Raw genomic sequence first — 57671 nt, 5'->3', positions numbered from 1 at the left:
GCCGTACGCGGGGAGGCGAGTGAGTCGGGGCGGTCCGTCGGAAGGCGTCCCCACCCCTGCCCTGCACAGCGGAGGTGACGGATCGGCCTCTGTGCCGAGTCTGCCGGAGTCCCGGGCGAAGTCCCTCGGCGAACGGACGGTTTCGGTCGCGTTCTGTGTCCTGTCAGCTACCAACGGGTGCGGTACCGGCCCCGATTTTTCGGCCCGAGGCCGGGACAAACCCGGCCGAACCCCCACGAAGGGAGACGGCCGGAAGGCGCCGCCCGGCCGCCCTGGTCGCACGACTGCCGGGGCCGCACGACCGCCGGGGCCGCACGACCGCACGGGCCGCCCCTCGGCTCAGGAGGCGGGAAGGGGGCGCGCCAGCGCGGCGATCGCGTCAGGGCCGACGCCGCAGCAGCCCCCGACGAGTTGGACCCCCGCGGCCAGCCACTCGGGGACGAGAGCGGGCAGGGACGGCGGGGAGGGCCGGGAGGACCGCCCGGCCGATGGGCTCAAGGCGCCACTGTTGGGGTAGGCCACCGCGGGCTTGCCCGTCACCGCCGTCGCGCGCGCGACCGCGGGCAGGACATCGGCGGGGGCGCAGCAGTTGACGCCGACCGCGACCACCTCGTCCGCCGCGGCGGCCACCGCGAACGCCTCGTCGAGCGGCTGCCCGGCGCGCGTCGCGGCGCCCGCCACCGTCAAGGAGAGCCAGGCCGGAACGCCGCAGCCGCGGATCGCGCGCACCAGCGCCTCGGCCTCGACCGCGTCAGGGATCGTCTCCAGCGCCAGGACGTCTGGCTCCGCCGCGAGAAGGGCCTCGATCCGGGGGCGGTGGAAGCGTTCGAGCTCCGCGGCACTCAGCCCGTAACGCCCCCGGTACTCGCTGCCGTCCGCCAGGACCGCGCCATAGGGGCCGACCGAGGCGGCCACCCAGCGCGCGCCCGACGCGCGCGCCAGGCGCACGCTGTCGCCCAGCAGCCGCGCCGCCGCGCGCCGCCCGATGCCCCGGCGCGCGAAGCCGGTGAACGACGCCTGGTAGCTGCCGGAGATCACCACCTGCGCGCCGGCGCGCACATAGGCCGTGTGCGCCGCCAGCAGCTCATCGGGCCGCTCCACGAGCAGCCGCGCCGTCCAGAGCTCGCCGCCCAGGTCATGGCCCTGGGCGACGAGCTGGTCGGACAGCCCGCCGTCCAGCACGACGGGCCCCGACGGCGGTGGGAACGGCATCAGAGCTGCGGCATGACCTGGGAGGCGATCAGCTCGAGGTGGTCGAGGTCGTGCAGGTCGAGGACCTGAAGGTACATCCGGGTCGAGCCCACCGCCGCGAACCGCCCGATCGCCTCGACCACTTCGGACGGCGAGCCCGCCAGGCCGTTGCGCCGCAGCTCGTCCGCGTCGCGGCCGATCGCCTCGGCGCGGCGCGCCACCTCGGCGTCGTCCCTGCCGACGCACACCACCAGGGCGTTGGAGTAGACGAGGTCGCCCGGCTTGCGCCCGGCCTCTTCCACCGCCCGCGCCACCCGCCCGAACTGGGCTGCGGTGTCCTCGACCGAGGCGAACGGCACATTGAACTCGTCGGCGTAACGGGCCGCGAGACGTGGCGTCCGCTCCTTCCCCATGCCGCCGAGCAGCACCGGGATCCGCGGCTGCGCGGGCTTGGGCAGCGCGGGCGATTCGGTGAGCCGGTAGTGCTCGCCCTCATAGGAGAACGTCTCCCCCACCGGCGTCTCCCACAGACCGGTGATGATCGCCAGCTGCTCCTCGAGGCGCGGGAACTTGGCCTTGGGGAACGGGATGCCATACGCGGTGTGCTCGGCCTCGTACCACCCGGCGCCCAGGCCGAACTCGACGCGCCCGCCCGACATCGCGTCCACCTGCGCCACCTGGATCGCCAGCACGCCGGGCAGCCGGAAGGTGGCCGCGGTCATCAGCGTGCCCAGCCGGATCCTGCTGGTCTCCCTGGCGAGCCCCGCCAGCGTGAGCCAGGCGTCCGTGGGCCCGGGATCGCCGTTCACACCGCCCATCTTGAGGTAGTGGTCGGACCGGAAGAAGGCGTCGAAGCCCAGATCCTCGGTGGCCTTGGCGACGGCCAGCAGCGTCTCGTAGTCGGCACCCTGCTGGGGTTCGGTGAAGATGCGCAGATCCATGGCCCCATTGTCCGCCGTCGCGCGCGCCGCCCGTCCAGGGGGGCACGCCGCGCCGAAGCGAGGCCCCGGCGCTCAGCGCGGGAGCGGCACGTGGCGGCCGTCGGTGCGGACGCGGAGGTGGCTGTTCTCGCGGCTGTTGAGGTCCTCGAGCACCGCCTGCGCCTGCATCTCCTCGGCCCGCGCAAGATCCTCGCGCCCCAGCCCGCGCAGCGCCGCCGCCCGCCACGTCCGCTGCTGCGCCACCACGATCGGGTCGAACGGCTGCTCGGCGGCGTGGCCCAGCGCGCGGTCGGCCCAGCGGGCCGCCTCCTCGAACTCGCCCATCTCCAGGTGGTATTCGGCCAGCACCCCCGCGGCGATGGTCCGCTCGTACGGCAGGGGCGCCGCCTCGTAGTTGCGGGTGAGCAGGCCGCGGGCCTCGTCGTGGTGGCCGAGGAACAGCTGGCAGCGGCCGAGGTTGTTGATGATCTGCGGCCTGAACTCAGCCATGCCCGTCTCCGCCACCTCGGCCAGGGCCCGCTCCGCCGCCTCGACGGCCTCGGTCAGGCGCCCGGCCGAGCCCAGGCACGGCACCAGGTTCAGGGTCATGACCAGGGCGTCCATCCGGCGGTCGACGGAGCGGCACAGCTCGATCCCGCTGCGCAGCAGCTCCACGCCACGGTCGCCGCTGCCCTGCTGCCCCGCCGCCTTGCCCAGCTGCCCGTACGCCACGGCCTGAGCGAAGCGGTCGCCCCTGCGGCGGCCGACGTCGAGCGTGAGGTCGCACAGCCGCCGCTGGGCGCGCCAGCTCAGCCGCATCCCGAAGTAGCTCTCCAGGGCGCGCACGCACTCGAGCGAGAACGTCGAAAGCGGCGCGCCGCCCAGCTCGTCGCCCGCGTCGTACTCGGGCGCCGACAGCTGCTGCGCCAGCGAGATCACGTCGTCCAGCACCTCGTCGGCCCACGGCAGCGACTCGTCGACCGAGGTGAAGAGCCGCCCCTGCGGATAGCGGTCCGCGCCCGCCTGATACCGCCTGCGGTAGTAATCGGGCAGCGCCAGCGGGACGTTGACGCGGTAGAGCGAGCCCAGATACCAGCGCGCCAGCTCGGCCAGGCGCTCGGTGGTGCCGCGGCGCGGCAGCCTGGCCGCCTGCCAGGCGGCGGCCGAACGCACCAGGTCGTGCAGCGTGTAGACGCCGGGCCACGGGCTCTCGGCGATCCTGGCGTCCACCAGCCGCTCGAGCGCCCGCCGCGCCTGCCCCGCCTGGCAGCCCACGAGCGCGGCCACGGAGCCGGGGCTGAACGAGCGGACCGCGGCGGCGCCGAGCAGCGGGAACATCCCCGCCGCCCGCCGGTCCTCCGGCTCGGCGCCCGCCGCGAGCTGGTCGATCGAGACCATCAGGCTGGCCCGCAGATCCAGGTCGTCGGTGGTCAGCTCGTCCATGCGGCACCGCTCGTCGCGCAGCACGGCGATGAAGTCGGCCACCGACCAGCGGGGCCGCGCCGCCATCCGTGCCGCCAGGATCCGCAGCGCGAGCGGCAGCCTGCCGCACAGGCCGACCAGCTCCTCCCACCGCTCCCGCGTGCCGCGCTCCGCACGCCCGACCGCGACCGTCCGCACGAGGGCCACCGCCTCCTCGGTGGTCAGCGGGCCCAGGTGCAGATGGCGCCCCGACGAGAGGCCGGTGAGCGCGGTGCGGCTGGTCACCAGCGCCGCGGAGCCCGGCTCGACGGGCAGCAGCGGCCCCACCTGCGCCACGTCGAGGGCGTTGTCGAGGACGAGCAGCACACGGCGCGCGGCGAACTGCTCGCGGTAGAACGCCGCGGCGGCCGTCGGGTCCTGGGGCACTTCCTTGCCCGGGGTGCCCATCGAGGCGAGCAGCACCCGGCGCGCCTCGGCCAGGTCGAGCGGGGGGTCGCGCGGGTCGGCGCCGCGCAGGTCCACATAGAGCAGCCCGTCGGGGAAGCGGTCGGCCACCTCGCGGGCCGCGCGCACCGCGAGCGTGGACTTGCCCACCCCGCCTGGGCCGTCGATCAGGCAGACGGCGGGCGCGGCCGAGGCGCCGGTCAGCCACGAGCGGAGCCTGGCCAGCTCGAGCCCTCGGGCGACGAACGTCGCGCCGGGCGAGGGGAAAGGCGCGAGGCGCGCCCGCGGCCCCTGGGCCCGTGCCGCGGACGCGGCGTCGCGCAGGGCCCGTTCGAGCACCTGCTGCTCGACCGTGCGCCCGCAGCGCCGCAGCGCCGCGATGGCCTGCCGGGTCAGCCGCTCCCTGTGCGGGTGCGCCCGCGCCGCGGCGAGCAGGTCGTCGGCCACCTCGGTGTGCCGCCCCAGGGTCAGGCTCAGCTCGAACCAGTCCTCGAGGGCCGCCAGTCTCAGCTCGGCAAGCCCCGGCCCGACCGCCGCCCGCAGCGGCCCCCGCGGCACGTCGTCCAGCGGGGTCCCGCGCCACAGCCCCAGCGCCCGCGCGAGCAGCCCGGCCGCGCGCTCCGGGTCGCGCTCCGACACCGCGCGCGCCTGCCGCGCCGCCGCGTGGAAGCGCCCCAGGTCGGTCTCGGTGGGAACGACCGCGAGCCGGAAGCCGTCGGGCGCGGTCAGCAGGCGGGCCTCGGGCAGCATCCGGCGCAGCCTTGCCACGCAATCGCGGAGGGCGGCCGCCGCGTCATCGGGCGGCTCGGGCCCCCACACCTGCTGGACGAGGACGGCCGTCGGCACGACCTCGCCCGCACGCAGGGCCAACGCCGCGAGAACGGCGCGCAGTCGAGGGGTCGTCACGGGCAGCGGGGTGCCGGAGTCCGCCACCACCTCCAGCGGGCCGAGGAGCCGGATGTCCAAGGGAAACCCCCACCGCCGATGCCGTGGCTCCCCACTCTACTGCCCGGAAGCGCGCTCCCTCATGGGCTGAAGAATGGCCACACACTCCAGGTGCTGGGTCATCGGGAAGAGGTCGAACGCCCGCAGGAAGCGCGGCGCGTAGCCCGCCGCGCGGAAATGGGCCAGGTCACGGGCCAGCGCCGCCGGGTCGCACGCCACATACGCCACCCGACGCGCGCCGAGCGACGCGATCCGCCGCACGACCTCGTGCCCCGCCCCGGCCCGCGGCGGATCCAGGACAACCAGGTCGGCCCGGGTGATACCGGTCCTGGGGAGCACCCGTGCCACGGGCCCCTGTTCGACGCGCACCCGCGGAAAATCGGCGAGATTGTGCCTGGCGTCCCGCACGGCCCGTGCCGACGCCTCGATCCCGAGGACCGCGCCGCCCTCCCCCACCCGGTCGGCCAGCGCACCCGCGAACAGGCCGGCGCCGCAGTAGAGATCGAGCGCCATCTCGCCCTTGCGCGGCGTCAGCCCGCGCATCACCGCGTCCACCAGCAGGCCCGCGGCCTCGCGGTGCCCCTGCCAGAAGCCGCCGCCCGACACCCGCCAGGTGCGCCCGTCGGCACGCTCCCGCAGGAACGCACGGCCGTGGACCCGGTGCACCTGCTGCTCGCCGCCACGCCCCCGGCTCTCCTCCGCGCGCATCACGGACACCGGCCGCTCCAGAGCCACCAGCGGCAGCCGGCCACCTGGCCGCGGGGTCAGCACCACCATCCGGTCGCTCGATCCGGTCGCCGCCGCGGCCTCCACGGTGGCGATGCCGGGCCAGGAGCGGCCTTCGACGCCGAGCTCGGTGACCTCGTCGGCGGCGATCAGGCAGCGGTCGACGGGCTCCACCTCGTGCGAGCGGTGGCGGCGCAGCCCCGCCCTGCCCTCGTCGTCCACCGCGTACTGCACCCGGGTGCGCCAGGCTGGCACCTGGCCCGCGGGGACCTTGTCCCCGGGGGCGGGCTCGACCGTGCCGTCCCAGCCCGCCTCCTGCGGCGTCAGCCCGGCGAGCGCGCGCAGCTGCTCGGTCAGCACCTCGCCCTTGAGCCGCCGCTGGGCGCCCGGCTTCACATGCTGCCAGTCGCAGCCACCGCAGCGCCCTGGGCCGGAGAAGGGACAGGGCGCCGGGACGCGGTCCTTCGACGCGGTCAGCACGCGCACCGCGTCGGCGCGCAGGAACCGCGCGCCCGCGTGCCCCTCGGTGACCCGGGCGACCACGCGCTCCCCCGGCAGCGTATGGCGCACGAAGAGGACGCGGCCCTCGGCGGTGCGAGCCACGCAGTGCCCGCCGTGCGCCACCGGGCCCACCTCGACCTCGTACTCCTGGCCCACCAGGGAGGCCACCTCGGTCGTCGATGTGTCGCTGGCCATCAGGCGGCGCTCCAGGGGGATCGTTCGGGGAAAACCACGGCCTTCCAGTCTACGGCCGGCGCGCCCCGTGCCTCACCCCGCGCCGGACGCGCCTGGGGCCGTGGCGCTCGTGGCGGCGCCTGTGCCGCCTGCGGGCGTTCTCCGCCGAGGCGAGCTGCCAGGGCACCGAGGTCACGGTGACGCCGGGGGTCAGCAGCAGCCTGGCCTTGAGGCGCAGCGCGCTCTGGTTGTGCAGCAGCGCCTCGTACCAGTGGCCGACGACGTACTCGGGGATGATCACGCTCACCACGTCGCGCGGGTGGGCGCGGCGCAGCTCCTTGACATGGGCGACGACGGGGTGCGTGACCTCGCGGTAGGGCGCGTCGAGCACCTGGAGCGGGACGTCGACGCGCCGTTGCTCCCACTCGGCCTTGAGCTTCCTGGTGTCCTCGGGGTCCACGTCGATCGTGACGGCGACCAGGCTGTCGGAGCGCAGCAGCTTGGCATAGGCGAGGGCGCGCATCGTCGGCTTGTGGATCTGGGAGACCAGCACGACGGCGTGGACCTGGGAGGGGCGCACGTCCAGCTCCTCCTCGGGCACATCGAGCGCCAGCTCGCCGGCGACCGCGTCGTAGTGGCGCCTGATGCCGGTCATCACCGCGTAGAAGAGGGCCATGCCGACCAGCGAGACCCAGGCGCCATGGGAGAACTTGGTGAACAGCACGATCACCAGCACGCTGGCGCACAGCGCGGCGCCGAAGCCGTTGAGCGCGCGGGCCCTGTGCATGCGGCGGCGGGCGGCCGGGTCGCGCTCGTCGGCCAGCAGCTGGTTCCAGTGCTTGACCATCCCGGTCTGGCTGAAGGTGAACGAGACGAACACGCCCACGATGTAGAGCTGGATCAGCTGGTTGACATTGGCGCGGAACGCGATGACGAGCAGCGCCGCGAGCAGCGTGAGCAGCGCGATGCCGTTGCTGAACGCCAGCCGGTCGCCGCGCGTGTGCAACTGCCGTGGCAGGAAGCGGTCCTGGCCCAGGATCGAGCCCAGCACGGGGAAGCCGTTGAACGCGGTGTTGGCGGCCAGGAAGAGGATCATCGCGGTCACCGCGGCCAGGCCGTAGAACGCGAGCGACCCGCTGCCGAACACCGCCTCGCCGACCTGGGCGATCACCGGGTCCTGGTGGAAGCCCTGCCCCGCGGGCTCCCCGTCCACGATCAGGTCCCTCGCCGGGTCCTCCGCCACCCGCACATGGGTGTGCAGCGCGAGCGCCATGATGCCGAGGAACATCACGCTGGCCAGCGTGCCCATGATGGCGAGCGTGCCCGCGGCGTTGCGGCCCTTGGGCTCGCGGAACGCGGGAACGCCGTTGCTGATCGCCTCGACCCCGGTGAGCGCCGCGCAGCCCGAGGAGAACGCCCGCAGCAGCAGGAACGCCGTGGCCAGGGACGACAGATCGGTCTGTTCGGGGACGATGTCGAAGTCGGCCGAGGGCGCGCGCATCGTGTCGCCCATCAGCACCTTGAGCCCGCCCCACGCGACGGTCAGCAGCACGCCGACGACGAACGCGTAGGTGGGGATGGCGAAGAGGGTGCCCGACTCCTTGACGCCCCTGAGGTTCAGCAGCGCGAGGGCGAGGATGACGACGAGCGCCGAGGCGACCTCGTTGTTCTCGACGACGCCCACCGCGGAGCCGAGGTTGTCCACGCCCGCCGAGACGGACACGGCCACGGTCAGGACGTAGTCGACGAGGAGCGCGCTGCCGACCGTGAGGCCCGCCCGGCGCCCGAAGTTGGTGGAGACGACGGCGTACGCGCCCCCGCCGCCCGGGTAGGCATGCACGGTCTGCCGGTAGGAGGCGACCACGGTGATCATCAGGATCACGACGGCCACCGTGATCCACACGCTGTGGTGATAGGCGGCGAGCCCCGCGATGGACAGTATGAGCAACACCTCGCCGGGGGCGTACGCGACCGAGGAGAGCGGGTCGGAGGCGAAGACGGGCAGGGCGATGCGCTTGCGGAGCAGCGTGTCCCTGAGCGCGTCGCTGCGCAGGGCGCGGCCCAGCAGCAGGCGCTTGGGGTGGTCCATGGGGCACACCGTACGCCGGACCCGCCCCTGAAACGGACAGCCGATGACCTGCCCGGTAGCGTGGTCCGCACCGAAGGAGACCTATGCACATCGTGATCATGGGCTGCGGACGGGTCGGCGCGACCTTGGCCCAGAGCCTGGAGGAACGCGGCCACTCCGTCGCGGTCATCGACCGGGACCCGACCGCGTTCCGCCGCCTCGGCTCGCGCTTCGGCGGCCGCAGGGTGACCGGACTCGGCTTCGACCGTGACACGTTGAACGAGGCCGGGTTGAAGGACGCGGGCGCGTTCGCCGCCGTCAGCAGCGGCGACAACTCCAACATCATCGCGGCCCGCGTCGCCCGCGAGGTCTTCGGCGTGGAGAACGTCACCGCGCGCATCTACGACCCCCGCCGCGCCGAGGTGTACGAGCGCCTCGGCATCCCCACCGTGGCCACGGTCCGCTGGACCGCCGACCAGATGCTGCGGCGGCTGCTGCCCGCGGGCGCCGAGCCGCTGTGGCGCGACCCCAGCGGCGGGGTGCAGCTGTCCGAGGTCCATGTGGCCGCGGCGTGGCTCGGCCACACCGTGAGCGCCTTCCAGGAGCGCACCGGGGTGCGGGTGGCGTTCATGACCCGGATGGGCGAGGCGATACTGCCCACCGCGCGAACGGTGTTGCAGGAGGGCGACCTGGTGCACGTGATGATGTACGGCGACCGGGTGGCCGAGGTGGAGGCGGCGTGCATGCTCGGCCCCGAGGAGCCCCGATGAGAGTCGTGATCGCGGGAGCCGGCGCGGTGGGCCGCTCCATCGCGGCGGAGCTGCTGGAGAACGGGCACGAGGTGCTACTCATCGACAAGGCGCCGGGCGCCGTCTCGGTCGAGCGGGTGCCCGAGGCGGAGTGGCTGCTCGCCGACGCGTGCGAGATCGCCACGCTGGACGAGGCCGCCCTGGAGCGCTGCCAGGTGGTGATCGCGGCCAGCGGCGACGACAAGGTGAACCTCGTGGTGTCGCTGCTCGCGAAGACCGAGTTCGGGGTGCCCCGCGTGGTCGCCCGGATCAACCACCCCAAGAACGAATGGCTGTTCAACGACGCGTGGGGCGTCGATGTGGCCGTCTCCACGCCGCGGCTGATGTCCGCGCTGGTCGAGGAGGCCGTGAGCATCGGCGACCTGGTGCGGCTGCTGCGCTTCAGCCAGGGCGAGGCGAACCTCGTGGAGATGACCCTGCCCGATGGCGCCGGTCTGGTCGGCACGCGCGTGGGCGAGGTGGCGTGGCCGCAGGACACCGCGCTCGTCACCATCATCAGGGGCGCGCGGGTGCTGATTCCCGATCCCGACGACGCCCTTGAGGCGGGCGACGAGCTGCTGTTCGTGGCCGCGCCGGCGCGGGAGGCGCAGCTGGAGAAGCTGCTGTCGCCGCGCCGGGGCGGCGACGAGGACGCCTGAGGCCGCGCGGGCGGGGCGTCAGGCGTTCAGAGGCGTAAGGCGTTCAGGCGTCAGTCGGAGGTGCGTGAGCCGAGCCGGTCCTTCTCGCCGTCGGGCGGGCCCGCCTCGGCCGCCGCCGCGCCCCTGGCGGCCTTCTGCCCGGCTTCCTCCGCCGCTTCCTTCGCCCGTTTTTTCGCGGCCTCCTTGGCCCTCTCGCGCTCCTCCCACTCCGCGATCACATCGATCGGGGCGGGCGCCTTCACCAGGATGATCCATGTGAGGTAGACGGCCAGCAGGAACGGCGGGATGCCCAGGGCCACGCGGAGCCAGCCGAGCTGGGTGGCGTCGCCCCAGAAGTAGATGGGGAAGGTGATCGCCGACTTGCCGAGCAGGATCGCGCCCCACACGTAACTTGCCTTGGTGTAGGCCGCCTTGCGCCCTGGGTTGCGGGTGCGCCAGGAGAGGTTCTCCTTGAACACGGGGCCCAGGACCACGCCGAGCAGCGGCACCCCGGCCAGCGAGGTGACCACATAGGCGACGCCGAGGCCCAGGGTGTAGAGCATGCCGGGGAGGTAGAAGTTCTTCGCGTCGCCGGACATCATCGCGAAGAGGGCGCCGAAGCCGACGCCGAAGATCCCGCCGAACGCGTGCTTGGCGGTGTCCCGCCGCGCGAGGCGCGCGACCAGGAGCACGGCGGAGAGGCTGAGGGCCGCGACGGCCGAGACGTTGATGCTGCGGTTGATCGTGTAGCTCAGCACGAAGACCAGCCCGGGGACCGTGGTCTCCACCATGCCGCGGACGCCGCCGAACGCCTCGAAGAACGCCTCGCGCGTCGCCGCCTCGTCCACCTCGGGGGGGCCTGCCTCGTCCGCACGGCGCTCCGGTGGGTTCACCTGGCTACTCCTGTCCACGGGGTTGCAGCTGGTAACGGGGATTGAACAACACCGGCCTGCCGTGCGTCACCGTGACCCGCCCTGAGGCGACGATGGAACGCCCCGGCTCGATGCCGGCGATGGCGCGCCGCCCCAGCCAGACCACCTGGAGCGAGGCGCTGCCGTCGTCCAGCTCGGCCTGGAGCGCGGGCAGGCCCGCCACCGCCCGCTCGGTCACGGTGCGCAGCGTACCGGTCACCCGGACCACGGGGCGACCGGCAGGTCCCTCGCCGCAGTCCCTGATCCGGGTGCAGCCCGCATCGGGAGGCTCGTCCGCCGCGCTGAGATCCCCGCCATCGCCGGGGCCGCTCCGCCCCAGGAGCCGCCACAGGCGGCCCCCGCGCTTCCGGGCCCCCGAGCCACCATCGGCACTCATGCCATCAGCGTAACGTGGGCGCGCCCGGCGGGGGTCCCGCTCGGGCGGATCCCGATCAGCGCTCGAACCGGTATCCCATGCCGGGCTCCGTGATCAGGTGGCGCGGCGCCGAGGGGTCGGCCTCGAGCTTGCGGCGCAGCTGCGCCATGTAGACCCGCAGATAGTTCGTCTCGGTGCCGTAGGACGGGCCCCACACCTCCTGGAGCAGCTGCTTCTGGCTGACGAGGCGGCCTGTGTTGCGGATCAGCACCTCGAGCAGGTGCCACTCGGTCGGGGTGAGGCGGATGTCGCGCCCGTCGCGGTGGACCTTCTTGGCCGCGAGGTCGATGGTGAAGCCGCCGATGTCCACGACCGCCTCGTCCTCGGCGGCGCTCGGCTCGGCGCGGCGCACCGCGGCGCGGAGCCTGGCCAGCAGCTCGTCCATGCCGAACGGCTTGGTCACGTAGTCGTCCGCGCCCGCGTCGAGCGCCTCGACCTTCTCGTCCGAGGTGTGGCGGGCGGAGAGGACGATGATCGGCACCCGGGTCCAGCCGCGGATGCCGGTGATGACCCGGACGCCGTCCATGTCGGGCAGCCCGAGGTCGAGGATGATCACATCGGGGTGCCGGTCGGCCGCGAGGCGCAGGGCCGAAGCGCCGTCGGCCGCGGTGTCGACCTCGTACTTGCGCGCCTTGAGGTTGATGACGAGCGCCCGCAGGATCTGCGGCTCGTCATCGACCACGAGGACCCGGTGCATGGGCTGCCTCCCGTTCTGTCCTGGCCGTCTGGCGTGCGGTGGGGAGAGTGAGCACCATGGTCAGCCCTCCGCCCGGGGTGTCCTCGGCGTGCAGGGTGCCGCGCATCGCCTCGGCGAAGCCGCGGGCGACGGCGAGCCCGAGGCCGACGCCGTTGCCCCTCGGGGTGTCCCCGTACCGCTGGAACGGCTCGAAGATCCGCTCCCTGTCGCCCTCGGGAACGCCGGGCCCCCGGTCAACGACGCGTAGCTCGACCGTGTTCCCCAGGGTGCTGGCGCGGACCAGGACGCGCTGGCCGTGCGGGCTGTACTTGACGGCGTTCTCCACGATGTTGGCGACGCTGCGTTCGAGCAGCCCCGGGTCGGCCGCGGCGAACGGCAGCGACTCGGGGATGTCCAGCTGCACCTGGGAGACGTCTGGCATGCCGGTGAGCGCCCTCGGCACCACCTCGTCCAGGTCGATCTCGCGGATCAGCGGCTCGACGGTGCCGGTCTGGAGCCTGGACATGTCCAGGAGGTTGCCCACCAGCTGGTCGAGGCGGTCGGCGCCCTGCTCGATGGCCTCGAGGAGGTCGGCCTCGTCCTCGTCGGACCAGGCGACGTCGTCGGAGCGCAGGCTGGAGACGCTCGCCTTGATCGCGGAGAGCGGCGTGCGCAGGTCGTGCGAGACGGCGGCGAGCAGGGCGGTGCGGATCCTGTTCCCCTCGGCCAGCTTGTGGGCTCGGCCCGCCTCGTCCTTGAGCCGCTGGCGGTCCAGGATCGCCGCGGCGTGGGCGGCGAACGCGGTCAGCACGCGGCGGTCCTCTGCGGGCAGCACCCGGCCCGAGAGCGCGAGCATCGTCCGGTCGCCCACGGGCACGTCCACGTCGGCGTCGTCGGGCTTGTTGAGCGGGCGGGCCTGGTCGGTGACGGAGACGCTGCCGACGCAGGACCACGTGCGGCGCTCGGGGTCGCGTTCGAGCAGGGCGGCCGTGTCCATGCCGAAGGTCTCCCTGGCCCGTTCGAGCAGGGCGGTCAGGGAGTCCTCGCCGCGCAGCACGCTCCCGGCGAGCAGCGTCAGCGTCTCGGACTCGGCGCGCAGCCTGGCCGCCTGCTGGGTGCGGCGGGCCGAGCGGTCCACCACCGTCGCCACGGCCACGGCGATGGCGAAGAAGACGACGATCGCCACGACGTTGTGGGCCTCGGAGACCGACCACTGGCGGGTGGGCCTGGCGAAGTAGTAGTTCAGCAGGAGGGAGCCGACGAAGGCGGAGACGACGCCGGGGTAGAGGCCGCCGGTCAGGGCGGCCAGCACGGTGACCGAGAGGAACAGCAGCACGTCACTGGCGAACTCCGCGCCCGGCGACGGCTCGGGCATCGCCAGGGTCAGCAGCAGCGGGCCCGCGATGCCGATGATCCAGCCGGTGATCAGCCGGGAGCGGCCCAGTCTGGCGCCGCGCGCCGAGGGCAGCCCCCGGCCCTTGGCCACCTCGTCGTGGGTGACGATGTGCACATCGATGTCGGAGCCCGACTCGCGGGCCACGGTGGAGCCCACGCCGGGCCCGAAGATGTACTGCCACGCCTTGCGGCGGCTGGAGCCGAGCACGATCTGGTTGGCGTTGACCCCGCGGGCGAAGTCGAGGAGCGAGGCGGGGATGTCGTCGCCGATCACATGGTGAAACGATCCGCCCAGCTGCTCGACCAGCGTCCGCTGGGCGGCGAGCTCGCGCGGGGACGCCGAGGTCAGGCCGTCGGAGCGGGAGACGTAGACGGCAAGCACCTCGCTGCCCGAGCTCTTGGCCGCCATGCGGGCCGCGCGCCGGATCAGGGTGCTGCCCTCGGGGCCGCCGGTGAGCCCGACGACGATGCGCTCCCTGGCGTGCCACGTGGACCGTATGCCGTGCTCGCTGCGGTACCGCTGGAGGTAGGCGTCCACGCGGTCGGCGGTCCACAGCAGCGCCAGCTCGCGCAGGGCCGTGAGGTTCCCGGGCCTGAAGTAGTGCGACAGGGCGGCGTCCACCTGGTCGGGGGCGTAGATGTTCCCGTGGGCCATGCGGCGGCGCAGCGCCTCGGGCGCCATGTCGACCAGCTCGATCTGGTCGGCGCTGCGGACGACCTCGTCGGGCACGGTCTCGCGCTGGCGTACGCCGGTGATCGACTCGACGACATCGCCAAGGGACTCAAGGTGCTGGATGTTGACCGTGGAGATGACGTCGATGCCCGCGTCGAGCAGCTCCTCGATGTCCTGGTACCGCTTCTCGTGGCGCGAGCCCGGCACGTTCGTGTGGGCCAGCTCGTCCACGACGGCGACCTTCGGGGCGCGGCGGATCACGGCGTCCGTGTCCATCTCGCCGAAGACCCGCTCGCGGTAGGTGAACTCCTTGCGCGGGACCTGCTCGAGCCCCTGGAGGAGGACCTGGGTGCGGGGCCTGTCGTGGTGCTCGACGAGGGCGACGACCAGGTCGGTGCCGCGCTCGGCGCGGCGGTGGGCCTCGGAGAGCATGGCGTAGGTCTTGCCCACGCCAGGGGCGGCGCCCAGATAGATTCGCAATCTGCCGCGACGTGCCATATTTCCATTCTCGCTCACCCGCCGTGGTCGCCGGCCCGCCCGGTTGCGGGGCGGGCCGGCCGCGGGGCGGCTGCGGTGTTCAGCCGTGCGCCAGCTCGCGCACGGCGAGGTTGAGGTCGAGGACATTGACCCGCTCGTTGCCGAGGAAGCCCAGGTCACGCCCCTCGACGCGGTCCTCGACCAGGGCCGCGACCTCGTCGGCCGACAGGCCGTTGGCCTCGGCGACCCGGCGCACCTGGAGCTCCGCGTACTCGGGCGAGATGTGCGGGTCGACGGCGGAGCCCGAGCCCGTGACGGCGTCGGGCGGGACCTCGTCCTCGCGCACGCCGTTGAACGCGGCGACCCGCCGCCTGGCCTCGGCCACCGTCTCCACCAGCGTGGGGTCGCTCGCGCCGAGCTGGCCCGAGCCGGTGGCGCCCGGGTCGTAGCCGCTGTGGGAAGGGCGGGGCTGGAACCACCGCGGATCGGGGTCGCCGTCCGCGTCGTTCCAGGTCTGGCCGATGAGCTCGGAGCCGACCTCGCGGCCTTCCGCTTCGACCATCGAGCCCTGTGCCTCGCCGGGGAACGCCGCCTGTGCCGCGCCCGTGATCACCGCCGGGTAGATCACGCCGGTGACCAGGGTGAGGACGAGGAGCGCCCTGAGCGCCGCCCACAGGGGCCGGGCCATGACGCGTGGGTTGAAGGACATAAGGGTCACCCAATGCCGGGGATGAGGGAGAGGAGCAGGTCGATGAGCTTGATCCCGAGGAACGGGGCGATCAGGCCGCCGACGCCGTAGACGGCGAGGTTGCGGCGGAGCATCCGCTCGGCGCCCATCGGCCGGTAGCCGACGCCGCGCAGGGCGAGCGGCACCAGGCCCACGATGATCAGCGCGTTGAAGACGACCGCCGAGAGGATGGCCGACTCGGGCGAGGTGAGCCCCATGACGTTGAGGTCGTTCAGGCTCGGGTAGGCCACGGCGAACATCGCGGGGATGATCGCGAAGTACTTCGCGATGTCGTTGGCGATGGAGAACGTAGTCAGCGCGCCGCGCGTGATGAGCAACTGCTTGCCGATCTGAACGATCTCGATCAGCTTGGTCGGATCGGAGTCCAGATCGACCATGTTCCCGGCCTCCTTGGCGGCGGAGGTGCCGGTGTTCATGGCGACCCCGACGTCGGCCTGGGCGAGGGCGGGGGCGTCGTTGGTGCCGTCGCCCGTCATGGCGACCAGGCGGCCGCCCGCCTGCTCGCGCCGGATGAGCGCCATCTTGTCCTCGGGGGTGGCCTCGGCGAGGTAGTCGTCGACGCCCGCCTCCTCGGCGATGGCCCGGGCGGTCCTGGCGTTGTCGCCGGTGATCATGACCGTTCTGATGCCCATCCGGCGCAGCTCGGCGAACCGTTCCGCCATGCCGTCCTTGACGACGTCCTTGAGGTGGATGGCGCCCAGCACGCGCGCGGTGCCTTCGCGCTCCTCCGCGACGAGCAGCGGGGTGCCGCCGCCCGCGCTGATGGCCTCGACGGCGCCCAGGATCGGGGCGGGAACGGTGCCGCCCCGCTCGGTCACCCAGCCGGTGACCGCGCCGACGGCGCCCTTGCGGATCCGCACGGAGCGCGTGTCCACGCCGGACATCCGGGTCCCCGCGGTGAACGGCACCCACGCGGCGCCCTCGACCGACTCCCTGGAACACTCCCCGCGCCCGTGGCGCGCGAGGGCGAGCGCGACGATCGAACGGCCTTCGGGCGTCTCGTCCGCGAGGGACGACAGCTGCGCGGCGTCGGCCAGTTCGGCCTCGGCGATCCCGGGGGCGGTCACGAGGACGGACGCCTGCCGATTGCCATGGGTGATCGTGCCGGTCTTGTCGAGCAGCAGCGTGGACACGTCGCCCGCCGCCTCGACCGCGCGCCCCGAGGTCGCCAGGACGTTGCGCTGCACCAGGCGGTCCATCCCTGCGATGCCGATCGCGGACAGCAGCGCGCCGATCGTGGTCGGGATGAGGCAGACCAGCAGCGCGGTGAGCACCACGAGGGACTGCTCGGCCCCGGCGTAGACGGCGAACGGCTGGAGCGTGACGATCGCCATGAGGAAGACGACGGTCAGGCTCGCCAGCAGGATGTTGAGCGCGATCTCGTTGGGCGTCTTCTGCCGGGCGGCGCCCTCGACGAGGCTGATCATGCGGTCGAGGAACGTCTCGCCCGGCTTGGCGGTGATCCTGACCACGATCCGGTCGGACAGCACCCGGGTGCCGCCGGTGACCGCGGAGCGGTCGCCGCCCGACTCGCGGATGACGGGAGCCGACTCGCCGGTGATGGCGGACTCGTCGACCGAGGCGACGCCCTCGATGACGTCGCCGTCGCCCGGGATGACGTCGCCCGCCTCGCAGACGACGCGGTCGCCCGGGCGCAGCTCGGTGCCGAGCACCCGCTCCTCGCCGCGCGGCCCCTGCCTGCGGGCCACCGTGTCGGTGCGCGCCTTGCGCAGCGAGTCGGCCTGCGCCCGGCCGCGGCCCTCGGCGACGGCCTCGGCGAGGTTGCCGAACAGGACGGTCAGCCACAGCCACGCGGCGATGGTCCAGCCGAACCAGTCGGCCGGGTCGGTGAAGGCCAGCACCGTGGTGAGCAGCGAGCCGACGCCGACCACGAACATGACGGGCGACCTGACGAGCAGCCGCGGGCGCAGCTTGCGGAACGCCTCGGGCAGCGACTCCCACAGGAGCGCGGGGTCGAAGGCGCCGTGGCGGACGCGGCCCTTGGACGCCTGGTCTTCGGCGCGTCGGGGGGTCTTCTCCGGTCGTGGGCGGACCGGCGTCTTGGTGCTCATGTCGCGAGTCCTTCCGCGAGGGGGCCGAGGGAGAGCGCCGGGAAGAACGTGAGGCCCGCGACGACGACCGTGCTGGCCACGAGCATCCCGGCGAAGAGGGGTTGGTGGGTGCGCAGCGTGCCCGCTGTGACGGGGACGCGCCGCTGCTCGGCCAGCGAGCCGGCCAGGGCGAGCACGAACACCATGGGCAGGAAGCGGCCGAGCAGCATGCACAGGCCGAGCGTGGTGTTGAAGAACTCCGTGTCGGCGCCGAAGCCCGCGAACGCGCTGCCGTTGTTGTTCGACGCGGAAGCGTAGGCGTAGAGGACCTCGGAGAAGCCGTGGGCGCCGACGTTGGTCATCGCCTCCTCGCCGTCGCCGTTGGCCATGGCATAGGCGGTGCCGCCGAGCACCAGGGCCGGGGTGACGAGGATGGTGAGGGCCGCGAGCTTGATCTCGCGGGCACCGAGCTTCTTGCCCAGGTACTCGGGCGTGCGGCCGACCATGAGCCCGGAGATGAACACCGCGATCACGGCCAGCACCAGCATGCCGTAGAGGCCGGAGCCGACGCCGCCGGGGGCGACCTCGCCGAGCACCATGCCGAAGATCAGCACGCCGCCCGAGAGCCCCTGGAAGGAGTCGTGGAAGGAGTTGACCGCACCGGTCGAGGTCATGGTGGTGGAGACCGCGAACAGCGAGGAGGCGCCCTCGCCGAACCGCTGCTCCTTGCCCTCCATCGACCCGCCCGCCAGCTGCGACGCGGTGCCGGGCGCCTGGTGCTCGACAACGGTGACGGCGATGACGCCGGCCAGCCAGATCACGCCCATCGCGGCGACGATCGTCCAGCCCTGCCTGACGTTGCCGACCATCCTGCCGAACGTGCGGGGCATCGAGAACGGGATCACCAGGATCAGGAAGATCAGCAGCAGGTTGCTGATCGCGTCGGGGTTGGAGAACGGGTGGGCGGAGTTGGCGTTGTAGAAGCCGCCGCCGTTGGTGCCCAGGTGCTTGATGGCCTCCTGGGACGCCACGGGGCCGCCGGTGATGCCCTGGTCCGTGCCGGTGAGGGTGCGCACCTGCTCGACGTCGGAGAAGTTCTGGATGGCGCCGAGCGCGACCAGGACGATCGCGAAGAGCGCCGCGACCGGCAGCAGGATGCGGATCGTGCCGCGCACCAGGTCGGCCCAGAAGTTGCCGAGGTCGCCCGTGCGGAAGCGCGCGAAGCCGCGCACGAGGGCGACGGCCACGGCCATGCCGACGGCGGCGGAGACGAAGTTCTGCACGGCGAGGCCGCCGGCCTGGACGAGGTGCCCCATGGCGGCCTCGCCCGAGTAGGACTGCCAGTTCGTGTTCGCCACGAACGACACGGCGGTGTTGAACGCCTGGTCGGGCGCGATCGGGTCGAAGCCGAGTGACCAGGGGAGGTGGTTCTGGATCCGCTGGAGCAGGTAGAGGAAGAGGACACCGACGAACGAGAACGCCAGCACCCCGCGCAGATACGCGGGCCAGCGCATCTCCGCGTCGGGATCGGCGCCGATCGAGCGGTAGATCCACCGCTCGACGCGCAGGTGCCTCGTGCTCGAGTAGACGGCGGCCATGTAGTCGCCCAGCGGGCGGTGCACGAGCACGAGGGCCACGATCAGGGCGGAGACGGAGAGTATGTCCGCGAGAGAGTCGTTCACCGCGGGCGCTCAGAACTTCTCGGGGAACAGCAGGGCCAGGACGAGGTATCCCAGCAGTGCCACGGACACGCACAGGCCCGCGATGTTCTCAGCGGTCACAGCTTCGTCACCCCTTGGGCGACGAGCGCCACCAGGGCGAAGCCCGCCGCGGTGACGAGGACGAAGACCACATCGGCCATCGAATGCTCCTGAAGGGGACAGGGGTCGGTGTTGCTGACCCCTTCAGGGAACCCCCGCCCGAGCGCGATCGGTCCTTCCTTGACGCGGCTCTGACACGGCCCGGCTCAGACTTGACGGGACGCTTACGCGGCCTCTTGTCCCCCGCTGTCCTCTTCCGTGTCGGCCTCACGGCCCGCTTCCCGCTCCGGGTCGCGCCCCTGCTCACGGCGGCGGCGCAGGATGATCCCCAGGTCGATCGCCGCGATCGCCGTCAGGACGGCGGAGGCCAGCGTCAGACCCGCCAGGGCCCCCCTGCCCGAAACCCCCCACCAGATGGCGAAGAGAACGGTCAGCAGCGCGAAGAAGGGCAGAAAGATGCCGGACAGCAGCAGTCGCAGCCGCAAAGCGCTGTACGCGGTCACCGGCTCGGTGCCGGTCCGCTCATGGCGTCCGTCGACCATGGTGGCCTCCTCCCGGAGGCCCACGGGTACCCCTGGGCGGCCGCCATGACACCCGTGACACACCCCGCCGCCGCCCGGCGGGGTGCGCGCGTGCCGTCCGTCGGCGCGGCCCTTCGGCCGCGCCCCGCCCTATCTGACCTCGGAGATCTCCGGACCGCGGCGCAGCTTGTCGAGGCCGCCCGCGAAACGGGAGACGGGCGCCCCGTCGTCGGGCGCCTGCTCCTGCTTGACCCCGTCGGGCACCATCTGGGCGTCCTGGGGAAGTTTGAGGACGATCGGGTCGCGGGGCGCCATGGGCGAATCCCCGCGGACCACGACGGTGTCCTTGAAGATCTGCTCCAGGAGGCCACCGGCCTGGGGCTGCACCGCGCCCTGCCCCGAGATCACACCGCGCAGGAACCAGCGCGGGCCATCCACGCCGACGAAGCGCACAACCTGCATGCCGCGCTTGCCGTCGGGCAGCTGCACCGGCACCTTGGCGCGCAGCTCCCAGCCGAGCGGGCCCTCGATCTCGTCGATCACGCCGCCCTGCTGCGTGATCCCCGCGGCGATCTCCTCGCGGACCTCGGCCCAGATGCCCTCGCGCTTGGGGGCGGCGAACGCCTGGAGCTGGACCGCGCTGTCCTTGACGACCACGGTCGCGGCGACGATCGCCTCCCCCGCGACCTCGACGCGCAGCTCCATGCCCTGCACGCCGGGGACGAAGAGGCCACCGAGGTCGACGCGGCCCTCGGCCGGCTTGCCGACCTCGCTCACGTCCCAGGGACCCTCAGGCCGGGGCGCGGGCTCGAGCTTGACCCGGCGCACCTCGTCCTCGTCCAGAGCCTCCTCGTCCGCGGTGGCCTCGACCGCGTCCTCGGGCTCCTCGTTCCGCTTGCGACGACGTCCGAACACGTCATTGTCCTTTCCGGTCGGCAGTCCCGCCGGGACCGACCGCAGCATAAGGGGTGAGCACGCCGGGATGGCCGCCCGTCGAGCCGAAACCCCCCATGGCCCGCGCCGATCCCGGCAGCTCCGCGACCTCGTGAAAACGGACCGTCTCCACCCGCTGGACAACGAGCTGGGCGATCCGGTCGAATGGCTGGAACCTTACGGTCTCCCGCGGATCCAGATTGATCACGATGACCTTGATCTCCCCACGGTACCCGGCGTCGATAGTCCCCGGGGCGTTCACCATGGCCACCCCGCAGCGGGCGGCGAGGCCGGAACGAGGGTGCACGAAGGCCGCGTACCCGTCGGGGAGGGCGATCGAAACGCCGGTGGGCAGCACGGCGCGCTCGCCGGGAGCCAGCTCGGCGGCCTCGGTGGTGATCAGGTCGACGCCGGCGTCGCCGGGGTGCGCCCGGGCCGGCACGGGGACCGACGGGTCCATCCGCCGGATCAGCACGTCTACGGGGGCTCTGCTCGCGGGGGCACTCACGGTGCAGACCCTACCGCCGCGCGGCGGCGCGGGGGACGAGCCTGCCATGCTTGGGCCCATGAAGCCCTATGACGAGCGACTGACGGTGCCGAGAACGTGGTGGCTGCTCGCCGCCCTCGGCGTGGCCCTGTTCGGGGTCGCCCTGGCTCCGCTGGGCGCCGTCCCTGTGCTGTGCGGGCTCGCGGTGGGCGGCGCGGTGGCCGGGGTGGCGCTGAGCGCCTACGGCTCGGCCAGGATCAGGGTGGTGGCCGACTCCCTGATCGCCGGACAGGCGCGGATTCCCCTCACGGCCCTGGGAGAGGCCCGGGCTCTCGACGCCGACGAGGCGCGCGCGTGGCGCTCCCATCGAGCGGATGCCCGGGCACACATGCTGCTGCGCGCCTACATCCCGACGGCGGTGCGGGTCGAGGTGGTGGACCCGGACGATCCGACGCCCTACCTCTATCTGTCGACCCGCCGTCCCGACCGGCTCACCGCGGCGCTGGTCGCGTCCCGCCCGGACGTGGCGTAGCCAGGGTCCGGGCGCGGACACTCATGCCGCGCAGTCGCGGCAGATGGGCTGGCCGTCCTTCTCCGAGGCGAGCTGCGAGCGATGGTGCACCAGGAAGCAGCTCATGCAGGTGAACTCGTCGGCCTGCCGAGGAAGCACCCGGACCGACAGCTCCTCGTTCGACAGGTCGGCGCCCGGCAGCTCCAAGCCCTCCGCCTGCTCGAACTCGTCGACATCGACCGTGGACGCCGACTTGTCGTTCCGCCGGGCCTTCAGCTCCTCGATGCTGTCCTCGTTGACATCATCGTCGGTCTTGCGTGGAGTGTCGTAGTCGGTTGCCATTCGTTCTCCCCCTCCGGGTGTCTGTGGTATCTCCAGCGCTCGTAACGCGCGGGGGGTCGGACTTTGTGCCCGACCTGAGGCGGAGATTTTGCCTCACATCAAGTGGTGTTACTCAATCGACACCCAACCGAACGCCTGAAGAGGTGATCATTCCGGCTGCCGATCGGGCCGTTAACGGGCCAAAACGCCTGTTGCGGCAGGGGCGTGCACGCGCCGCTCCCGCACCGGTATGTGATTGATCACATCTCCTTCTTTCCCGTCCCCTCGTGTGCTCAGACCGGACTCGCGCGCTCAGACCGGAATGGCCACGCGCATAACGAGGCCGCCGCTCTCGCGGGGCTCGGCCACGACATAGCCACCGTGAGCCCTCGCCACGGACCTGACGATGGACAGGCCGAGACCGACACCCTTGTCGCTGCCCGTGCGCTGCGTCCGAAGCCTCCGGAAAGGCTCGAACATGTTATCGACCTCATAGGCGGGGACCACCGGGCCGGTATTCTCCACCACGAGCATCGCCTGCCCTGGCCCGGCCTCCACATCGACGCGCACCCAGCCGTCGGGCACGTTGTACCGTACGGCGTTCTGCACGAGGTTGAGGGCGATGCGCTCGAGCAGCACGCCGTTCCCGTGGACGAACACCTGGTGCCTGACACCCGCCAGCTCCACGCCCCTGCGCCTGGCCTCCTCGCGGATCTGCTCGACCGCCTGATCGGCGACCTCGGAGAGGTCGACGGGCTTGCGGTCCACCAGCTCGTTCTCGCTGCGGGCGAGCAGCAGCAGGCCCTCCACCAGCTGCTCACTGCGCTCGTTCGTCGCCAGCAGGGTGTTCCCGAGCTGGGTGACCTCGGGCGAGACCTCGGGATCGGAGAGCTGCACCTCGAGCAGCGTGCGATTGATCGCCAGGGGCGTGCGCAGCTCGTGCGAGGCGTTGGCCACGAAGCGCTGCTGCGCGGTGAACGCCCGGTCGAGCCGGTCCAGCATCTCGTCGAAGGTGTCGGCCAGCTCCTTCAGCTCGTCGTCGGGGCCGTCGAGCTCGATCCGCCGGTGCAGGTCCGATCCGGCCACCCGGCGCGCGGTGCGGGTGATCCTGCCGAGCGGCGAAAGGACCCGGCCCGCCATCACATAGCCGAACGCGAACGCCGCCACCGCGAGGCCGAGCAGCGCGAGCAGCGAGCTGCGCAGCAGCTGGTCGAGGGCGATGGCGCGCTGGGTGTCCGAGCACTTGGCCAGCCACGCCTCGAAGTCCGAGGCGTCCACCGGGCTCGGCAGGGCAGGGCAGATGTCGGATGTGATGGTGACCTGGGTCGTCTGGTTGTTGAACCGGAAGGGGGTGTCCGTGCCCCGGTCGAGCGCCTGGGCCGCCAGCAGATAGATGATCGTCAGCAGCACCACGCCCGCGATCAGAAACATCCCGCCGTACAGCAGGGTGAGCCTGATGCGGATGGTCGGCCGGAGCCAGCTCCTCGGCTGCTCGGTCTCGTGCGGGTCCCAGTGCGGCTTGGGCGGGGCGGGCGGCATCGGCGGCGGGGACGCCGGCGGTGGGCTGGGCGAAGAGGGCGGCGGGGAAGCGGCCATGGCCTAGATCCGGTATCCCGCGCCCGGCACGGTGGTGATCACCGGAGGATCCCCCAGCTTGCGGCGCAGCGTCATCACGGTGACGCGCACGACGTTGGTGAACGGGTCGGCGTTCTCGTCCCACGCCTTCTCCAGGAGCTGCTCGGCGGAGACCACGGCGCCCTCGCTGCGCATCAGGACGTCGAGCACGGCGAACTCCTTGGGCGCGAGGCTGATCTCTCGCCCGTCCCTGCGCACCTCGCGGCGATTGGGGTCGAGGGTGATGCCGGAGCGCTCCAGGACCGGGGGCAGCGGCGGGGTGGCCCGCCGGCTCAGGGCCCGCACGCGGGCGATCAGCTCGCTGAAGGCGAACGGCTTGGGCAGGTAGTCGTCGGCGCCGATCTCCAGGCCCTCGACGCGGTCGCTGACGTCCCCCGACGCGGTGAGCATCAGCACGCGCGTCGCCTTGCCCTGCTCGACGATGTGCCGGCAGACGTCGTCCCCGTGGAGCAGGGGGAGGTCGCGGTCGAGGACGACCACGTCGTAGTCGTTCAGGTCGACGCGCTCGGTGGCCGCTGCGCCGTCGTACACCACGTCCACGGCCATGGCCTGTCGGCGGAGGCCGGTGGCGACGGCGTCCGCGAGCAACTGCTCGTCCTCCACGACGAGTACGCGCACGTCCTGCCCCTCTCTCGTCATACACGCTGGCGGGGGCGGCGGCCAGCCGCCCCCGACACCCATCCTGCACCGCACCCTCGTAAACCAGGAGTAAGGGAAGGAGCACGCGGACGGCTCCCGAATTTCTGGTGGGCGATGTTTCCGGCCGACGCGCACCGGGGAGGACAGCCACACACCCCGCGACCACGCCTCTGTAGGCGGTAAGCCGACGCGCTGCCGACCCACGTGGAGGGACCACAGAGGTCGCACCCACCACGGCACTCCCCCAGTGCCGCCGATCGAAGACGAGGGGGCGCACCTTGGACGCGTTCACCGCTGGAATTCTCAAGCGAATCGAAAGCACCGAGTCCGATCTGCACCGCGCTCGTGAGGCCGGAGACGTGTTCACGATGGATGTGGAGCAGGCCGAGCTGGACGACCTGCGCCGACTTGCCGCGGAGCACGGCGTCCACGTCGGCTGAGCCGGTCAGACCCTTCGACACGGCGCCCCCCGGATCCTCCGGGGGGCGCCGTGCGCGTGGTCACACGATCAGGCGATCTACGCGCGGGGGTCAGTCGTGCCAGGCACCGAGCTCGTCGAGGAGCGGCTGGAGGGCCGCGAAGACGCCGGGGGACGCGGCGACCGTGAGGTCGCGGTCGGGGCGCCGCCCAGGGCGGCCGCCGGTCAGGGCGCCCGCCTCCCTGGCGATGAGGTCGCCCGCCGCCAGGTCCCAGGGCGCGAGGCCGCGTTCGTAGTACCCGTCGAGCCGGCCGCCCGCCACGTCGCACAGGTCGATGGCGGCCGAGCCGGAGCGGCGGATGTCACGCAGCCGCGGGATCAGCCGGGCCGCGAGGGCAGCCTGGGCGGTGCGGACGGTCGCGACGTAGTTGAAGCCGGTGCCGATCAGCGCCTGGTCGAGCGGCGGCGAGGGGCGCGGGACCAGCGGCTCGGACGTCTCCCCCGCGTCGCCCCGGGTCAGCCGCCAGGCGCCGCCGCCGCGCACGGCCCGGTAGGTCTCGCCGCGCATCGGGGCCGCCACCACGGCGGCGATCACCTCGCCCTCGTGCTCGGCCGCGATGGAGACGGCCCAGTGGGGCAGGCCGTAGAGGTAGTTGACGGTGCCGTCGAGCGGGTCGATGATCCAGCGCACGCCGCTCGTGCCGTCGCTGGTGCCGCCCTCCTCGCCGAGGAAGCCGTCCTGGGGGCGGTGGTCGGCGAGGAAGCCGGTGATCAGCTTCTCGGCCGCCAGGTCCATCTCGGTGACGACGTCGATGGGGCTCGACTTGGTGGCCATGACGCCCAGGTCGGCGGGGCGGCCGTCGCGCAGCAGGCGGCCCGCGCGGGTGGCGGCCTCCTGGGCGAGGTCGAGTAGCTCGGCCGCGAGATCGGCGGCGGGGCGTTCGGACACGGTGGTGCTCCTTGCGGTGGCGGGCCGCGACGGCGGCGGATCAGGCGTAGGGGCTGTCGGCGCCCGCCGCGGCGGGCCTTCGCGCCCGGCCGGGGCAGCAGCCCATCGGGCACAGGTCGTGGCTCGGCCCGAGGCCGCCGATGGCGGCGCGGCGCGGGGTCTCGCCCCGCTCGGTGGCGGCCCGTTCCAGCACGAGGTCGCGGATCGCGGCCACGAAGCGCGGGTCGGCGCCGACGGTGGCGGACCTGACGGCGGGCAGGCCCAGCTTCTCGGCCGTGTCCAGGGCCTCGGTGTCGAGGTCGTAGCGGACCTCCATGTGGTCCGAGACGAAGCCGATCGGGACCATCACCACGGCGGGCGCGCCGTTCTCGCGCAGGGCGGCGATGTGGTCGTTGATGTCGGGCTCGAGCCAGGGGGTCGAGGGGGCGCCGCTGCGGGACTGGTAGACCAGCCGCCACGGGTGGGTGGCGCCCGTCGCGCGGTCGACGGCCTCGGCGACCGCGCGGGCGGCGTCCAGGTGCTGGGCGACATAGGCGCCGCCTGGGCCGTGCCCCGATGGCGGGCCCGAGGTGTCGGCCGAGGCGTCGGGGATGGAATGCGTGCAAAAGGCCAGGTGCGCGCCGTCGCGCACGCCGGCGGGCAGGCGTTCGATGGCGGCGACGACGCCGTCGGTCACGGTGTCGAGGAAGCCGGGGTGGTTGAAGTAGTGCCTGAGCTTGTCCACGCGCGGCGGCTGGACACCCTCGGCGTCGAGGGCGGCCAGCGCGCCCGCCAGGTCCTCGCGGTACTGGCGGCACCCGGAGTAGGAGGCGTAGGCGCTGGTGGCCAGCGTGAGGACGCGGCGGCGCCCGTCGGCGGCCATCTCGCGGAAGGTGTCGGTGACATAGGGCGCCCAGTTGCGGTTGCCCCAGTAGACAGGGAGGTCGAGGCCGTGCTCGGCGAAGTCGGCGCGGATCGCGGCGAGCAGCGTGCGGTTCTGCTCGTTGATCGGGCTGACGCCGCCGAAGAGGTGGTAGTGCGCGCCGACGGCGGCCAGCCGCTCGCGGGGGATGCCGCGCCCGCGGGTGACGTTCTCCAGAAAGGGGATGACGTCGTCGGGGCCTTCCGGCCCCCCGAACGACAGGAGCAGCAGGGCGTCATACGGAGCGGAAACGGGGGCACGGTCCATGTCCCCACATCCTGCCACCCGGGCCTTCCTCGCCCTCGAGGGACCGCCCGCCGCCCATGGGGGCGCCCCGACCGTTCCCGCGCGCAATCTTCACGCAAAGTTCCGCCATTCGCCGCCTCGCGCACAGTTCGCGCACGGAGGCGCCATGGATCGCGTGAGGCGTGCGGGGATTGTCACCGGTTGGCCGCGTCTGTGAGCCTTGTCACCCTTGGGAGTGGGGAAACAAGGGGTCAACTCCCTTGACGGGGGGAAACTTCCGGGGCGCGGCGCCCTTCCCGGCTGGCCCCAATGGAGTAATGTGAAATCCCAGGTCTTGGCCCGCGGCGGTCCGGGGGTGCGCACGTCGCCCGCGCCGGTCACCGCACGTGGCAAAGTGGTGACTGTGCCACAACAGCGGTTCAAGACCATGGCCCGACACGCCGGGCAAGTCAGCAAGGTTGTGGCAGGCTGCGCCCGGGCAAGTCACACTCGTCTAGCGGGAGCAGCGACGTAGGTGACGTCGGCAGGCACCACCGGGAGGTCCTCGTGCCCGAACTGCGTGTCGTGGCCGTGAGCAATGACGGCACACGCCTGGTGCTCAAGGCTGCCGACAACACGGAATACACCCTGCCCATCGACGAGCGGCTGCGCGCCGCCGTGCGGAACGACAGGGCGCGCCTGGGCCAGATCGAGATCGAGGTGGAGAACCACCTGCGTCCGCGCGACATCCAGGCGCGCATACGAGCCGGCGCGACCGCCGAGGAGGTCGCACAGTTCGCGGGGATCCCCGTGGAGCGGGTGCGGCGCTTCGAGGGACCGGTGCTGGCCGAGCGGGCGTTCATGGCCGAGCGCGCGCGCAAGACGCCGGTGCGCCGCCCCGGCGAGACGGCGGGTCCGCAGCTCGGCGACGCGGTGGCCGAGCGGCTGCTGCTGCGCGGCGCGGACAAGGACGCGGTGCGCTGGGACTCATGGCGGCGGGACGACGGCACGTGGGAGGTGCTGCTCGTCTACCGGGTCGCCGGGGAGACGCACTCCGCGAGCTGGACGTACGACCCGCCGCGCCGCCTGGTGCAGGCCGTGGACGACGAGGCGCGCTCGCTGCTCGGCGAGACGGACGACACCCCCGAGCCGAGCACCCCGTTCGTGCCCAGAATCGCCAGGCTGCCGCGCGAGGGCGAGCGGCCCGTGGCGCCGCGTTCCTCGCCCGAGAACGACGCGGACTCGCTGACGAGCCTGCTTGAGGCGGTGCCCAGCTTCAGGGGCGACCTCGTGGTGCCCGAGCAGCAGGGCCCGCAGCCCGCGGCGCTGGCCGCGGGCGACGAGCCCGAGGGTGACGAGCCGCCGGCGCGCGGCGGGCCGGCCCCGGCTGCCTCGGCGGGCTCGACCTATGCGGACGTGCTCATGCCGCGCTCGGTCGGGGGCCACCGCGACCGGCTCACCGGCAGCACCGACCGGCAGGCCGAGGCGGACGGCGTCCGCCCTGGCCGCCGCGCCGCGGTGCCGAGTTGGGACGAGATCGTCTTCGGCACCCGGCGCAAGAAGAAGGAGTGACGGGTCAGCCCGGCTCCGGGCCCGTGGCGACGGGGCGCCCGGGGTCGGCGGTCCACTCGCTCCACGACCCCGGGTACAGCTCGGCGTCGATGCCCGCCTCTCCCAGGGCCAGCACCGCGTGGGCCGCGGAGACGCCCGAGCCGCAGTAAACGCCGACCCGCGCGCCGGGGACGGCGCCCCACTCGGCGTGCCGTGCGGCAAGCTCGGCGGGCGGGCGCATGCGGCCGTCGGGGGTGACATTCCCGGTGGTGGGCGCCGACAGCGCGCCGGGGATGTGCCCGGCGACGGGGTCGATGGGCTCCGCGTCGCCCCGGTAACGCTCCCCCGCCCTGGCGTCGAGCAGCACGCCCTCCCTGGCCAGCCGCGCGGCCCCCGCGGCGTCAAGCACCGGGAGCGCGCCCGGCGCGGGCACGAAGTCGCCCTCGGACGGCTCGGGCACGTCGGTGGTCAACGCGCCCTGCCACGCCGGGAGTCCGCCGTCGAGGACGCGCACCCGGGGGTGCCCCGCCCAGCGCAGCAGCCACCAGGCCCGCGCCGCGGCCCAGCCCTGCCCGCCGTCGTAGACCACCACGGGGCGCCCGTGGGAGACCCCGGCGCGGCGCATCGCGGCGCCGAAGATCTCGGGGTCGGGCAGCGGATGGCGCCCCGCAGGTCCAGGCGGGGCGGCCAGCTCGGTGTCCAGGTCCACATAGACGGCGCCCGGCAGGTGCCCATCGGCGTACTCCCCGCGCCCCGGTGGGCCCCCGAGCCGCCAGCGCACGTCGAGCAGCGCGGGGCGCTCGGAAGGGGGCGTGCCGGGGCCGAGTGCGACGGCGAGTTCGGGGGCCGGGATCATTGCAGTCATGGGCCCATTCTCCCCGTCGGGAGAGGGAGACTCGTGAGGGCGAGCAACGGCAGTGGCGTGATGGACCCCGAGGAGAGAAGAGACAGAATGACCGAAGCAGCGAGCCCGCCGATGTCAGGGACGCACCGGTGGGTGAGTCTGATGGTGCATGACCTGGCGGCGAGCCAGGAGTTCTACCACGGGCTGTTCGGCTGGGAGTTCGACGAGGGACCGAAGCAGCTCGGGGCGTATGTGCGCGCGCTGCGGGACGGTCACCCGGTGGCGGGGCTCGGGGAGATCGCGGAGGGCGCGCGGCGCGTGGTCGCGTGGCTGCCGTACATCGCGACGCGGGACGCCGACGCGACCGCGGCGACCATCCGCGAGAGCGGCGGCACGGTCGCCGTGGGGCCGCTCGACGCGGAGCACGTGGGGCGGCTTGCGATCGCGGCCGACCCGGGGGGCGCGGCGTTCGGGCTGTGGCAGGGCGGGCCCAAGCGGCGCTCGGGGCCGTTCCCCGGGCCCGCGGGGGCTCCCGTGTGGAACGAGCTGATCACGTTCGAGACGCGGGCCGTGAGCTCGTTCTACTCGACGGTCTTCGGCTACGAGGCGGCGCCGGAGAAGGCGTTGCCGCCGGAGAGCGACTATCTGACGCTGCGGCTCGGTGAGCGCCCGGTCGCCAGCATCCGCGGGGTGGCCGAGGCGGTGCCGCACGACCGGGGCGCGCACTGGCTGACGTACTTCTCGGTGCCCGACGTGGAGGAGGCCGTCGAGGAGGTCAAGCGGCTCGGTGGACGCCAGCTGACCGGGCCCCAGGTCTCGCCATTCGGGCGGTGGGCGCGGGTGACCGACCCCGAGGGCGCGCCGTTCGCGGTCATCCGCGAGGCCAAGCGCGGCTGAACGGCACCACCGCGCGACGCCGTTGACCGGCTCCCGCCCAGGAGGGCCGGTCAGCGGCCGGGCACCGGGTCGGTGGGGAGCACATCCTGGGAGAGCGGGCCAGCGCCCGCCGCGGCGGCCGTGAGGCGGCGCCTGTGGTGGCGGCGGCACAGCACCTCGTACCCGATCTCGGCGCCCTCGCCGCCCGCGCTGCCCTGGCCCACGTCGCCCACCACGACCTGCGCGCCCTCGACGACCATCCGCCCGCCGACGGTGCGGGCGTTGTGCGTGGCCTTGGCGCCGCACCAGCACAACGCCTCGACCTGGAGCACCTCGACGCGGTCGGCCAGCTCGATCAGCCGCTGGGAGCCGGGGAAGAGGCGGGTCCTGAAGTCGGTGGTGATCCCGAACGCGATGACGTCGATGCCGAGGTCGTCGACGACCCTGGCGAGCTGGTCCACCTGGCCGGGCGAGAGGAACTGCGCCTCGTCCGCGATGACGTAGTCGACGCGTCCGCCCGCCGTCAGGTACTTGACGACATGGGCGTGGAAGTCGAAGAACTCGTCGGCCTCGATGGCGTCGGTCACCAGGCCGAGGCGGGAGGAGAGCAGCCCGGCCCCTGCCCGGTCGTTCCTGGTGAAGATCAGTCCGATCAGGCCACGGGCCGATCGGTTGTGTCGCATCTGGAGGGCGAGAGTGCTCTTGCCGCAGTCCATCGTGCCGGAGAAGAAGGCGAGTTCGGCCACTGTCGATCAGCTCCGGTCAGGTGCGTACTTCGAGGAGCGGGACGAGCTGCTCGGCGGGGGTGACGGATCCGTGCATGCCGATGAGGGCCGACTCCTTGGGCTCGTTGACGCTGGCGATCACGCTGGCCACGCCGGTCATCGCCACCACGACGTCGCCGACGCGGTCGCGGACGCGGTCCTCGAGCGGGGTGCCCGGCGGCCCGAACCAGCCGAGGGCGACCGCCTCGTCGCGGGTGACCACGAACGCCTGCCCCGCCAGCACCTCGCTCCAGACGGCGTGCACGTCGGCCGCGGCGCCCGGCACCGCGTAGACGTGGCGGGCGCGGCCCTCGCCACCGAGGAGGGCCACGCCAGCGCGCAGCTCCCAGTCCTCGTCGAAGTCGAACCGCGCCTCGGGGGTCTCGGGGATGTTCACCATGCCGTGATCGGCGGTGATGTACAGGGCGGAGCGCGGCGGCAGCTGCTCCGCGAGGCGCTGGGCGAGGCGGTCGACGTGGCGCAGCTCGGCGAGCCAGGCCGGGGAGCCGGTGCCGGTGCGGTGGCCCGTGCCGTCCACCTCGGAGTAGTACGTGTAGACCAGCGCACGGTCGGCGGCCGCGAGCCGGCGCGCGGCGACGTCCATGCGCTCCTCCGCATCGAGGCGGCCGACGAACGTGCCGCCGGTGAGCGCGACCTGGGTGAGCGGGGTCCTGGCGAAGTGGGGAGCGGAGACCTGGGCGGTGGCGACGCCCGCGGCGTGGGCGAGCTCGAAGACCGTGGGGTGCGGCTGCCAGCGCCTGGGCTCGGTCCAGGGGTCCCAGCGCAGCTGGTTCATCAGGCGCCCCGTGGCGGGGTCCAGCGCGGCGTAGCCGACCAGGCCGTGGGCGTGCGGGGCGAGGCCGGTGCCGACGGAGGCCAGGGAGGTCGCGGTGGTCGCGGGGAAGCCGCACGTGATGGGCTCGCCGGCGCCGGCGCGGGACGTGGGCAGCAGGGACGTGAGGAACGGGGCGGCCTCGGGGTGCGCGCGCAGCGACTCCCAGCCAAGGCCGTCGACGAGGAAGACGCAGACGCGATCGGCGGGCGGCAGCGCGAGGCCCGAGCTCAGACCGGGGACGCCGAGACCGGCGGCCACCGCCGGGAGGACATCGGCGAGCGATCCCGACCCGTACCTCGGCGCGGGCGCCTCGCGCGGATCGAGCGGCGCGGGGTCGTGGGCCTGGGACGGGGAGAACCCCGAACTCCCCTGCGGGGGAAACGTCACCTGCCGGCCACCGCCGTCGCCTCGGAGAGCGCCTGCGCGAACTCGAGGGTCTGACGGACCGTCTCGGGGCCGTCGCCCGCCTCGCTGATGCGCAGCGACAGGTCGTCGGCCGTGGTCGAGCCGGTGTAGCCGTGGTCGGCCTCGCAGTTGGGGTCGCCGCAGCTCGCGGGCTCCATGTCGATGCGCGAGACGGCGCCCCAGCCGATGGTCAGCACGACCTCCCTGGGAAGCGTGCCGGGGGCGTACGACTGGGGGTCCGACACGACGCGGCTGATCACCACGGAGGCGATCCGCGAGAGCTTGACGGACTCGGTGGATGTGGTGGCGTACGGCGCGGGGGCGGAGCTGTCCGCCGACTGCTCGTCGGTGTGGCTGACGATGAAGCGGGTGCCCGTCAGCACGAGGACGGTGGCGTGACGGCGCACTTCGTTGCTGTCGAACGTCGTCTCCTGGTGGACCAGGAAGGAGACGACGGGCTCCCGTCCCACGGCGGCCTCCACCGCCTCGGCGACCAGCGCCGGGTAGTACCCGCTGCGCTCGATCGCCTCCCGCAGCCCCTGGGACGTCGTACCGGTCTTCGCCATGCGCCCATCCTACGGGGCGGCACCGTTCCCGGAAGGGCCGCTCGGCGTCAGTAGGCGGGCAGCCGGCGCGGGCCCAGGTCCGCACGCGGCGGCGGGGGCGCGACGTGCACGGCCGCGGCCAGCGCGGTGGCGCCGCGCGGGGCCACGACGACGGGTTCCAGGGTGACTTCGGCGATCTCGGGGTGGTCGTCGACGAGGCGGCCGAGGCGCAGCAGCAGCTCCTCGAGGGCGGCGGTGTCGACCGGCTCAGCGCCGCGCCAGCCGAACAGCATGGGGGCCGCGGCGATGGAACGCACCAGCTCGGCCGCGTCCCGGTCGGTGACGGGCAGCAGGCGGTGGCCCACGTCGCCGAGCAGCTCGGACGGCGCCCCCGCCAGGCCGAACGACAGCAGCGCGCCCACGGCGGGATCCACGGTCGCGCGCGCCACAGTGTCCACGCCCCGGGGCACCATCGCCTGCACCACGAGCCGGAGTGCGCCGGGGGCGCTCTGCGCGCTGGGGTGGCGCGTCAGCTCGGCGTGCGCCCTGCGGAGTTCGCCCTCGGTGGCCAGTCCGAGGCGGACGCCGCCGAGGTCCGCGCGGTGGCGGAGGCGGCCCGCGGTGGGCTTGAGGGCGACCGGGTAGCCGAGCCGCCTCGCCGCCTCGACCGCGGCGTCGGGGTCGGGGGCGGGCAGCGTCGGGGGCACGGCGATGCCGTAGGCGGCGAGGAGTTCGCGGGTGCGGTCGGCGTCGAGGACAACGGCCGGCGCCGCCCCGCCAGGGTCGGCGCGGGTGGCGTCGGCGAGCACGCGGGCGGCGGCGGGCTCGTCGATGTCGTCATAGGCGGGAACGCGCCCGGGCTCGGCGGCGTCGGCCCGCCACGCGGCATGCCGGACGGCGTGCGCCAGCGCGCGGACGGCGCGTTCGGCCGAGGGGTAGGCGGGCACGCCCCGCGCGCTGAGCGCGCTGGCCAGGCGGTCGAGGGCGAGGTGTGCGACGACCACCGGCTTGCCGCCCCCGGCGGCCCGCCCGACGGCGTCGGCCACGGCCCTCACCACCTCCCCCTCGTCCGGGTCCCCCGCCTCGTCGTCCACCGTGGGCACCGCGGTGACGACGACCGCGTCGGTGCCGGGGTCGGCGAGCGCGGCCTCGAGCGCGGGCCCGAGGTCGTCGGGGCGCGAGGGCGGCAGGGGCTTCAGGCCCTGGGCGCGGCAGGCGTCGTACGCGACGAGGGCCAGCGCCTCGGCCCGGCCGACCACGGCCACCCTTGGCCCCCTGGGCAGCGGCTGGTGGGCCAGGAGCAGGCCCGTGTCGACCAGCTCGACGGCGGTGTCGGTCTCGATCACCCCGGCCTGGCTGAGCAGCGCGGAGACGGTGGGCTCGGGCGCGTTGCCCACGGGGACGGCGTGGCCGTGCGGCGGCAGCCCGCCGCTGTGCCGCCCGCCGCGCACCACCACGACCGGCTTGCCCGCCGCGGCGCTGCGCCGGGCGACGCGGGTGAACTTGCGGGGGTTGCCGACCGATTCGAGGTACATCAGGGCGACATCGGTGTCCCGGTCCTCGTACCAGTACTGGAGGGCGTCGTTGCCCGACAGGTCGGCGCGGTTCCCGGCGGACAGGAACGTGGAGAGCCCGGCGCCGCGGCGTTCCAGCTCGTCGAGGACGGCGATGCCGATCGCGGCGGACTGCGTGAACAGCCCGATCCGACCCGCCCTCGGCAGCCGGGGCGCGGGGCTGGCGTTGAGCCGCACGGCGGGGGCGGTATTGATCACGCCGAACGCGTCGGGGCCGATGATCCGCATCCCGTACGCCCGTGCGCGGGCCACGAGTTCGCGCTGCTCATCGCGCGAGTGCCCCGCGGCGAGGACCACCAGGCCCTGCGTCCCGTGCTCGCCGCAGTCGGCGACCACGTCGGCCACGCGGGCTGCGGGCACGGCGAGCACGGCCAGGTCGACGGGCGCGCCGATGGCGCCGACGGAGCGGAACGCCGGAACGCCGCCAAGCTCGCTCCTTCCCGCGGGCAGCGCGGCGTTGACCGCGTACAGGCTCCCCGTGAACCCGCCCGCGCGCAGCCCGGCGAGCACGCCCCGGCCCGCTCCTCCCGCGCCCCGGCTCACCCCGACGACGGCGACACTGCGCGGGGCGAGCAGCCGCTGCACCGACCTGGCCTCGGCGCGCTGCTCCCTGGCGCGCATGACGGCCAGGGACTCGGCGGTCGGTTCGAGGTCGAGGGTGAGGTGGACCGAGCCGTCGGCGAAGCTGCGGCGCTGGGCGTATCCGGCGTCGGTGAAGACCTTGATCATCGCGGAGTTGGCGGGCAGCACCTCGGCCTCGAAGCGGCGGATGCCGCGCTCCCCCGCGACCGCGGCGATGTGTTCGAGCAGCGCGGAGGCGAGCCCCCGGCCCTGGTGGGCGTCCTCGACGAGGAACGCCACCTCCGCGCGGTCGGCGGGCGGCGAGGCCGCGGCGCCGCGTTCGTCCACCCGGTCGTAGCGGACGGTGGCGAGGAAGTCGTCGCCCACGGTGGCGGCGAGGCCGACGCGGTCGACGTAGTCGTGGTGGGTGAAGCGGTGGACGTCGCGGTCGGAGAGGCGCGGGTAGGGCGCGAAGAAGCGGTAGTACTTGGACTCGTCGGAGACGCGCTCGTAGAAGCTGACCAGCCGGTCGGCGTCGTCGGGGGTGATGGGTCTGATGTGGGCGGTGCCGCCGTCGCGCAGCACCACATCGGCCTCCCAGTGCGCCGGGTAGGGAGTCTTGGCGGGCGCGCGCATGACATCAGCGTACGGTTGTGCGTGTCCGTTCGGGAGGCTCCACGCCTTCCGCGCCGGACGCCGATCCGCGCACCTGTTCACCCCCGGAGGGCACCACCATGGCCGAGCGCCGCGTCTCCATCGGCTGGGCAGAAGGGCTGCACGCCCGTCCCGCCTCGATCTTCGTCCGCGCCGCCATGGCGACCGGCGTCCCGGTGACCATCGCGAGGAAGGACGGCCCCGCGGTGAACGCCGCCTCCATGCTCGCGGTGCTGAGCCTGGGCGCGGAGGGCGGCGACGAGATCACGCTGACCTCTCGGGCGGAGGACGCGGCGGCCGCCGAGGCGGCACTCGACCGGCTGGCGAAGCTCGTTTCCGAAGGACTTGAGGAGCTTCCGGAAACCGTGTGAATGTGTGTGCGGACAAGGCCGCCAATTCCGGGCACGGAAATGGCGGCCGCGCCATTCACGGAACGGAATTCGGGCGCGCCATTCCCAGGTGTATACGGTCGCTGTTAAATCTGGCCGCGCACTGTGTTTACGGCAGGTTTCGGGCTTCTCACGGCGACCGCCCTGAACTGCCGCCGCGCGGGGGTGGCGCGGTCGAGCTGGGCCGCCGACAGGGCGCGGGCGCGCTCGGCGTCGCCGCGCGCGATGGCGTCCACCAACGCGCCCCGCTCCTGCCACAGGACGACGGCGCGCGAGACGGGCTCCGCGGTGTACAGCCAGGTGATCTTGCGGCGGATCTGGATCAGCAGGGCCGTCAGCCCGGGCGAGCACGTGGCCTGGGCGACCGTCTCGTGGAACCAGTCGCCCAGCGACCGCAGGTCCGACTCCTGCCCCTGGCCTGCGCGCTGACGCCCGAGACGCACCAGGCCGCGCAGCACCTTCAGGTGCGCCTCGGTGCGCCGCTGCGCCGCCCTGGCCGCGCCGAGCGGCTCGATCAGCGCCCTGATGTCGAGCAGATCGGCCGCCTCGCGGTCGCCCAACTCCGCGACACAGGCCCCGGCGTGCCGCCGCGAGACGACGAAGCCCTCCGACTCGAGCGTGCGCAGCGCCTCGCGCACCGGGACGCGGGAGACGCCGTACCGCTGCGCCAACTGCTCCTCGGCGAGCCTGGCGCCCGGCGGCAGGACACCGGCGACAATGTCGTCACGGATCGCCGTGCATACCGTGTGCGCGGAGATACGCATCAACAAACCCCCAAGGCAAGCCGGCGTCTGCCCTGTCGCATTACTACCGGGTCACTGGGGGGAACTGTATGGCACAACTCCGTGAATGCCGATAGCGCCCCGGTAAAACGAAGCGTTTTTCGGCCTCGAGCCGAAGCGCGCATGAAGCGCGGCCGGTCACGGGGAAGCGCGCGAATGCCCGCGGCCCCCGGCGCGCACGCCGGGGGCCGCGGTGCGGGTGGCCGCTCCGGGTCAGCCGTCGAGCACCGTCACCTCGCCGATGCCGAGCTCCCGCACCGGCTGGGCGATCTGCTCCGCGTCCCCGACGAGGACCGTCACAAGGCGGTCGGCGGGGAACGCGCGGACCACCGCGGCCGTCGCCTCGACCGCGCCCGTCTCGGCGAGCCTGGCGTAGAGCGTCGCCTGGTAGTCGTCCGGCAGCTCCTCCTCCACCTGGTCCGCGAGCGTCCCCGCCACCGCGGACGCGGTCTCGAAGCTCAACGGGGCCACGCCCACCAGGTACTGGGCGGCGGAGTCGCGCTCCTCCTCGGTGAGCCCGCCGTCGGCGAGGTCGCGCAGCACCTTCCACAGGTCGGCCAGGGCAGGCCCTGTCACCTCGGTGGCCACCGAGCCGCGGATGCCGAGCAGCGAGAGCCCGGTGCCGTCGGCGCGGGAGAGCAGCACCTGGCTGAACGCCCTGATGCCGTAGGTGTAGCCCTTCTCCTCGCGCAGCACCCGGTCGAGGCGCGAGGTGATCGTGCCGCCGAGGCAGTAGACGCCGAGGCGGCGGGCCGGGTGGACCGGGTCGTGCCGGTCGGGGCCCGTGCGGCCGATGAGGAGCTGGGTCTGCACCGAGCCGGGGCGGTCCACGATGATGACGCGCCCTGTGTCGTCCGCCGTGACCGGGGTCCAGGCGAACGGCTCGGCGGCCTTGCCGGTCCAGGCGCCGAGGGTGCGGCCGAGCTCGCCGTCCAGGTCGATGCCGGTGAGGTCGCCGACCACCACGACGGTGGTGCCCGAGGGCCTGATGTGCGCCTCGTAGAAGGCGCGCACCGACGTGGCGTCGATGCGCGCGACCGTCTCCGCCGTGCCCTGCCTCGGCCGGGAGATCCGGGCGTCGGCGGGGAACAGCGAGGCGTAGAGCGCCATGGCGGCGCGGCGGGCGGGATTGGCCAGCTCGTGGGGGATCTCGTCGAGCCGGTTGCGGACCAGCCGCTCGATTTCGCTCTCGGCGAAGGCGGGGGCGCGCAGCGCGTCGGCCAGCAGGCCGAGTGCCTTGCCGAGCCTGGAGGCGGGCACCTCCAACGAGACCCGCAGGCCCGGGTGGTCGGCGTGCGCGTCGAGGGTGGCACCGTACCGCTCGAGCTCGGCCGCGAACTCCTCGGCGCTGTGCTTGTCGGTGCCCTCGTTCAGCGCGCGGGCCATGATCGTGGCGACGCCCTCCTGGCCCTGGGGCTCGGCGGCAAGGGGCGCGGTGATGTTGACCTCGACGGCGATCAGCCGCTGCCCCGGGCGGTGGCTGCGCAGCACGGTGATCCCGTTGGGCAGGCCGCTCCGCTCGGGCCGGGGGAACGCCCAGGGCGTGGGCTCGCCCCCGGTGGGCTGGGGGTGGAGCTGGATGGCTGGCTTGGCCTCGGTCACTGGTCAGCCCCTTCGGCGTCGGTGATGTCGGTTGCTTCGGCGGCCTCGGCGTCCGCTTCCTCGGTGGGCCCGGTGGGCTCGTAGACCAGCACGGCGCGGTTGTCGGGGCGCAGCCTGGCGGCGGCGACGGCCCGCACCTCGTCGGGGGTGACCTCCATGATCCGCCGCACGGCGGTCAGCGCGAGCTGCGGGTCGCCGAAGAGCACGGCGAAGCGGCACAGCTCGTCCGCCCTGCCGCCCACGGTGGCGAGCCGGTCCAGCCACTCGCGCTCGAGCTGCGCCTGGGCGCGCTCCATCTCCTCGGGGGTCGGGCCCTCCTCGGCGAACCGCGCCAGCTCCTCGTCCACCGCAGCCTCGATCTCGGGGACCGTCGCGTCGCCCGAGGTCTTGACGTCGAGCCAGCCCATCGACGGCGCCCCCGCAAGCCGCAGCAGGCCGAACCCGGCGGTCACGGCGGTGCGGTCGCGGCGGACCAGGCGGTTGTGCAGGCGGGAGGACTCGCCGCCGCCGAGCACGGTGAGCGCGAGGTCGGCGGCGTCCGCCTCGCGCGTTCCGTCGTGGGGCAGCCGGTAGGCGGCCATCAGGGCGCGGGCGGGCACGTCCTCCTCGATCACCTCGCGCAGCTCCTCGCCGATGACGTCGGGCAACGAGCCGTCGCGCGGGGGGAGTTTGCCCTCGTGGGAGGGGATCGAGCCGAAGTACTTCTCCACCCAGGCGAGGACCCGCTCGGGGTCGATGTCGCCCACGACGGCGAGCACGGCGTTGTTGGGCGCGTAGTAGGTGCGGAAGAACTCCCGCGCGTCCTCGAGCGAGGCGGCGTCCAGGTCGGCCATCGAGCCGATGGGGACGTGGTGGTACGGGTGGCCCTCGGGGTGGACCTTGGCGGTCAGCCGCTCGAACGCCGTGCCGTAGGGGACGTTGTCGTAGCGCTGGCGGCGTTCGTTCTTCACGACATCGCGCTGATTCTCCAGGGACTCCTCGTCCAGCGCGCTCAGCAGCGTGCCCATCCGGTCGGCCTCGAGCCACAGGGCCAGCTCCACCTGATGGGCGGGCATGGTCTCGAAGTAGTTGGTGCGTTCGAAGCTGGTGGTGCCGTTGAGCGAGCCGCCCGCTCCCTGGACGAGCTCGAAGTGGCCGTTCCCGCGCACCTGTTCGGAGCCCTGGAACATCAGGTGCTCGAAGAGATGGGCCAGCCCGGTGCGGCCCGGGACCTCGTGGCGCGAGCCGACGTCGTACCAGAGGCAGACCGCGGCGACGGGAGTGAGATGGTCCTCGGACAGCACGACGCGCAGTCCGTTGTCCAGGCGGTGCTCGGTCGCTGAAAGCCCGCCGACGGAATCCTGCGGGATGGCCGTGTGGCCCATGGGGTCGGGTCCCTTCGCTCGGACGGTCGGAGTCCCCGCCACCTTATGCAAGGTGAGCCGGGGTGTGCGAAGTTCTCGCTTGTCGGTGGAGCGGGCCACAATGGTCCGCGGTAACCCGTCCACCCGTACGAAGGAGCCCTGCCGCGATGGCCCGCCGCAGCACGCAGTCCCCGCCTCCCGAGGAGTTCGAGGAGCGCATCCTCGACATCGACGTCGTCGACGAGATGCAGGGGTCCTTCCTCGAGTACGCCTACTCGGTGATCTACTCCCGGGCGCTGCCCGACGCCCGGGACGGGATGAAGCCGGTGCACCGGCGGATCCTGTACCAGATGCACGACATGGGGCTGCGGCCCGACCGCGGCTATGTGAAGTGCGCCCGGGTGGTGGGCGAGGTGATGGGCAAGCTGCACCCGCACGGTGACACGGCCATCTACGACGCCCTGGTGCGCATGGCCCAGTCGTTCTCGATGCGGCTGCCGCTGGTGGACGGCCACGGGAACTTCGGCTCGTTGGGGAACGACGACCCGCCCGCCGCCATGCGGTACACCGAGTGCCGCTCCGCGCCCGCGGCCGGGCTGATGGTGGACGCGATCGACGAGGACACCGTCGACTTCGCGCCCAACTACGACGGCAGCGAGCGCGAGCCGGTCACGCTGCCGGCCGCCTATCCGAACCTCCTGGTGAACGGGTCGAGCGGCATCGCGGTCGGCATGGCGACGAACATGCCGCCGCACAACCTCAGCGAGGTCATCGCCGCGGCCCGCCACCTCATCCGGCACCCCGCGGCCGACCTGGCGACGCTGATGCGCTTCGTGCCGGGGCCCGACCTCCCCACGGGGGGGCAGATCGTGGGCCTCGACGGCATCCGCGACGCCTACGCCAGCGGGCGCGGCACGTTCAGGATGCGGGCGAAGGTGACGGTGGAGAAGGTCTCGGCCCGCCGCCGTGGCCTCGTGGTCACCGAGCTGCCATTCACGGTGGGCCCCGAGAAGGTGATCGCCAAGATCAAGGACCTGGTCAACGCCAAGCGCCTCCAAGGCATCGCCGACGTGAAGGACCTGACCGACCGCGAGCACGGGCTGCGCCTGGTCATCGAGGTGAAGAACGGCTTCAACCCCGAGGCCGTCCTCGCCCAGCTGTACAAGCTGACGCCGATGGAGGAGACCTTCGGCATCAACAACGTCGCGCTGGTGGACGGCCAGCCGCTGACGCTCGGCCTGCGCGAGCTGCTCCAGGTCTATGTGGACCACAGGTTCGATGTGGTGCGGCGGCGCAGCGAGTTCAGGCGGGGCAAGCGGCGGGACCGGCTGCACCTGGTCGAGGGCCTGCTGGTGGCGCTCGTCGACATCGACGAGGTCATCAGGATCATCCGTTCGAGCGAGAACGCCGCGGAGGCCAAGGAGGGGCTGATCGCCCGCTTCGGGCTCTCCGAGGTGCAGACCCAGTACATCCTCGACACCCCGCTGCGGCGGCTGACCAGGTTCGACCGGATCGAGCTCGAGTCCGAACGGGACCGGCTGACCGCCGAGATCGAGGAGCTGACCCGGATCCTCGACTCGGACGCCGAGCTGCGGAAGCTGGTGTCGAGCGAGCTGGCCGAGGTCGCCAAGAAGTACGGCACGCCGCGCCGGACGGTCCTGATGGAGTCCGACGGCGCGCCCGCCGAGGCCCTGCCACTCGAGGTCTCGGACGACCCGTGCCGCGTGCTGATGTCATCGACGGGGCTGCTGGCGCGGACGGCGGACGGCGAGGCGTCGTTCGACGCGACGGACACGCCGCAGTCCACGTCGCGCGGGAAGCACGACGTGGTGATCTCGGCGGTGGCGTCCACGACCAGGGGTGAGGTGGGCGCGGTGACGTCCACGGGCCGCCTGCTGCGGCTCGCGGTGGTGGACCTGCCGCAGCTGCCGGGCCGCGCCTCGGCGCCGAGCCTGGCGGGCGGGGCCGCGGTGTCGGAGTTCCTTTCGCTCGAGGCCGACGAGCGGGTGGTGTGCCTGACGTCGCTCGACGAGTCGTCGCCGGGGCTCGCGATCGGCACGCAGCAGGGCGTGGTCAAGCGGGTGGTGCCCGACTACCCGTCGAACAAGGAGGAGTTGGAGGTCATCACCCTCAAGGAGGGCGACCGCGTCGTGGGCGCCGCCGAGCTGCACACCGGCGAGGAGGACCTGGTCTTCATCACGAGCGACGCGCAGCTGCTGCGCTACCAGGCGAGCCAGGTGCGGCCGCAGGGGCGGCCCGCCGGGGGCATGGCGGGCGTCAAGCTGGCGGATGGCGCCGCGGTCATCTCCTTCACGGTCGTCGACCCGGCGCGGGACGCCCTGGTGTTCACGGTGGCGGGGGGCAGCGGGACGCTGGACGACTCGATGGGAACGGCCAAGCTGACGCCGTTCGAGCAGTATCCGCGCAAGGGGCGCGCGACGGGCGGGGTGCGCTGCCAGCGGTTCCTCAAGGGCGAGGACCGGCTGACGTTCGCCTGGGCAGGGGCGGCTCCCGCGCGGGCCGCGACGGCGACGGGCGCGCCGGTGCCGCTGCCCGGGACCGACCCGCGCAGGGACGGCTCGGGCACGCCGCTCGCCAAGGCCGTCGCGGTGATCGGCGGCCCGGTGTAGCCGGTCCGGTGCGGCCGGTCCGGTGCGGCCGGTCGGCGGGCGGCGCGGTCAGCCCTCGGGGTCGGCCGTCTCGGCGTGGTCGGCCAGGTCGGCCCGGTCCACCGGGTCGCCAAGGTCGACATACCTGAGAAACGCCCAGTCGGCGCGGTCCTCTTCGTCGCCCTCCCGGCCCCCGGGGGCGGCGACGCACGCGTCGAGCTCCTTGCGCAGCGCCCCCGCGTCGATGCCCGAGCCGATGAGGACCAGCTCGGTGCCCCCCTCGGGCGAGGCGGGGTAGAAGCGCAGGAAGCGGCCCACGGCATGGACGGCGAAGCGCTCGGCGCCCACCAGGACAAAGCCCTTGACGCGGTAGAGGCCCGGCGGCCGCTCCTCGAAGAAGCGCGTCAAGGGGCCTGGGGCGAGGGGCGTTTCGGCCGTGAACGCCACGCTCTCATAGTGGGTGTGCGGGTGGTCGTCCGCGGTCGCGGCCTCGTCGAGGTCGGCGAACGACAGCTGGCGCGGCCCTTGCACAAGCTCGCCCGCGGCCTCGGGGTCGAACAGCAGCCGGGGGTCCACGCGCCCGTGCGCGGCCTCGACGACGGGGGCGCCGCCGCCGCGCCGCCGCAGCTCGGCGGCGAGGGCCGACCGCGTCGCCCCGTCCACGCGGTCGGTCTTGTTGAGGACGATCAGGTCGGCGACGCCGGGGTGGCGCGTGCCCGCGGGCTCGGCGGCGTCCACGACCAGGACGAGGCCGCCGTAGACGATGCGCTCGTTCTCGCTGGCGAGGATCATCCGGATCAGCGCGGGGGGCTCGGCGAGGCCGCTGGCCTCGACCACGAGCAGGTCGATCGCGGCATCGGGGTGGGCGAGCCGGTCGAGGGCCGCGTCCAGGTCCTCGGTGTCCACGGCGCAGCACAGGCAGCCGTTGCCGAAGGAGGCCATCGCGTCGACCTGTCCCGCCACGGTCATGGCGTCGACGGGGATGGACCCGAAGTCGTTGACGACGGCGCCGATGCGGACGCCTGAGCGGTTGCGCAGCAGGTGGTTGAGGAGCGTGGTCTTGCCCGCGCCGAGGAAGCCCGCCAGCACGATGACCGGGATCCTGCGGCCGTGCGCGCCCCGGCCGTTGATGCCATGCATGCGTCGAACGATACGCCGCACGCGCATCCCCCGGCGGCGCCGGAGAGGCGCTTCGCCGGGGGATGCCACCCCTGGGGTCCGGCGTCACACTTCGGTGGAGCCCGGCGGGGTCCCGGTGACCTCGCTGCCGCGCGCGGGGTCGAAGGTGCAGGGCCGCGAGGCGACCAGGTCGGTCAGGGATCCCGGCTGGTCGCCGCCGCGGATCGTGAGGGTCGGCGAGCGGGTCTCCCAGGCGGCGGGCGGGGGCAGCTTCGGACCCACGCGGCCCACCTCGGTCGGCGCGCCGAGGACGGGCCTGTCCGCCGCGAGGTCGCGGTCGGGGTCGGGCTCGCCTGAGGTGTCGCCGGGCTGGGGCCAGGTCGAGCAGTCGGTCCACTCGCCGTCCCAGCCGGAGTTCCCGCCGCCGTCGTCGAGCCGCATCGGGGCGATGCCGGTCGGATAGGGGCAGTTGGAGACGCCGGTCACGCCGACGCCCGTGGCGGTCACGTCGCTGATGGTGGCGGATCCCGTGGTCTCGGCCTGGAGGACGACGGTGCCGACGTTCCGCACGGTGGCGCCGTCGATCGTCACGTTGTCGGCCGCGAGCCCGGCGCCGCTGCCCGAGACGAACTGGAACGCGCTCCACGGGCTGTCGAGCACCGTCGTGTTCGTGATGCGGACGTCCGCCTCGATCGGGCGGTTGTAGGGGTCGACGCGCAGCGCGGACATGGGGTGGTTCCCGTTGGGGTTCATGGCCCCGGTGCGCACAAGCGTGTTGCCGTCCACGGTGATGGTGCCGGAGAGGGGGAAGAACGGCTGGAGGAACGCCTGGGTGGAGTCCGCCTGGCCGCTGGGGTCGGCGCCGAGCGCGGTGACGTCGAGCGCGCCCGGCGGCGGCGAGGCGGGCGCGGCCACCTGCTCGAAGTCGACCGAGTCGATCGTGTGCTCGCCCGCGGTGTCTTTCGGGTCCACCTGGAGCGTGACGGTGTCCCCCGCGGCGAGGTCCCGGCCGAGGAGCAGGCGGCCGTGGTTGAAGAAGTGGTGCGTCTTCGACCCGGCGATCCACGGGGCGTCGAAGTAGGCGTACCGGGAGGTGACGTCGAGGCGCCGGTCGAGCTTCTGCCCGCCCGCGTACACCGACAGGGTGCCGGAGGCGCCGTCAGGGAGGTTGTAGACGACGGTGATCGCGTTGGCGGGCGCGTGGAGCGTGAACTCCACGTGCTGGCCGGAGGCGATCCGCACCGCCCGGCGGCCCGACGCCTCGGAGGCGACGGTGCCCTGGGTGTGATCGGGACCGATCACGGTGCCGTTGTGCTCGGCGTCCTCCGCCTCCTGCGAGACAAAAGGCAGATCGGCGCCGGCCCGTGGGGAGACGTCGGCGGTCGCGGCGGACGGCCGCGCACGCTCCGGCGGTGAGCGCCGCACGCAGGCGCGGACGCGACCGCCGCGCTGCTTGTGGTGCGGTCATGACATTCCCTTCCGTGGGGGGTGGGGGTGGGTGGCGCCCTGGGCGCGGGGCAGCCCCGCAGCCAGGCCGCCGTGTCCGCGGGCAGCAGGGCCGCGTCGTCCAGCGGACCGCTGCTGAGCAGGACGGCTGTGTGGGCGGGGAGCGGAACGGGCTCATCCGCCAGGTTGACGGCGCAGATCAGCCCGTCGGCGCGGGCGAAGGCGAGCAGCCCCGGCTCGCCCTCGAGCCAGGTCAGCGCCTGGCTGCCGGGGTCGGCCCAGCCGCGCCGCAGCCGCAGGGCGGTGCGGTAGAGGCTGAGCATGGAGTCGGGGTCGTTCTCCTGCCGCGCCGCGGTGTACGGCGCCCAGTCGGTGGGCCGGGGCAGCCATGTGTCGCGCCCGCCGAATCCGTAAGGGGGCCGCTCGCCCTCCCAGGGCAGCGGAACGCGGCATCCGTCGCGGCCCGGGTCGATACCGCCCGACCTGCGGTGCATGGGGTCGGTGATGCGGTCGCGGGGGATCTGGGCCTCTACCAGGCCGAGATCCTCGCCCTGGTAGAGGTAGACGGCGCCGGGCAGGGCGAGGGTGAGCAGGGCCGCGGCCCTGGCCCTGCGCGTGCCGAGGGCCAGGTCGGTGGGGGTGCCGAAGCGCTTGGCGGCGAACGCGAAGCCCGTCTCGGCGCGGCCGTAGCGCGTGACGGTGCGGGTTACGTCGTGGTTGCAGAGCACCCACGTGGCGGGGGCGCCGGCCCCGGCGTGCGCGGCGAGCGTGGCGTCGATGGAGGCGCGCAGCTCGTCGGGCGCCCAGGGGCGGGAGAGGAAGTCGACGTTGAACGCCGTGTGCAGCTCGTCGGGGCGCAGATACCGCGCGAACCGCTTGACGTCGGGGAGCCACAGCTCGCCGATGAGCACGCCGTCATAGGCGTCGGCGACGGAGCGCCACGAGCGGTAGATGTCGTGCAGCTCGTCGCGGTCCACATAGGGGTGCGGGTCGCGCCCTGGCTCGAAGTCCGGCAGGTCGGGGGCCTTGGCGAGCAGGGCGGCGGAGTCGATGCGGATGCCCGCGGCGCCGCGGTCGAACCAGAAGCGGAGGATGTCCTCGTGCTCCTGGCGGACGCGCGGGTGGGCCCAGCTGAGGTCGGGCTGCTCGGGGGTGGCGAGGTACATGCCGAGCTGATCCGCGCCCATCTGGATCATCAGGGCCTCGCAGTTGCGCAGCTGCTCGCTGCCCATGGAGTCGTCCTCCCAGCGCATGGCCCGGAGGTTCGTGAGCGGCTCGGCCGTCTCGGGGGAGTCGAATGCACCCATCACACCGACCACCGGGCGGCCGTCGCCAGGGGCAGGGGTGACAGCGGAGGTTAGCCTGGCCTGTGTGAGCACGTGCACCGCCGCCTCGCTGGCGTGGGCCGAGCCCCTCGCCGGCACCGCGGCCACCGCCCGGACCTGGCTGCTGATCGAGCAGCCCGGACCGTGGGGCGCCAAGGCCCTCCTCCAGAGCCGCCTCGACCCCGAGGTGGGTGCGACGCTGAGCGCGGCGGCGGACGGAAGCGCCGGGGTTCGCGTGGCCCTCATCAGGCGCCCCGGGCGCACCACCGGCGGCCGCCGCGCCTTCCTCGCGCACACCGCGCCGGGCAACGCCTGGATCCGCGTCCTCGCCGACACCGACCCCGCGCGGCTCACCGGCCTCGACTTCGCCAGGCTCGCGGAGGGCCACCACGACGGGATCGGGGAGCCGCACGACGGCGCCCCCCTCGTCCTGGTGTGCACCAACGGCACCCGCGACCGCTGCTGCGCCCTGCTGGGGCGCCCGCTGGCCGCGGAGGTCGCCGGCGCGGGCGGCGCCGACGTCTGGGAGATCACCCACCTCGGCGGCCACCGCTTCTCCCCCACCCTGCTGACGCTGCCGCACGGCTACGCCTACGGCCGGATGACCTCGGTCGGCGTCAAGAACGTCGTGGCCGCGCTCACGCGGGGGCGCGTCGCCCTCGATGGCTGCCGCGGGCGCTCCACGTGGGACCGCCCAGGACAGGCGGCCGAGCTGGCCGTGCGCGCCCTGATCGGCGAGGAGGGGGCCGACGCCCTGACGGAGGTCACCGCCTCGCGCGCCCAGGACGCGGGAGGCGGGGACGCGGGCGGCGAGGGCGCGGCGTGGACGGCGACCGTCTCCCACGCCGACGGCCGCCGCTGGTCGGTGACGCTCGCCGATGAGCCCGCCGGGGCGGCGGCCCCCGCCTCGTGCGGGGCGGCACCCGCGCCCGCCGCCCGGCTCACCACGCGGGCCGTGGAGCGCCTGCCCTGAGCCCGCCGCGCCGGGCACGCCGGGGCGACCCGCTCAGGTGTCGATGCGCGAGCGGTCCAGGGTCGCCGCCGAGCTGGAGATGAACTCGCGGCGGGGAGCCACCTCGTTCCCCATCAGCAGGCTGAACGCCTCCTCGGCCGCCTCGAGATCGCTGATGTTGATCCGGCGCAGGGTCCGCTTGCGCGGGTCCATCGTCGTCTCGGCCAGCTGGTCGGCGTCCATCTCCCCCAGGCCCTTGTAGCGCTGGATCGAGTCCTTGTAGCGGACCTTCCTGCGCTCCAGGTCGAGCAGCGTGTCGCGAAGCTCCTGGTCGGAGTAGGTGTAGACGTACTTGTCCTGGCCGCGCTTGGGGTTGCTCAGCTCGATCCTGTGCAGCGGCGGCACGGCGGAGAAGACGCGGCCCTGCTCGACCATCGGCCGCATGTAGCGCTGGAAGAGGGTCAGCAGCAGACAGCGGATGTGGGCGCCGTCCACGTCGGCGTCCGCGAGGAAGATCACCCGGCCGTAACGCGCCTGGTCGATGTCGAACGTCCGCCCCGACCCGGCTCCTATCACCTGGATGATGGCGCTGCACTCGGCGTTCTTGAGCATGTCCGAGACGGAGGACTTCTGGACGTTGAGGATTTTGCCGCGGATGGGCAGCAGCGCCTGGAACTCGGAGTTGCGCGCGAGCTTGGCCGTGCCGAGTGCGCTGTCGCCCTCGACGATGAACAGCTCGCTGCGGTCCACCTCGTCGCTGCGGCAGTCGGCCAGCTTGGCGGGGAGCGCCGAGGACTCGAGGGCCGTCTTGCGGCGCTGCGCCTCCTTGTGCTGCCGCGCGGCGATGCGCGTGCGGGCGGCGGCCACGACCTTGTCGAGCACCGCGCGGGCCTGCTGCTTGGCGTCCCGCTTGGTCGACGTCAGGAACTCCTTCAGCTCCTTCGCCACCACGTTCGACACGATGCGGGCCGCGGCCGAGGTGCCGAGCACCTCCTTGGTCTGCCCCTCGAACTGCGGCTCGGCAAGCCGGACGGTCACCACCGCCGTGAGGCCCTCGAGGGCGTCGTCCTTGGTGATGTCGTCCTCGGCGACCCGCAGGAGCTTCGCGGAGCGCAGCACGTCGTTCACCGTCGTGCGCACGGCCCGCTCGAACCCCGCGACATGGGTGCCGCCCTTGGGGGTGGCGATGATGTTGACGAACGACTTGAGCGTCGTGTCATAGCCCGTGCCCCAGCGCAGCGCGACGTCCACCTCCAGGTCGCGCCTGACCTCGGTGGGGATCATGTGGCCGCGGTCGTCCAGGACCGGGACGGTCTCCTTGAACGTGCCCTGGCCGGTGAGCCGCAGCACGTCGCACACGGGCTTGTCGGGCGCCAGGTACTCGCAGAACTCACTGATGCCGCCGTCGTACCTGAAGACCTCTTCGGACGCCTCGGCGCCGTCCACGCCCCGCTCGTCACGCACCGTGATGGTCAGCCCCGGCACCAGGAACGCCGTCTGCCGGGCGCGGGCGTACAGCGTCTCGAGGGAGAGCTTGGCGTCCTTGAGGAAGATCTGCCGGTCCGCCCAGTACCGCACGCGGGTGCCGGTGCGGGTCTTGGGGATCTTCTTGCCCTTGAGCAGCCCGCTGCTGGGGTCGAACGGCGCGTCCGGGCCCCACTCCGTGAAGATCCCGGGGGTGCCGCGCCGGAAGCTGATCGCGTGCGTGCGGCCGCCGCGGTCCACCTCGACGTCGAGACGGGCGGAGAGGGCGTTCACCACGGAGGCGCCAACGCCGTGCAGGCCGCCCGAGGCGGCGTAGGAGCCCCCGCCGAACTTCCCGCCGGCGTGCAGCTTGGTCATGACGACCTCGACTCCCGAGAGGCCCGTCTTGGGCTCGACGTCGACCGGGATGCCGCGCCCGTTGTCCCTGACCTCGACCGAGCCGTCGTCGCGCAGCAGCACCTCGATGCGGTCGCAGTGGCCGCCGAGCGCCTCGTCCACGGCGTTGTCGATGATCTCCCACAGGCAGTGCATCAGACCGCGACTGTCCGTTGACCCGATGTACATGCCGGGGCGCTTGCGCACCGCTTCGAGGCCCTCGAGGACGAGCAGGTGCCGCGCGGTGTAGTTGCCCGGGTCGGATCCGGTCAGCAGTGCGGTCGATGGCACGGACGTGTCGGCGGTCACGCAGTTCGCTCCTCGCTGAATCCTGATCGGTGGCGGAGTGCCGCTCAGAGGGTACCGAGGCCCTGTAGAGCGGTTGTGCAGCTACCCGAGAAGTATCAGGGTAGCCCAGAGTCGCTCACGTGTTCGATGACTCGGCCGGGTGACGCCAACATCACGTTCCCTTCGAGGCATGAACCATTTAGGGTTCGGGCACGTCCTCCTGCAACGAAGGAGGGGAGCCCGGGTACACGGAAGTAGCCGGAATAAGAACCACCAGACAACGCTTACACGAAACAACTACCGCAATACGGCTCCTTCGCCGCCATACGGCAGCGTTCGGCCATCTCGGAAGATTTTTCGCCGAGAAGCCGCGAGCGGGAACGTTCTCGGCCTGGTTGGATGTTGTCCCTGGTACGACAGCTCGTCGAGCTAGAGAAGAGGCGACGTGACTACTGTTCTGACCCCCGCGACCCCGCTGACGGCTGGGGACCGCTGCGATCGCTGTGGTGCCCAGGCGTATCTCCGCGTGGTCCTCATCAGTGGCGGAGAGCTGCTGTTCTGCGCCCACCACGGCCGCAAGTTCGAGCCCGAGCTCAAGAAGATCGCCGCTGAGATACAGGACGAGACGGAGAAGCTGACGGCGACTCCCGCGTCCGCGAGCAACGACGAACGTTGACCTGACGTCTCGCGTCTCCACCACCGACGGGCTGCGTCCGGCCGCCCACGCCGGACGTCGGGCGGTCCCCCTTCGTCACCCGGGGTGACCGCCCGTTGCCTTGTCGGTCCAGATCGTTGTCCCCCTGGCGTCCGCGCGCCTCTGACGCGCGAACGCCGTCGGCGGCGGTGGTACGCACCCCTGGGGTGCGTACCACCGCCGCCGACGGCGTTGTGGGGGCCGGGGACCGGCCCCGGCGCTCCTTCGTCCGGCTGGTCCGGCGCGGGCCCAGGTCAGTCCAGGTAGTCCCGCAGAACCTGCGAGCGGGACGGGTGGCGGAGCTTGGACATGGTCTTGGACTCGATCTGCCTGATGCGCTCGCGGGTGACCCCGTAGACCTTGCCGATCTCGTCCAGCGTCTTGGGCTGGCCGTCGGTGAGGCCGAAGCGCATGGAGACCACGCCGGCCTCGCGCTCGCTCAGCGTGTCGAGCACGGAGTGCAGCTGCTCCTGCAACAAGGTGAAGCTCACCGCGTCCGCCGGGACGACCGCCTCGGAGTCCTCGATCAGGTCGCCGAACTCGCTGTCGCCGTCCTCGCCGAGCGGGGTGTGCAGCGAGATGGGCTCCCGGCCGTACTTCTGGACCTCGACGACCTTCTCGGGCGTCATGTCCAGCTCCTTGGCCAGCTCCTCCGGGGTGGGCTCGCGGCCCAGGTCCTGGAGCATCTGCCGCTGGACGCGGGCAAGCTTGTTGATCACCTCGACCATGTGCACCGGGATGCGGATGGTGCGGGCCTGGTCGGCCATGGCGCGGGTGATCGCCTGGCGGATCCACCAGGTCGCATAGGTGGAGAACTTGTAACCCTTGGTGTAGTCGAACTTCTCCACGGCCCTGATCAGACCGAGGTTCCCCTCCTGGATCAGGTCGAGGAACAGCATGCCGCGGCCCGTGTAGCGCTTGGCCAGGGACACCACAAGGCGGAGGTTCGCCTCCAGGAGGTGGTTCTTCGCGCGGCGGCCGTCCTCGGAGATGATCTCCAGCTCGCGGCGGAGCTTGGGGGCGATCTTGTCCGAGCTCGCGAGCTTGTCCTCGGCGAAGAGGCCCGCCTCGATGCGCTTGGCCAGCTCCACCTCCTGCTCGGCGTTGAGCAGGGGGACCTTGCCGATCTGCTTGAGGTAGTCCTTGACCGGGTCGGCGGTGGCGCCCGCGGCGGCGACCTGCTGCGCCGGGGCGTCGTCCTCGTCGTCGTCGGAGAGGACGAAACCCTCGTTCTCCTGCTTGGCGCCCTCGGGGCCCTCGGCCGGGGCGGCGCCCGTGGCGGCCCGCTCGGCGGGCTCTTCAAGGCCCTCTTCCTCGCCTTCGAGGAACTCGTCGACGATCTCCTTCTTGGAGTCCGTCTTGGTGCCCGGAGCCGCCGCCGTCTTCTTCGCCGCGGTCTTCTTGGCCGGGGCCTTCTTGGCCACGGTCTTCTTCGCAGGAGCCTTCTTAGCGGGGGCCTTCTTCGCCGTGGACTTCTTCGTGGCGGGCTTGGCGGGCACGCCTGTGACGGCCTCGGCCTCCTCCAGGCCGATGGCGGGCTCCTCCGGGCGGGCGGTGGCCGTGGCCTTCTTGGCAGACGTGGTCTTCGCCGCGACCGTCTTGGTCGCGGTGCGCTTGGACGCAGTCTTCGCGGCGACACTCTTCCGGGTGCGCTTGGACGTCTCGGCATTCACCATCAGCGTCACGCCCTCCTCGTCGAGGATCTGGTTGAGGCTGCGCAGAACGTTCTTCCACTGGGTTGCCGGGATCTGGTCAGCCTCGAAGGCCCGGCGCACGTCGTCGCCGGCGATCTGCCCTTCAGCCTTTCCCCGCTCGATGAGCGCCATCACAGAATTGGACTCGGCGATCTCTGCGGGGAGAGCACGGGAAGTACTGGCCGACACGAACAACCTCTCGGAAACTCTGGGAACGGCTTCGGGCCCAGTCCGAAGCGGACAGGACCGGTCACCGACGGCGGGGTCAGCCGACGGCTGCGGCGGAACGGTGGCGGACCACAGGTCCGGCCACTGCTGCCACCTCTTGAAACATCGCGCTGCTCCCCGAAGCGTTACGCAGCTTTCGCGTGTCGCGAGTCACACCGCACGCTCGACTGTAGCGGGCCGGGGCAGAAGCGTCGCCGGAGCCCTGCCCCGATCCGGCCCGGCGACACCCCCGTCCCTTCCGTATCAGTGTTCGCGTGGGGCCGGGACCACGTGGTCCGCGCCCGCAGCGGCCGGTCCGCCCGCGGGGGTGACAGCCTCGGACGGGGCGCTGAGCAGGTGCCGCATCGCCGACTCGGCGGCGCCGGGCTCGCCTGAGGAAACCGCGTCCACGATCCGCTGGTGCAGGGCCACGGACGCCTCGGTGGGCTGCTCGCAACCGGAGGCCGCGCCCCCGGAGACCTGGAGCGCGGCGGCGACGATACCGGAGAGGTGCTCCAGCATCCTGTTCCCCGCGGCCTGGAGGAGCAGGCCGTGGAACTCCGCGTCAGCGCGGGAGAAGGTGAGGGCGTCTCCCTGTCCCAGGGTGTGGGTCATGATGTCGACCATGTCACCGAGGCGCTGGCGGACCTCCTCCGGCACGTCGACCGCGGCGAGCCTCGCGGCCAGGGGCTCGATCGTGAGGCGGAGCTCGCACAGCTCCCTTCGCTGGTCCTCCCGCTGGGGGCCGAAGGCGCGCCACTCGATGATGTCGGGGTCGAGCAGATTCCAGTCGCCGACGGGGCGGACACGCGTGCCGACGTTGGGGCGCGCGCTGACGAGGCCCTTGGCCTCGAGGACGCGGAGGGATTCACGGACGACGGTGCGGGAGACCTCGAAACGCTGGCCGATCTCCTCGGGAACGAGCGGCCGGTCGGCGCCGAGGTCGCCGGAGACGATCATCTGTCCAAGCTGCTGGACGAGTTGGCCGTGGAGGCCGCGGCCCCGGCTGCCGGCGGCGCGGCGGCCGACGCGGCTCATGTCCGGGTCGCCGTCCCAGGCCGGGGCGTTGGTGATGCGGGCCGCTCCGGTGGATTCGGCGTAGGAGTAGCGGTCGAACTCGCCCGGTCCGGCGGGGCCGGAGTCGGCAGAGCGAGTGGCGGTCATCATCGAATGCGCAAGGGTAGTCACGCCTCCTTTGTCGGCGGCCCTCGTTGGCACCTTGAGGTCTTTGGTGAAAAGCACACGAAAGGGTGATCGGCGACTCCTGCATAATTGACGCCTAACCGGAAGCAAATGGTCTCGTCTTGCGCAATGCGGACACGGGAAGCGGGTGTTGAGACCGGAACACCCCGCGCCCGGCACCGGGTCGTGGCCCTCCGCGACGGTCAGCGGACCCCGTTCCGCAGGCTGACGAGGGCATATCCACACAGGAGCACGGCAAGCGAGAGCCCCAGGGCCCAACCGATCGGACGGGACGCGAGATGCACCGTTGCGGACAACCAACGATCGACTCCGGAAGGGAACGGAAGCGAGGTCAACGCGTGCAGCCGACCGGGCAGTCCGTCGAGCGACGGCCCATGCCAGCCGTGCAGCAGTGAACGCAGCGCCGGGGCCAGCGCCAACGGCACCGCGGCGACCGCCGCGAACCCCACCAGCGTCGAGCGGAAGATCCCCGCGGCGAGGAGCCCGGCCCAGGCGCACCCCACAGAGAGCGCGGCGGTGCCGAGCAGCGCGAACTCCCATGATCCGTCGACCGGCACGTCCTGGCCAAACAGCAGCGTGAACGACGTGGAGTTGACCGTGATCGCCGCACAGCACAGCAGGAACGCCACCGCCGCCGAGACCACCAGCTTGCCGGTCAGCAGGGACAGCCGCCTGGGGATCGGCACCCGGGCGGGGACCAGCGCGGGAAAGCGGAACTCCTGCCCGAACGCGAGCGCCCCGAGCACGCCGGCGACGATCGCCACGGGCGGCAGGGGCAGCTGGTCCGCCCAGCCGGTGAGCACCCGCTCCGCGGACCGTGTCCCGGAGGAGGCGAGAGCGAGCGCGGTGACGAGCCCGGCCAGCAGCGCGGCGGCCATCAGCCACCAGGCGGTGCGCACCCCGGCCCAGCGGCGCAGCTCGTACCGCACGGGCCAGGTGGGACCCGGCGGCGGCAGCGCGGGCAGCGGCGGCGGCAGCTCCGCCTCGCCCGTCGCCGCATCGCTCGCCGCCCCGGCCTGGGCCCGTGCCTCGCCCTGCTCCGCCCGGCCGTCGGCCCGGTGCAGGGGCCCGGCCGGGGAGCGGTCCCCGGCAGGGCCCACCTCGTCGGCGAGTTGGTGGACGACGACCCGATGCTGATAGGCGACCTCCCCGACCATGGCACAGGTGCTGCCGAACACCGAGAGACGGGTGCCCGACTCCCGCAGGACCTCGATGGGCTCCTCCCCCGCGGGGCGCTCCTCGCCGCGGAACCCCCGTGTCAGGGCGGCCGAGAGCCGGTCGGCGTGCGGGGTGATCACCGCGACGCGGGGGCGGAGGCGCGCCCTGGCGAAGTCCTCCGCCGCCTGGTCGGCGACCAGCCGCCCCGCCTCGATACTGACCACGCGGTCGGCGAACCTGACGGTCTCCTCGGCGCCCCTGGCCGTGATCAGCACGGCGCCGCCCTGTCCCGTGTAACCGCGCAACAGCCCCTGGAGCCAAGCGTTCTCGCGAGGTGAGAGCCCCTGCGCGGGCTCGTCGAGGACCAGGGTGTGGGGGTCGCCGAGCAGCGCGGCGGCCAAACCGAGGCGGCGGTCCATCCCCCGGGAGAGCCGTCCGAGCCGCTGGTCGGCGACGCCGCTGAGCCCCACCACGTCGAGGACGTCCTCGGCGCGGCTGGCCGGTACCCCGGCGGCGGCGGCCAGCATCCGCAGGTGCCCGAGCGCCGTACGGCCCGGGTGCCCGGCGACCTCCCCGAGCAGGACGCCGATCTCCCGCGCGGGGTGCGGCACCCTGGACAACGGCCGCCCTCGGAACAGGGCGACGCCGCGCCCCGGGGCGAGCTGGAGCATCAGCCGCAGCGTGGCGGACTTCCCGGCCCCCGGTGGGCCGAGCAGCATCGTCACATGGCCGGGACGCGCTTCGAAGGTGAGATCGTCAACGGCTGGCGGTCGGCCGCGCCGAGACGCGCTGGTGAGTCCGATGGCCTGGATCATCGCTGTTCCCGTTGATCGTGCACCCTGGCACGATAACGGGACATATCGGATATTCCCCGCAGCGCGCGGGCCCTGTCGGGCAGCAGCGGGAGGCCCTTTACACCTCGGGGCGCAGCATCGGGGGGTTGAGCTCGGTGGCCCCGCCCGCGCGGAACAGCTGGGCGGGACGCCCACCCTGACGCGTCGTCGTGCCACCGACCGGTACGAGGAACCCCGGGGTGCCGGTGACCTTCCGATGGAAGTTCCGTGGATCGAGGGCGACTCCCCACACCGCCTCGTAGACCCTGCGCAGCTCCCCGACGGTGAACTCGGCCGGGCAGAAGGCCGTGGCGAGCGAGGAGTATTCGATCTTCGAACGGGCGCGCTCGACGCCGTCGGCGAGGATGCGGGCGTGGTCGAAGGCGAGCCCCTCCTCGGGGGCCTGGTCCTGCCCACCGAGCAGCCTGCTGACCGGCATCCACCGGGCGCCGCCGGCGTCGCCGCCCGCCGTCGGCGCGGGAAGGTCAGGAGCCAGCGCAAGATGCGCCACACTGACGACCCGCATCCGCGGATCCCGGGACGGATCGCCATACGTGGCGAGCTGTTCGAGGTGGGCGTCGGCGGGGCGGCTGTCGGAGTCCTGTGCCCGGAGCCCCGTCTCCTCGGCCAGCTCACGCGTCGCCGCGGAGGCCAGATCCTCCTCGGAGCGCACGAATCCGCCGGGGAGGGCCCACTGCCCCCGGAAAGGCTCCTCGCCGCGGCGCACGGTGAGGGCGCACAGCGCGTGCCGCCGGACCGTGAGCACGACCAGGTCGACGGTGACAGCGAACGGCGGGAACTCGGAGGGGTCGTAGGGCATGCCGTGATCATAGGGCTCCGCATCGCGCTCATCAGCGCCCGCGGGCGGCCCGCTGCCGCCTCAGGAATCGGCGCAGAGACTCGGGGTCCACCCCGTCGCTGCACCCCTGGTGCAGCAGCCTCGCGAAGAGGTAGTGGCCGTCCAGGTCCAGTGCCCGGCCGAGGGCCACCCGAGCCGGTGCCTCGTCCCCGAGCGACCACGACACCCAGGCCGCGAGGGTCAGTGGTGGAACGGCGTACTCCGCGAACTCGCCGACGCAGCGCCGGGACAGGGCCCGCCACAGCCGCAGGGCGGCCGCGCCCTCGGCGCCCTCCATCCACTCGGCCACCATGTCCCTGGCCTTTCTATCCTGGAGGCCGATCACCAGACGGGCCGACTCCTCCGAGGTGATCAGGGCGTCGTCCATCGCGTCGGCGACCTCGTCGTCCGACTCCCGGGTGGCCGCGGCCCTGCGGAAGCGGCTCAGCAGGCGCTCGGCCAGCCGCAGCGTCTCGCCCCTGGCCACACGGCCGTTGGACTCCTCACCGAGCATCCGCGGCAGCAGCTCCTCGGCCACGGTGTTGAACGCCTGCGTCTGCCGTGCGGCGACGGGCTCCCCCAGGGGTCGCAGGCGCCGTCCCATGCCCCGCAGCGAGCCGCGCACCCGGAGCCCGGCGTAGGCGGCGGCCGCGGCCATCGGCGAGGTCCCGGCCGGGGGAAGCTCCTTGCCCTCCGCGCCACAGCAGCGCTCGTCCACGCAGCAGTACGACCAGTACCGCCGGGCGGCGAGGAAGATGGCCTCGAAGACCGGGACGTCCAGCGCTCCGCAGGCGGTGCGCAGGCGCTGGGCCAGGGGCCGGTGCCGATCCATCGCCTCCCTCGCGGACACGCCGTCAGGTGGCTCGTGGCAGATGAAGACGATCGCCGCGTCGGGCCTGGGCCCTGGCATTGCCCCACCGTCGATGAGGCGCGCGGCCATCTGGTCGGCCGTCTCGTCCCACGCGCCGGGATCGGAGGGGATGTCCGCCCTGACGCGACCGCCCACTCGCCCGCTCGGGCCGTGCAGCGCAATCAGGACGACGGAGTCGTCCGGGTGGTAACCGAGCAGATACGGCAGGGCGTCGGCGAGGTCGGCGGCGCCGCGGAGCGTGACTCGGCTCTCCGTCGCGGAGAGTTCGGAAGCGGATTCGCTGTGCGATGTCATGGGAGCAGGATGGCCTGGATCGCCGGTTTCGCGTCGGCCGTTATCCACAGGCAGCGTTGAAGGTCATAAGAATGATCGGGTTATCCACAGGGGGATTGGCGGGCTGTCGGTCCGATCGGCTTGCATGGGGGCATGCAGCAGCGAACCGCGAGTCACCACCTCTCCCCCCGTGCCACAGGATCCCGATCTGCGCGCCGCGGCCGACGCCGTGCTCGCCCGCCTCGTGGGCGGCGCCGACGGCGACGCCAGGCTCCGCGAGGACCAGTGGCGGGCGATCCACGCGCTCGTCGCCGAGCGCAGGCGGGCCCTGGTGGTGCAGCGCACCGGTTGGGGCAAGTCCGCGGTGTACTTCGTCGCCACCACGCTACTCCGCGAGCGCGGCAGCGGACCCACGGTGATCGTCTCCCCGCTGCTCGCCCTCATGCGCAATCAGATCGAGGCCGCCGCCAGGGCAGGGATCCACGCCCGCTCGATCACCTCGGCCAACCCCGAGGAGTGGCAGGCCATCCAGTCCGAGGTGGCCGCGGGCGACGTGGACGTCCTGCTCGTCAGCCCCGAGCGGCTGAATCACCTGAGCGGCCTTCGGACTCCAGCAGCGCCTGGGGTTCGATCAGGCACCGCAGCTTGATCTGAGGCGGCGCCGGTACAGGTAGGGGTGTGCTCGGTTGGTGGACCAGAGCGTTCATGACCCGCTCCCAGAAGCCGGAGTTCCGCCAGCGCGTCCAGTAGGTCTGCCCTACGCCGAGGTGGCGCAGGGGCTCCGGGAGACGTCCAGCGACGGCGCCGCCATCTCCGCGAGCGCCATCCAGCAACTGCGGACGGGCGTCAAGTCGAACCCCAAGCTCCAGACCATCAAGGCACTGGCGGACTTCTTCGGCGTCCCGGCCGGTTACTTCTTCGACGACGAGGTGGCCGAGCGCACACGCGCCGAGATCCGCGTCATCGCCGCCATGCGCGACCAAGGCGTGCGCCGCGTGGCCCTCCGCGCGAACGGCCTGAGCACGTCGAGCCTGAACAGGGTCTGTCCAGTCAACGGCTGATCTTGGTTGTTGAGGTTCAGTGGCTGGTGGT

General features: G+C 72.9%; 49 protein-coding genes and 1 pseudogene. 12 read left to right on the top strand and 38 right to left on the bottom strand.

Annotated elements, in window-relative coordinates:
- Positions 1-339: 339 nt before the first annotated feature.
- The 5 genes from mmuM to DEH69_RS06645 form a co-directional block, all read right to left on the bottom strand.
- Positions 340-1212: a homocysteine S-methyltransferase gene (gene mmuM / locus DEH69_RS06665; RefSeq protein WP_113685943.1), complete on the bottom strand. Its 873-nt coding sequence runs from the start codon at positions 1210-1212 to the stop codon at positions 340-342.
- Positions 1212-2132 (bottom strand): LLM class F420-dependent oxidoreductase, encoded by a 921-nt coding sequence (locus DEH69_RS06660; RefSeq protein WP_113685942.1) that lies wholly within the window; start codon positions 2130-2132, stop codon positions 1212-1214. Before DEH69_RS06660 ends, mmuM begins: the two co-directional genes overlap by 1 nt.
- 72 nt (positions 2133-2204) lie before the next feature.
- Positions 2205-4943: a BTAD domain-containing putative transcriptional regulator gene (locus DEH69_RS06655; protein WP_113685941.1), complete on the bottom strand. Its 2739-nt coding sequence runs from the start codon at positions 4941-4943 to the stop codon at positions 2205-2207.
- Between the two features lie 36 nt (positions 4944-4979).
- Positions 4980-6344, bottom strand: coding sequence for a class I SAM-dependent RNA methyltransferase (locus DEH69_RS06650; RefSeq protein WP_113685940.1), 1365 nt, complete (start codon positions 6342-6344; stop codon positions 4980-4982).
- Positions 6345-6393: 49 nt separating this feature from the next.
- Entirely contained in the window at positions 6394-8412 is a 2019-nt protein-coding gene (locus tag DEH69_RS06645) for an APC family permease (protein WP_113685939.1), read from the bottom strand.
- A gap of 83 nt (positions 8413-8495) precedes the next feature.
- Between DEH69_RS06645 and DEH69_RS06640 the strand changes: the two genes are divergently transcribed.
- Positions 8496-9161 carry a TrkA family potassium uptake protein gene (locus tag DEH69_RS06640; RefSeq protein ID WP_113685938.1) on the top strand — a complete coding sequence of 222 codons (666 nt, stop codon included), beginning with the start codon at positions 8496-8498 and terminating at the stop codon, positions 9159-9161.
- Positions 9158-9838 carry a TrkA family potassium uptake protein gene (locus tag DEH69_RS06635; RefSeq protein WP_113685937.1) on the top strand — a complete coding sequence of 227 codons (681 nt, stop codon included), beginning with the start codon at positions 9158-9160 and terminating at the stop codon, positions 9836-9838. The genes DEH69_RS06640 and DEH69_RS06635 overlap by 4 nt, the downstream gene beginning before the upstream one ends.
- A gap of 50 nt (positions 9839-9888) precedes the next feature.
- Here the strand turns inward: DEH69_RS06635 and DEH69_RS06630 are convergent, their stop codons facing one another.
- The 11 genes from DEH69_RS06630 to dut form a co-directional block, all read right to left on the bottom strand.
- On the bottom strand, positions 9889-10665 hold the full coding sequence (locus tag DEH69_RS06630; RefSeq protein WP_258534519.1) for a DUF3159 domain-containing protein: 777 nt from the start codon (positions 10663-10665) through the stop codon (positions 9889-9891).
- Between the two features lie 49 nt (positions 10666-10714).
- The gene (locus tag DEH69_RS06625; RefSeq protein ID WP_113685936.1) at positions 10715-11125 is read right to left on the bottom strand and encodes an OB-fold nucleic acid binding domain-containing protein; all 411 of its coding nucleotides are present in this window, start codon (positions 11123-11125) and stop codon (positions 10715-10717) included.
- 55 nt (positions 11126-11180) lie between these two features.
- The gene (locus DEH69_RS06620; protein ID WP_113685935.1) at positions 11181-11861 is read right to left on the bottom strand and encodes a response regulator; all 681 of its coding nucleotides are present in this window, start codon (positions 11859-11861) and stop codon (positions 11181-11183) included.
- On the bottom strand, positions 11836-14406 hold the full coding sequence (locus DEH69_RS06615) for a sensor histidine kinase KdpD (protein WP_113685934.1): 2571 nt from the start codon (positions 14404-14406) through the stop codon (positions 11836-11838). The genes DEH69_RS06620 and DEH69_RS06615 overlap by 26 nt, the downstream gene beginning before the upstream one ends.
- A gap of 79 nt (positions 14407-14485) precedes the next feature.
- On the bottom strand, positions 14486-15094 hold the full coding sequence (gene kdpC, locus DEH69_RS06610) for a potassium-transporting ATPase subunit KdpC (RefSeq protein WP_113685933.1): 609 nt from the start codon (positions 15092-15094) through the stop codon (positions 14486-14488).
- A 5-nt stretch (positions 15095-15099) separates the two neighbouring features.
- Positions 15100-17205, bottom strand: coding sequence for a potassium-transporting ATPase subunit KdpB (gene kdpB, locus DEH69_RS06605; RefSeq protein WP_113685932.1), 2106 nt, complete (start codon positions 17203-17205; stop codon positions 15100-15102).
- Positions 17202-18866, bottom strand: coding sequence for a potassium-transporting ATPase subunit KdpA (kdpA, locus tag DEH69_RS06600; RefSeq protein ID WP_181727298.1), 1665 nt, complete (start codon positions 18864-18866; stop codon positions 17202-17204). Before kdpA ends, kdpB begins: the two co-directional genes overlap by 4 nt.
- 9 nt (positions 18867-18875) lie before the next feature.
- Positions 18876-18965, bottom strand: coding sequence for a K(+)-transporting ATPase subunit F (gene kdpF, locus DEH69_RS06595; protein WP_113685931.1), 90 nt, complete (start codon positions 18963-18965; stop codon positions 18876-18878).
- 203 nt (positions 18966-19168) lie between these two features.
- Entirely contained in the window at positions 19169-19486 is a 318-nt protein-coding gene (locus DEH69_RS06590) for a DUF6343 family protein (protein WP_220131204.1), read from the bottom strand.
- Between the two features lie 129 nt (positions 19487-19615).
- Entirely contained in the window at positions 19616-20380 is a 765-nt protein-coding gene (locus DEH69_RS06585) for a DUF3710 domain-containing protein (protein ID WP_113685930.1), read from the bottom strand.
- A gap of 1 nt (position 20381) precedes the next feature.
- Positions 20382-20954: a dUTP diphosphatase gene (dut, locus tag DEH69_RS06580; protein ID WP_113686147.1), complete on the bottom strand. Its 573-nt coding sequence runs from the start codon at positions 20952-20954 to the stop codon at positions 20382-20384.
- 10 nt (positions 20955-20964) lie between these two features.
- Between dut and DEH69_RS06575 the strand changes: the two genes are divergently transcribed.
- Positions 20965-21417, top strand: a complete 453-nt coding sequence (locus DEH69_RS06575) for a DUF3093 domain-containing protein (RefSeq protein WP_113685929.1) — start codon at positions 20965-20967, stop codon at positions 21415-21417.
- A gap of 21 nt (positions 21418-21438) precedes the next feature.
- Here the strand turns inward: DEH69_RS06575 and DEH69_RS06570 are convergent, their stop codons facing one another.
- The 3 genes from DEH69_RS06570 to DEH69_RS06560 form a co-directional block, all read right to left on the bottom strand.
- Positions 21439-21738, bottom strand: a complete 300-nt coding sequence (locus DEH69_RS06570) for a DUF4193 domain-containing protein (RefSeq protein ID WP_049571160.1) — start codon at positions 21736-21738, stop codon at positions 21439-21441.
- Between the two features lie 291 nt (positions 21739-22029).
- Positions 22030-23256 carry a HAMP domain-containing sensor histidine kinase gene (locus DEH69_RS06565; RefSeq protein ID WP_258534490.1) on the bottom strand — a complete coding sequence of 409 codons (1227 nt, stop codon included), beginning with the start codon at positions 23254-23256 and terminating at the stop codon, positions 22030-22032.
- 60 nt (positions 23257-23316) lie between these two features.
- Entirely contained in the window at positions 23317-23970 is a 654-nt protein-coding gene (locus tag DEH69_RS06560; protein ID WP_113685927.1) for a response regulator transcription factor, read from the bottom strand.
- A gap of 299 nt (positions 23971-24269) precedes the next feature.
- On the opposite strand from DEH69_RS06560, the gene DEH69_RS31325 reads away from it, so the two are divergent.
- On the top strand, positions 24270-24431 hold the full coding sequence (locus DEH69_RS31325; protein ID WP_181727297.1) for a hypothetical protein: 162 nt from the start codon (positions 24270-24272) through the stop codon (positions 24429-24431).
- Between the two features lie 90 nt (positions 24432-24521).
- Here the strand turns inward: DEH69_RS31325 and DEH69_RS06555 are convergent, their stop codons facing one another.
- Together DEH69_RS06555 and DEH69_RS06550 are read right to left on the bottom strand one after the other, a co-directional pair.
- Positions 24522-25358, bottom strand: a complete 837-nt coding sequence (locus DEH69_RS06555; protein ID WP_113685926.1) for an inositol monophosphatase family protein — start codon at positions 25356-25358, stop codon at positions 24522-24524.
- A gap of 40 nt (positions 25359-25398) precedes the next feature.
- Positions 25399-26526, bottom strand: coding sequence for a ferrochelatase (locus DEH69_RS06550; protein WP_113685925.1), 1128 nt, complete (start codon positions 26524-26526; stop codon positions 25399-25401).
- Between the two features lie 525 nt (positions 26527-27051).
- Between DEH69_RS06550 and sepH the strand changes: the two genes are divergently transcribed.
- Entirely contained in the window at positions 27052-28056 is a 1005-nt protein-coding gene (sepH, locus tag DEH69_RS06545) for a septation protein SepH (protein WP_113685924.1), read from the top strand.
- Between the two features lie 4 nt (positions 28057-28060).
- Here the strand turns inward: sepH and DEH69_RS06540 are convergent, their stop codons facing one another.
- Positions 28061-28900 carry a sulfurtransferase gene (locus tag DEH69_RS06540; protein ID WP_113685923.1) on the bottom strand — a complete coding sequence of 280 codons (840 nt, stop codon included), beginning with the start codon at positions 28898-28900 and terminating at the stop codon, positions 28061-28063.
- A 141-nt stretch (positions 28901-29041) separates the two neighbouring features.
- Between DEH69_RS06540 and DEH69_RS06535 the strand changes: the two genes are divergently transcribed.
- Positions 29042-29776, top strand: a complete 735-nt coding sequence (locus DEH69_RS06535) for a VOC family protein (RefSeq protein ID WP_258534489.1) — start codon at positions 29042-29044, stop codon at positions 29774-29776.
- Positions 29777-29826: 50 nt separating this feature from the next.
- On the opposite strand, the gene DEH69_RS06530 is transcribed toward DEH69_RS06535, so the two are convergent.
- The 4 genes from DEH69_RS06530 to DEH69_RS06520 are packed head-to-tail and all read right to left on the bottom strand — an operon-like array spanning position 29827 to position 35075.
- Entirely contained in the window at positions 29827-30501 is a 675-nt protein-coding gene (locus DEH69_RS06530; protein ID WP_113685921.1) for a thymidine kinase, read from the bottom strand.
- Between the two features lie 16 nt (positions 30502-30517).
- On the bottom strand, positions 30518-31741 hold the full coding sequence (locus tag DEH69_RS06525) for an alkaline phosphatase family protein (RefSeq protein ID WP_220131203.1): 1224 nt from the start codon (positions 31739-31741) through the stop codon (positions 30518-30520).
- The gene (locus DEH69_RS31980; protein WP_220131202.1) at positions 31738-32325 is read right to left on the bottom strand and encodes a DUF5998 family protein; all 588 of its coding nucleotides are present in this window, start codon (positions 32323-32325) and stop codon (positions 31738-31740) included. Before DEH69_RS31980 ends, DEH69_RS06525 begins: the two co-directional genes overlap by 4 nt.
- A gap of 47 nt (positions 32326-32372) precedes the next feature.
- Positions 32373-35075 carry a bifunctional GNAT family N-acetyltransferase/acetate--CoA ligase family protein gene (locus tag DEH69_RS06520; RefSeq protein WP_113685920.1) on the bottom strand — a complete coding sequence of 901 codons (2703 nt, stop codon included), beginning with the start codon at positions 35073-35075 and terminating at the stop codon, positions 32373-32375.
- Between the two features lie 98 nt (positions 35076-35173).
- Here DEH69_RS06520 and DEH69_RS06515 point away from each other — a divergent pair, with 98 nt between their 5' ends.
- On the top strand, positions 35174-35464 hold the full coding sequence (locus tag DEH69_RS06515) for an HPr family phosphocarrier protein (RefSeq protein WP_113685919.1): 291 nt from the start codon (positions 35174-35176) through the stop codon (positions 35462-35464).
- Between the two features lie 104 nt (positions 35465-35568).
- Here DEH69_RS06515 and DEH69_RS06510 read toward each other — a convergent pair whose 3' ends face one another.
- The 3 genes from DEH69_RS06510 to DEH69_RS06500 form a co-directional block, all read right to left on the bottom strand.
- Entirely contained in the window at positions 35569-36246 is a 678-nt protein-coding gene (locus tag DEH69_RS06510) for a GntR family transcriptional regulator (protein WP_113685918.1), read from the bottom strand.
- 231 nt (positions 36247-36477) lie between these two features.
- Positions 36478-37866 (bottom strand): pitrilysin family protein, encoded by a 1389-nt coding sequence (locus DEH69_RS06505; RefSeq protein ID WP_113685917.1) that lies wholly within the window; start codon positions 37864-37866, stop codon positions 36478-36480.
- Complete coding sequence (locus DEH69_RS06500; RefSeq protein WP_113685916.1) at positions 37863-39230, bottom strand: pitrilysin family protein; 1368 nt, start codon at positions 39228-39230, stop codon at positions 37863-37865. The genes DEH69_RS06505 and DEH69_RS06500 overlap by 4 nt, the downstream gene beginning before the upstream one ends.
- 146 nt (positions 39231-39376) lie before the next feature.
- Here DEH69_RS06500 and DEH69_RS06495 point away from each other — a divergent pair, with 146 nt between their 5' ends.
- Positions 39377-41839: a DNA topoisomerase (ATP-hydrolyzing) subunit A gene (locus DEH69_RS06495; RefSeq protein WP_113685915.1), complete on the top strand. Its 2463-nt coding sequence runs from the start codon at positions 39377-39379 to the stop codon at positions 41837-41839.
- 48 nt (positions 41840-41887) lie between these two features.
- On the opposite strand, the gene DEH69_RS06490 is transcribed toward DEH69_RS06495, so the two are convergent.
- The 3 genes from DEH69_RS06490 to DEH69_RS06480 all read right to left on the bottom strand — a co-directional run bounded on the left by DEH69_RS06490 (position 41888) and on the right by DEH69_RS06480 (position 45690).
- Complete coding sequence (locus DEH69_RS06490) at positions 41888-42958, bottom strand: GTP-binding protein (protein ID WP_113685914.1); 1071 nt, start codon at positions 42956-42958, stop codon at positions 41888-41890.
- 84 nt (positions 42959-43042) lie between these two features.
- Positions 43043-44239: a hypothetical protein gene (locus tag DEH69_RS06485; protein ID WP_258534488.1), complete on the bottom strand. Its 1197-nt coding sequence runs from the start codon at positions 44237-44239 to the stop codon at positions 43043-43045.
- On the bottom strand, positions 44236-45690 hold the full coding sequence (locus DEH69_RS06480; protein WP_258534487.1) for an alpha-amylase family glycosyl hydrolase: 1455 nt from the start codon (positions 45688-45690) through the stop codon (positions 44236-44238). Before DEH69_RS06480 ends, DEH69_RS06485 begins: the two co-directional genes overlap by 4 nt.
- 64 nt (positions 45691-45754) lie before the next feature.
- Between DEH69_RS06480 and DEH69_RS06475 the strand changes: the two genes are divergently transcribed.
- On the top strand, positions 45755-46681 hold the full coding sequence (locus tag DEH69_RS06475; protein WP_181727296.1) for a sucrase ferredoxin: 927 nt from the start codon (positions 45755-45757) through the stop codon (positions 46679-46681).
- Between the two features lie 33 nt (positions 46682-46714).
- On the opposite strand, the gene DEH69_RS06470 is transcribed toward DEH69_RS06475, so the two are convergent.
- Positions 46715-48829: a type IIA DNA topoisomerase subunit B gene (locus DEH69_RS06470; RefSeq protein ID WP_113685913.1), complete on the bottom strand. Its 2115-nt coding sequence runs from the start codon at positions 48827-48829 to the stop codon at positions 46715-46717.
- A 424-nt stretch (positions 48830-49253) separates the two neighbouring features.
- Here DEH69_RS06470 and DEH69_RS06465 point away from each other — a divergent pair, with 424 nt between their 5' ends.
- Entirely contained in the window at positions 49254-49484 is a 231-nt protein-coding gene (locus tag DEH69_RS06465) for a hypothetical protein (RefSeq protein ID WP_113685912.1), read from the top strand.
- Between the two features lie 272 nt (positions 49485-49756).
- Here DEH69_RS06465 and DEH69_RS06460 read toward each other — a convergent pair whose 3' ends face one another.
- The 5 genes from DEH69_RS06460 to DEH69_RS06440 form a co-directional block, all read right to left on the bottom strand.
- Positions 49757-51391, bottom strand: coding sequence for an RNA polymerase sigma factor (locus tag DEH69_RS06460; RefSeq protein ID WP_258534486.1), 1635 nt, complete (start codon positions 51389-51391; stop codon positions 49757-49759).
- Between the two features lie 276 nt (positions 51392-51667).
- Positions 51668-52645 carry a FadR/GntR family transcriptional regulator gene (locus tag DEH69_RS06455; RefSeq protein WP_113685910.1) on the bottom strand — a complete coding sequence of 326 codons (978 nt, stop codon included), beginning with the start codon at positions 52643-52645 and terminating at the stop codon, positions 51668-51670.
- Positions 52646-52788: 143 nt separating this feature from the next.
- Complete coding sequence (locus tag DEH69_RS06450; RefSeq protein ID WP_113685909.1) at positions 52789-54579, bottom strand: ATP-binding cassette domain-containing protein; 1791 nt, start codon at positions 54577-54579, stop codon at positions 52789-52791.
- A 97-nt stretch (positions 54580-54676) separates the two neighbouring features.
- A complete protein-coding gene (locus tag DEH69_RS06445) occupies positions 54677-55417 on the bottom strand; it encodes an NUDIX domain-containing protein (RefSeq protein ID WP_113685908.1) in 741 nt (246 codons plus the stop codon).
- A 31-nt stretch (positions 55418-55448) separates the two neighbouring features.
- Positions 55449-56600: a DUF4192 domain-containing protein gene (locus DEH69_RS06440; RefSeq protein WP_113685907.1), complete on the bottom strand. Its 1152-nt coding sequence runs from the start codon at positions 56598-56600 to the stop codon at positions 55449-55451.
- Between the two features lie 124 nt (positions 56601-56724).
- On the opposite strand from DEH69_RS06440, the pseudogene DEH69_RS06435 reads away from it, so the two are divergent.
- Positions 56725-57171: pseudogene (locus DEH69_RS06435) on the top strand (DEAD/DEAH box helicase); the annotation flags it as partial.
- A gap of 175 nt (positions 57172-57346) precedes the next feature.
- The gene (locus DEH69_RS06430) at positions 57347-57640 is read left to right on the top strand and encodes a helix-turn-helix domain-containing protein (RefSeq protein ID WP_258534485.1); all 294 of its coding nucleotides are present in this window, start codon (positions 57347-57349) and stop codon (positions 57638-57640) included.
- Positions 57641-57671 lie beyond the last annotated feature (31 nt).

Source organism: Streptomyces sp. PT12, assembly GCF_003311645.1.
Taxonomy (GTDB): domain Bacteria; phylum Actinomycetota; class Actinomycetes; order Streptomycetales; family Streptomycetaceae; genus Streptomyces.
This window is presented reverse-complemented; position numbering and strand designations above follow the sequence as displayed.

Excerpts from the sequence above, each read along its gene's own strand:
- mmuM (WP_113685943.1), bottom strand. The coding sequence starts at position 1,212 with ATGCCGTTCCCACCGCCGTCGGGGCCCGTCGTGCTGGACGGCGGGCTG.
- DEH69_RS06660 (WP_113685942.1), bottom strand. The coding sequence starts at position 2,132 with ATGGATCTGCGCATCTTCACCGAACCCCAGCAGGGTGCCGACTACGAG.
- DEH69_RS06650 (WP_113685940.1), bottom strand. The coding sequence starts at position 6,344 with ATGGCCAGCGACACATCGACGACCGAGGTGGCCTCCCTGGTGGGCCAG.
- DEH69_RS06645 (WP_113685939.1), bottom strand. The coding sequence starts at position 8,412 with ATGGACCACCCCAAGCGCCTGCTGCTGGGCCGCGCCCTGCGCAGCGAC.
- DEH69_RS06640 (WP_113685938.1), top strand. The coding sequence starts at position 8,496 with ATGCACATCGTGATCATGGGCTGCGGACGGGTCGGCGCGACCTTGGCC.
- DEH69_RS06635 (WP_113685937.1), top strand. The coding sequence starts at position 9,158 with ATGAGAGTCGTGATCGCGGGAGCCGGCGCGGTGGGCCGCTCCATCGCG.
- DEH69_RS06625 (WP_113685936.1), bottom strand. The coding sequence starts at position 11,125 with ATGAGTGCCGATGGTGGCTCGGGGGCCCGGAAGCGCGGGGGCCGCCTG.
- DEH69_RS06620 (WP_113685935.1), bottom strand. The coding sequence starts at position 11,861 with ATGCACCGGGTCCTCGTGGTCGATGACGAGCCGCAGATCCTGCGGGCG.
- DEH69_RS06615 (WP_113685934.1), bottom strand. The coding sequence starts at position 14,406 with ATGGCACGTCGCGGCAGATTGCGAATCTATCTGGGCGCCGCCCCTGGC.
- kdpC (WP_113685933.1), bottom strand. The coding sequence starts at position 15,094 with ATGTCCTTCAACCCACGCGTCATGGCCCGGCCCCTGTGGGCGGCGCTC.
- kdpB (WP_113685932.1), bottom strand. The coding sequence starts at position 17,205 with ATGAGCACCAAGACGCCGGTCCGCCCACGACCGGAGAAGACCCCCCGA.
- DEH69_RS06590 (WP_220131204.1), bottom strand. The coding sequence starts at position 19,486 with ATGGTCGACGGACGCCATGAGCGGACCGGCACCGAGCCGGTGACCGCG.
- dut (WP_113686147.1), bottom strand. The coding sequence starts at position 20,954 with ATGGCAGGCTCGTCCCCCGCGCCGCCGCGCGGCGGTAGGGTCTGCACC.
- DEH69_RS06575 (WP_113685929.1), top strand. The coding sequence starts at position 20,965 with ATGAAGCCCTATGACGAGCGACTGACGGTGCCGAGAACGTGGTGGCTG.
- DEH69_RS06570 (WP_049571160.1), bottom strand. The coding sequence starts at position 21,738 with ATGGCAACCGACTACGACACTCCACGCAAGACCGACGATGATGTCAAC.
- DEH69_RS06565 (WP_258534490.1), bottom strand. The coding sequence starts at position 23,256 with ATGCCGCCCGCCCCGCCCAAGCCGCACTGGGACCCGCACGAGACCGAG.
- DEH69_RS06550 (WP_113685925.1), bottom strand. The coding sequence starts at position 26,526 with ATGGACCGTGCCCCCGTTTCCGCTCCGTATGACGCCCTGCTGCTCCTG.
- DEH69_RS06540 (WP_113685923.1), bottom strand. The coding sequence starts at position 28,900 with ATGACTGCAATGATCCCGGCCCCCGAACTCGCCGTCGCACTCGGCCCC.
- DEH69_RS06535 (WP_258534489.1), top strand. The coding sequence starts at position 29,042 with ATGGTGCATGACCTGGCGGCGAGCCAGGAGTTCTACCACGGGCTGTTC.
- DEH69_RS31980 (WP_220131202.1), bottom strand. The coding sequence starts at position 32,325 with ATGGCGAAGACCGGTACGACGTCCCAGGGGCTGCGGGAGGCGATCGAG.
- DEH69_RS06520 (WP_113685920.1), bottom strand. The coding sequence starts at position 35,075 with ATGCGCGCGCCCGCCAAGACTCCCTACCCGGCGCACTGGGAGGCCGAT.
- DEH69_RS06515 (WP_113685919.1), top strand. The coding sequence starts at position 35,174 with ATGGCCGAGCGCCGCGTCTCCATCGGCTGGGCAGAAGGGCTGCACGCC.
- DEH69_RS06510 (WP_113685918.1), bottom strand. The coding sequence starts at position 36,246 with ATGCGTATCTCCGCGCACACGGTATGCACGGCGATCCGTGACGACATT.
- DEH69_RS06500 (WP_113685916.1), bottom strand. The coding sequence starts at position 39,230 with ATGGGCCACACGGCCATCCCGCAGGATTCCGTCGGCGGGCTTTCAGCG.
- DEH69_RS06495 (WP_113685915.1), top strand. The coding sequence starts at position 39,377 with ATGGCCCGCCGCAGCACGCAGTCCCCGCCTCCCGAGGAGTTCGAGGAG.
- DEH69_RS06490 (WP_113685914.1), bottom strand. The coding sequence starts at position 42,958 with ATGCATGGCATCAACGGCCGGGGCGCGCACGGCCGCAGGATCCCGGTC.
- DEH69_RS06480 (WP_258534487.1), bottom strand. The coding sequence starts at position 45,690 with ATGGGTGCATTCGACTCCCCCGAGACGGCCGAGCCGCTCACGAACCTC.
- DEH69_RS06450 (WP_113685909.1), bottom strand. The coding sequence starts at position 54,579 with ATGATCCAGGCCATCGGACTCACCAGCGCGTCTCGGCGCGGCCGACCG.
- DEH69_RS06445 (WP_113685908.1), bottom strand. The coding sequence starts at position 55,417 with ATGCCCTACGACCCCTCCGAGTTCCCGCCGTTCGCTGTCACCGTCGAC.
- DEH69_RS06440 (WP_113685907.1), bottom strand. The coding sequence starts at position 56,600 with ATGACATCGCACAGCGAATCCGCTTCCGAACTCTCCGCGACGGAGAGC.